This window comes from Pseudomonas sp. CGJS7 (assembly GCF_036961695.1).
In genome coordinates this window covers 1-50818 of the sequence record NZ_JBAMDI010000083.1, presented here as the reverse complement: position 1 = coordinate 50818, position 50818 = coordinate 1, and the positions used below count along the sequence as shown (strand labels likewise).

The 50818-nt window shown below is 68.0% G+C and carries 44 protein-coding genes and 1 riboswitch; of the genes, 10 read left to right on the top strand and 34 right to left on the bottom strand.

The window, feature by feature from the left end:
• Nucleotides 1-169 precede the first annotated feature (169 nt).
• The 14 genes from pal to V7787_RS35195 form a co-directional block, all read right to left on the bottom strand.
• Nucleotides 170-691 (bottom strand): peptidoglycan-associated lipoprotein Pal, encoded by a 522-nt coding sequence (gene pal / locus V7787_RS35260; protein WP_336092032.1) that lies wholly within the window; start codon nucleotides 689-691, stop codon nucleotides 170-172.
• A 94-nt stretch (nucleotides 692-785) separates the two neighbouring features.
• Nucleotides 786-2105 (bottom strand): Tol-Pal system beta propeller repeat protein TolB, encoded by a 1320-nt coding sequence (gene tolB, locus V7787_RS35255; RefSeq protein ID WP_336092030.1) that lies wholly within the window; start codon nucleotides 2103-2105, stop codon nucleotides 786-788.
• A gap of 220 nt (nucleotides 2106-2325) precedes the next feature.
• A complete protein-coding gene (locus V7787_RS35250) occupies nucleotides 2326-2790 on the bottom strand; it encodes a hypothetical protein (protein ID WP_336092029.1) in 465 nt (154 codons plus the stop codon).
• Nucleotides 2790-3737, bottom strand: a complete 948-nt coding sequence (gene tolA, locus V7787_RS35245; RefSeq protein ID WP_336092028.1) for a cell envelope integrity protein TolA — start codon at nucleotides 3735-3737, stop codon at nucleotides 2790-2792. Before tolA ends, V7787_RS35250 begins: the two co-directional genes overlap by 1 nt.
• Complete coding sequence (gene tolR, locus V7787_RS35240) at nucleotides 3734-4180, bottom strand: protein TolR (RefSeq protein WP_336092027.1); 447 nt, start codon at nucleotides 4178-4180, stop codon at nucleotides 3734-3736. Before tolR ends, tolA begins: the two co-directional genes overlap by 4 nt.
• A gap of 88 nt (nucleotides 4181-4268) precedes the next feature.
• Nucleotides 4269-4934, bottom strand: coding sequence for a protein TolQ (gene tolQ, locus V7787_RS35235; protein ID WP_336092041.1), 666 nt, complete (start codon nucleotides 4932-4934; stop codon nucleotides 4269-4271).
• A gap of 264 nt (nucleotides 4935-5198) precedes the next feature.
• Nucleotides 5199-5657, bottom strand: a complete 459-nt coding sequence (ybgC, locus tag V7787_RS35230; RefSeq protein ID WP_336092026.1) for a tol-pal system-associated acyl-CoA thioesterase — start codon at nucleotides 5655-5657, stop codon at nucleotides 5199-5201.
• Nucleotides 5658-5700: 43 nt separating this feature from the next.
• On the bottom strand, nucleotides 5701-6738 hold the full coding sequence (ruvB, locus tag V7787_RS35225; RefSeq protein ID WP_336092025.1) for a Holliday junction branch migration DNA helicase RuvB: 1038 nt from the start codon (nucleotides 6736-6738) through the stop codon (nucleotides 5701-5703).
• A gap of 96 nt (nucleotides 6739-6834) precedes the next feature.
• Nucleotides 6835-7284, bottom strand: a complete 450-nt coding sequence (locus tag V7787_RS35220; protein ID WP_336092023.1) for a cupin domain-containing protein — start codon at nucleotides 7282-7284, stop codon at nucleotides 6835-6837.
• A 174-nt stretch (nucleotides 7285-7458) separates the two neighbouring features.
• Complete coding sequence (locus V7787_RS35215; protein WP_336092022.1) at nucleotides 7459-9411, bottom strand: potassium transporter Kup; 1953 nt, start codon at nucleotides 9409-9411, stop codon at nucleotides 7459-7461.
• Between the two features lie 34 nt (nucleotides 9412-9445).
• Nucleotides 9446-10036, bottom strand: coding sequence for a Holliday junction branch migration protein RuvA (ruvA, locus tag V7787_RS35210; protein WP_336092021.1), 591 nt, complete (start codon nucleotides 10034-10036; stop codon nucleotides 9446-9448).
• Between the two features lie 168 nt (nucleotides 10037-10204).
• The gene (ruvC, locus tag V7787_RS35205) at nucleotides 10205-10768 is read right to left on the bottom strand and encodes a crossover junction endodeoxyribonuclease RuvC (protein WP_336092020.1); all 564 of its coding nucleotides are present in this window, start codon (nucleotides 10766-10768) and stop codon (nucleotides 10205-10207) included.
• A gap of 92 nt (nucleotides 10769-10860) precedes the next feature.
• Nucleotides 10861-11592 (bottom strand): YebC/PmpR family DNA-binding transcriptional regulator, encoded by a 732-nt coding sequence (locus tag V7787_RS35200; RefSeq protein ID WP_336092018.1) that lies wholly within the window; start codon nucleotides 11590-11592, stop codon nucleotides 10861-10863.
• Nucleotides 11593-11704: 112 nt separating this feature from the next.
• Nucleotides 11705-12298: an esterase/lipase family protein gene (locus tag V7787_RS35195; RefSeq protein ID WP_336092016.1), complete on the bottom strand. Its 594-nt coding sequence runs from the start codon at nucleotides 12296-12298 to the stop codon at nucleotides 11705-11707.
• A gap of 202 nt (nucleotides 12299-12500) precedes the next feature.
• Between V7787_RS35195 and V7787_RS35190 the strand changes: the two genes are divergently transcribed.
• The 4 genes from V7787_RS35190 to V7787_RS35175 all read left to right on the top strand — a co-directional run bounded on the left by V7787_RS35190 (nucleotide 12501) and on the right by V7787_RS35175 (nucleotide 16097).
• The gene (locus V7787_RS35190) at nucleotides 12501-13499 is read left to right on the top strand and encodes a TolB family protein (protein ID WP_336092014.1); all 999 of its coding nucleotides are present in this window, start codon (nucleotides 12501-12503) and stop codon (nucleotides 13497-13499) included.
• A gap of 377 nt (nucleotides 13500-13876) precedes the next feature.
• Complete coding sequence (locus V7787_RS35185; RefSeq protein WP_336092012.1) at nucleotides 13877-14200, top strand: hypothetical protein; 324 nt, start codon at nucleotides 13877-13879, stop codon at nucleotides 14198-14200.
• Between the two features lie 198 nt (nucleotides 14201-14398).
• Nucleotides 14399-15595, top strand: a complete 1197-nt coding sequence (locus V7787_RS35180) for a LamG domain-containing protein (RefSeq protein WP_336092010.1) — start codon at nucleotides 14399-14401, stop codon at nucleotides 15593-15595.
• Nucleotides 15579-16097, top strand: coding sequence for a hypothetical protein (locus V7787_RS35175; RefSeq protein WP_336092009.1), 519 nt, complete (start codon nucleotides 15579-15581; stop codon nucleotides 16095-16097). Before V7787_RS35180 ends, V7787_RS35175 begins: the two co-directional genes overlap by 17 nt.
• A 266-nt stretch (nucleotides 16098-16363) precedes the next feature.
• Here the strand turns inward: V7787_RS35175 and V7787_RS35170 are convergent, their stop codons facing one another.
• The 6 genes from V7787_RS35170 to V7787_RS35145 form a co-directional block, all read right to left on the bottom strand.
• Nucleotides 16364-16915, bottom strand: coding sequence for a GNAT family N-acetyltransferase (locus tag V7787_RS35170; protein ID WP_336092007.1), 552 nt, complete (start codon nucleotides 16913-16915; stop codon nucleotides 16364-16366).
• 72 nt (nucleotides 16916-16987) lie between these two features.
• Nucleotides 16988-18757: an aspartate--tRNA ligase gene (gene aspS, locus V7787_RS35165; protein ID WP_336092006.1), complete on the bottom strand. Its 1770-nt coding sequence runs from the start codon at nucleotides 18755-18757 to the stop codon at nucleotides 16988-16990.
• 414 nt (nucleotides 18758-19171) lie between these two features.
• Nucleotides 19172-19525 carry an FmdB family zinc ribbon protein gene (locus V7787_RS35160; RefSeq protein ID WP_336092005.1) on the bottom strand — a complete coding sequence of 118 codons (354 nt, stop codon included), beginning with the start codon at nucleotides 19523-19525 and terminating at the stop codon, nucleotides 19172-19174.
• An 89-nt stretch (nucleotides 19526-19614) separates the two neighbouring features.
• Complete coding sequence (locus tag V7787_RS35155; RefSeq protein WP_336092004.1) at nucleotides 19615-20916, bottom strand: cation:proton antiporter; 1302 nt, start codon at nucleotides 20914-20916, stop codon at nucleotides 19615-19617.
• Nucleotides 20917-21081: 165 nt separating this feature from the next.
• Nucleotides 21082-23238, bottom strand: coding sequence for a hypothetical protein (locus tag V7787_RS35150; RefSeq protein WP_336092002.1), 2157 nt, complete (start codon nucleotides 23236-23238; stop codon nucleotides 21082-21084).
• A gap of 214 nt (nucleotides 23239-23452) precedes the next feature.
• Nucleotides 23453-25330, bottom strand: a complete 1878-nt coding sequence (locus tag V7787_RS35145) for an ABC-F family ATP-binding cassette domain-containing protein (RefSeq protein ID WP_336091999.1) — start codon at nucleotides 25328-25330, stop codon at nucleotides 23453-23455.
• Between the two features lie 203 nt (nucleotides 25331-25533).
• Here V7787_RS35145 and V7787_RS35140 point away from each other — a divergent pair, with 203 nt between their 5' ends.
• Both V7787_RS35140 and V7787_RS35135 read left to right on the top strand, forming a co-directional pair.
• Complete coding sequence (locus V7787_RS35140; protein WP_336091997.1) at nucleotides 25534-27936, top strand: TonB-dependent receptor plug domain-containing protein; 2403 nt, start codon at nucleotides 25534-25536, stop codon at nucleotides 27934-27936.
• A gap of 128 nt (nucleotides 27937-28064) precedes the next feature.
• Complete coding sequence (locus V7787_RS35135) at nucleotides 28065-28379, top strand: hypothetical protein (RefSeq protein ID WP_336091995.1); 315 nt, start codon at nucleotides 28065-28067, stop codon at nucleotides 28377-28379.
• 85 nt (nucleotides 28380-28464) lie between these two features.
• Here V7787_RS35135 and V7787_RS35130 read toward each other — a convergent pair whose 3' ends face one another.
• Entirely contained in the window at nucleotides 28465-29328 is an 864-nt protein-coding gene (locus V7787_RS35130; RefSeq protein WP_336091992.1) for an alpha/beta fold hydrolase, read from the bottom strand.
• 643 nt (nucleotides 29329-29971) lie between these two features.
• Here V7787_RS35130 and ybaL point away from each other — a divergent pair.
• Both ybaL and V7787_RS35120 read left to right on the top strand, forming a co-directional pair.
• Entirely contained in the window at nucleotides 29972-31663 is a 1692-nt protein-coding gene (ybaL, locus tag V7787_RS35125; RefSeq protein ID WP_336091990.1) for a YbaL family putative K(+) efflux transporter, read from the top strand.
• A gap of 92 nt (nucleotides 31664-31755) precedes the next feature.
• Nucleotides 31756-32475, top strand: a complete 720-nt coding sequence (locus V7787_RS35120) for a YceH family protein (RefSeq protein ID WP_336091988.1) — start codon at nucleotides 31756-31758, stop codon at nucleotides 32473-32475.
• Between the two features lie 173 nt (nucleotides 32476-32648).
• Here the strand turns inward: V7787_RS35120 and V7787_RS35115 are convergent, their stop codons facing one another.
• From V7787_RS35115 to btuB, 13 genes are all read right to left on the bottom strand, one after another.
• Entirely contained in the window at nucleotides 32649-33626 is a 978-nt protein-coding gene (locus V7787_RS35115; RefSeq protein ID WP_336091986.1) for an AraC family transcriptional regulator, read from the bottom strand.
• A gap of 103 nt (nucleotides 33627-33729) precedes the next feature.
• Complete coding sequence (locus tag V7787_RS35110; protein WP_336091984.1) at nucleotides 33730-34470, bottom strand: adenosylcobinamide-GDP ribazoletransferase; 741 nt, start codon at nucleotides 34468-34470, stop codon at nucleotides 33730-33732.
• On the bottom strand, nucleotides 34470-35084 hold the full coding sequence (locus tag V7787_RS35105; RefSeq protein WP_336091983.1) for a histidine phosphatase family protein: 615 nt from the start codon (nucleotides 35082-35084) through the stop codon (nucleotides 34470-34472). Before V7787_RS35105 ends, V7787_RS35110 begins: the two co-directional genes overlap by 1 nt.
• 108 nt (nucleotides 35085-35192) lie before the next feature.
• Nucleotides 35193-36254 (bottom strand): nicotinate-nucleotide--dimethylbenzimidazole phosphoribosyltransferase, encoded by a 1062-nt coding sequence (gene cobT, locus V7787_RS35100; RefSeq protein ID WP_336092038.1) that lies wholly within the window; start codon nucleotides 36252-36254, stop codon nucleotides 35193-35195.
• Nucleotides 36255-36304: 50 nt separating this feature from the next.
• Entirely contained in the window at nucleotides 36305-36823 is a 519-nt protein-coding gene (gene cobU, locus V7787_RS35095; protein WP_336091982.1) for a bifunctional adenosylcobinamide kinase/adenosylcobinamide-phosphate guanylyltransferase, read from the bottom strand.
• A complete protein-coding gene (locus V7787_RS35090) occupies nucleotides 36811-38289 on the bottom strand; it encodes a cobyric acid synthase (RefSeq protein ID WP_336091980.1) in 1479 nt (492 codons plus the stop codon). Before V7787_RS35090 ends, cobU begins: the two co-directional genes overlap by 13 nt.
• A complete protein-coding gene (gene cobD / locus V7787_RS35085) occupies nucleotides 38286-39299 on the bottom strand; it encodes a threonine-phosphate decarboxylase CobD (protein ID WP_336091978.1) in 1014 nt (337 codons plus the stop codon). Before cobD ends, V7787_RS35090 begins: the two co-directional genes overlap by 4 nt.
• Nucleotides 39300-39334: 35 nt before the next feature.
• Complete coding sequence (gene cbiB / locus V7787_RS35080; protein WP_336092035.1) at nucleotides 39335-40264, bottom strand: adenosylcobinamide-phosphate synthase CbiB; 930 nt, start codon at nucleotides 40262-40264, stop codon at nucleotides 39335-39337.
• Nucleotides 40265-40269: 5 nt separating this feature from the next.
• A complete protein-coding gene (locus V7787_RS35075) occupies nucleotides 40270-41556 on the bottom strand; it encodes a cobyrinate a,c-diamide synthase (protein ID WP_336091977.1) in 1287 nt (428 codons plus the stop codon).
• Nucleotides 41553-42179, bottom strand: coding sequence for a cob(I)yrinic acid a,c-diamide adenosyltransferase (gene cobO, locus V7787_RS35070; RefSeq protein ID WP_336091976.1), 627 nt, complete (start codon nucleotides 42177-42179; stop codon nucleotides 41553-41555). The genes V7787_RS35075 and cobO overlap by 4 nt, the downstream gene beginning before the upstream one ends.
• On the bottom strand, nucleotides 42176-42799 hold the full coding sequence (locus V7787_RS35065; RefSeq protein WP_336091975.1) for a hypothetical protein: 624 nt from the start codon (nucleotides 42797-42799) through the stop codon (nucleotides 42176-42178). Before V7787_RS35065 ends, cobO begins: the two co-directional genes overlap by 4 nt.
• A gap of 52 nt (nucleotides 42800-42851) precedes the next feature.
• Nucleotides 42852-43442 carry a hypothetical protein gene (locus V7787_RS35060; protein WP_336091973.1) on the bottom strand — a complete coding sequence of 197 codons (591 nt, stop codon included), beginning with the start codon at nucleotides 43440-43442 and terminating at the stop codon, nucleotides 42852-42854.
• A 55-nt stretch (nucleotides 43443-43497) separates the two neighbouring features.
• Nucleotides 43498-45405 carry a TonB-dependent vitamin B12 receptor gene (btuB, locus tag V7787_RS35055; RefSeq protein WP_336091972.1) on the bottom strand — a complete coding sequence of 636 codons (1908 nt, stop codon included), beginning with the start codon at nucleotides 45403-45405 and terminating at the stop codon, nucleotides 43498-43500.
• A 115-nt stretch (nucleotides 45406-45520) separates the two neighbouring features.
• Nucleotides 45521-45764: riboswitch (cobalamin riboswitch) on the bottom strand.
• A 456-nt stretch (nucleotides 45765-46220) separates the two neighbouring features.
• On the opposite strand from btuB, the gene V7787_RS35050 reads away from it, so the two are divergent.
• Together V7787_RS35050 and V7787_RS35045 are read left to right on the top strand one after the other, a co-directional pair.
• Nucleotides 46221-48608, top strand: coding sequence for a TonB-dependent receptor plug domain-containing protein (locus tag V7787_RS35050; RefSeq protein ID WP_336091970.1), 2388 nt, complete (start codon nucleotides 46221-46223; stop codon nucleotides 48606-48608).
• Between the two features lie 190 nt (nucleotides 48609-48798).
• Nucleotides 48799-50818: amidohydrolase family protein (locus V7787_RS35045; RefSeq protein WP_336091968.1), on the top strand; the 2020-nt coding region annotated here is incomplete at its 3' end.

The window sequence follows — 50818 nt, the reverse complement described above, 5'->3', positions numbered from 1 at the left end:
TGGGGGGGGGGGGGGGGTGGGGAGGGGGGGGGGGGGGGGGGGAGTGGGGGGGGGGGGGAGGGGGGGGGGGGGGAACCAAACCCCCCCCCCACGATCGCCAAGGCTAGTGCGAATTTACGCATCGCTGGTAAGCCTTCGTTGGTCTGCGGGCAATCGCGTTACCGGCCGATTACTTGGCGGTGTAGACGATTTCGACGCGACGGTTCTTGGCCCAGCAGTCTTCGTTGGAGTCGGTGCAGACCGGGCGCTCTTCGCCGTAGGAGGTCACGGTGATCTGGCTGCCCGAGCCGCCGTTGGCCTGGATCGCCGAGGACACGGCCTGGCCGCGGCGCTCGCCGAGACCGAAGTTGTACTCGCGGCTGCCGCGTTCGTCGGCGTTGCCTTCCAGGGTCATGCGCGAGGACGGACGGTCGCGCAGGTACTTGGCGTGGCAGCCGACGATGGCCTGGAATTCCGGCTTCAGCGAATCCTGGTCGAGGTCGAAGTAGACCACGCGCTGACGCAGGCAGGCGTCGGTGTCGAGGTCGTTCGGGCCGTAGGCGCCGGAAGCCGTCGGGCCGGTTTCGCCGCCCGGGGTGGTGGTGGTCGAACCGGGGCCGGCGTCGACCGGGGTTTCCTTGACCTTCTTCGAGCAGGCGACGGCCGCGGTGCAGAGCACGGCGGTGAGCAGGATGCGGGCAGCGTTGTTCATGGGTATTCCTCGTCAGTTTGTAACGTGGGGCAGGAGTCGTTCGGGGGGTTCGGCAGGCGTGTGGCGCGATCCGCGCGTGGGGTCGGCGGGCGCGTCAGCGCGGCAGCCGGTAAGGTCCCCAGGCCGGTTCGCGCACGTCGCCGTCGGCCAGCACCAGGCGCTGGCGCACCCGGGCATCGGCTGAAACGGCATACAGCACGCCACGGCGTCCTTCGCGCGCAGCATAAATGATCATGGAGGCATTCGGGGCAAAGCTGGGCGACTCGTCCAGCGAACCGGGCGACAAAGTGGTCCAGCGCGGCGAGCCGAGGCTGGAATCCATCATCGCGATCCGGTAGGTGCTGCCGGCGCCCTGCGCGGTGACCATCTTCTTGCCGTCGAAGGACACGTCGGCGCTGGCGTTGTAGCTGCCCTGGAAGGTCACCCGGGTGGCGCCGCCGCCGCTGGCCGAAACCACGTAGATCTGCGGCTTGCCGCCACGGTCGGAGGTGAAATAGATCTTGCTGCCGTCGGCCGACCAGGTCGGCTCGGTGTCGATGGCGAAGTGGTTGGTCAGCTGGGTCAGCGCCTTGCTGCCCAGGTCCATCACGTAGATTTCCGGGTTGCCGCTGCGCGACAGGGTCAGGGCCAGGCGGCGGCCGTCCGGCGAGAACGCCGGGGCGCCGTTGATGCCGCGGAACTTGGCGATCAGCTCGCGGCTGCCGGTGCCGATGTTCTGGATGTAGATCGAGGAATTGCCGCCCTCAAAGCTCACATAGGCCAGCTTGTTGCCGTCCGGGCTCCACGACGGCGACACCAGCGGCTCGGGCGAGCGCACCACGGTCTGCGGGTTGAAGCCGTCCGAGTCGGCGACCATCAGCGCGAAATTGCTGCCGCGGCCGGTGCCGGTGGCGGTCACGTAGGCGATGCGGGTGAAGAACGCGCCGCGCACGCCGGTGATCTTCTCGTACACCGCATCGGCGATCTGATGGGCCACATCGCGCATGGCGTTGGCGCGCGCGGTCAGGGCGAAACCGAGCAGGCGCTGCTGCTTGGCCACGTCGAACAGTTCGTACTCGACCCGGTAGCTGCCGGCGCCGGCATCGACCACCCGGCCGACGACGATGTAGTCCTGGTTGAGCGCGCGCCAATCCGGGTAGCTGATTTCGCTGCCCTTGGTCGGCTTGGCGGTCATCTGCTCGACCGGCAGGCCGCGGAACTGGCCGGAACGGTTGAGATCGTTGCGCACCACCTCGGCGATGTCGGTCGGCGGGGCCGCGGCGCCGCCCTGGTACGGCATCGGCACCACCGCGATCGGAGTGGCCGAGGCGTTGCCGCCGACGATGTCGATCTCCAACCCTTGCTGCTGGGCGGCGGCGGCGAAGGGAAGCAGGAGAGCCAGCATCGAGGCCAGCCAGCGCAGGGGTCGTTTCATCGGCACTCCGTGGGGGTTCAACGGGGGTTTGTTCAGGTTCGGCATTGTTAACGCTGTTGGGTGAACGTGGGCTCAAAAACCGGCGTCAATTTGCATTCGCGGCTTGCCGGACGAGGCAAATCGGCCGCCAATGGCGCGGATATGCAGCGAAATCCGCCATTTCGCTCGGTTTTTGGCACAACACCGCCAGCCGACGGCCGGACGGGTCGCAGCGCCTGTCTCAGCGCTCGCGCAGACGTCTCCACCAGCGTTTGGGTCGGCTGTCTTCGGCCGAATCGGGTTCCTGGGCGCGCAGGCTCAGCCGCAGCTGCGGCCGGAACACCTGTTCGTAGCCGGTGTACGGCAGCGGGCTGGCGTCGCGGGCGGCGGCCAGCAGCAGGCTGCGGCCGGCCGCGTCCAGGTCGCAGGGCTCGGCCACCTGCACCGACACCAACTTGCCGCCCGGCGCCTGGCGCAGGTCCAGGGCGCAGAAGCTGTCGGCGGCGACGCTGGACGGCGGGTGCCAGTGCTGCAGGATGCTGTCGCGCAGTTCCTGGTAATAGCGCATCTGGTTTTCCGGCATGCAGCGCTGCGGATCGGACTGGCAGTCCAGGCCGATCTGCTGATTGCGCTGCGCCGCCGCGGGCGGCGCGAGCGCGGCCAGCACGGTCAGGGCGGCAACGGCAAGCAGCGCGCGCGTGGCCATCAACGGTCCTCGGCGCGGAAGTTGACGTTGAGGTTGCGCGAGAAGACCTTCTCGAAACCGGCGTACGGCAAGGGCTGGGCCTTGAGCACCGCGGCTTCGATCGAACGCCGGCCTTGTTCGTCGTAACCGCAGGGCTCGACCACTTCCACCGCGATCACGCTGCCGCCGGGCAGCTGGCGGATGTTGAGGCGACAGCCCGCGCCCAGCGGCACGCTGTCGGGGCGGGTCCATTTCTGCACGATCGCGGCCTGCAACGCGGCGGCGTAGCGCGCGGCCAGGCCGGCGTCGACGCCCTGATTGCCCGCCGGCGCCGGCGTTGCCGCGGCGGCGTTCTGGCTGGCGGTGGCGGCGCGCGAGTCGGCGATCTGCTGCAGCTTCTGTTCGGCCAGATCGGTCTGGCGCTGCAGCCTGGCGCGCTCGGCACGGATCTTTTCCAGCTCTTTAAGCTTTTCCTGCTGCTCGGCCAGACGCTTTTGCTGCTGCGCCTCTTCCTGACGCTTCTGTTCGGTCAGGTCGACCTGCTCCTGGCGCGCCTTGGCTTCCTGGATCTTCTGTTCTTCGGCGCGATTGGGCGTGGGCGTGTCGACCACCTGCTCCTGGCTGGTGTCGTCGGGCACCGCGATGAAATCCTGCGGCGACTGCTGCTGCGGCACCGGCGCGTCTTGCGGCTTGGGTTCTTCGATCGGCTGCGGCAGCGGCGCGGCGTCGTCCGGCTCGGGCTGCGGCAGCGGTTCGACCGGTTTGACCTTGGTGCGCAGGGTGCGCTGCATCGCCGCCGACAGATCGCTGACCTCGGTCAGCTCCGTGGACATCGGCGAACCGGCGGCCGACACCTGCCCGCTGTTCCAGTTGAACAGCACGCTCAGGATCAACGCCGCGATCAGCAGACCGTGCAACAGCACGGCCAGCAGCACGGCTTGCACCGTATCGGCGCGGCTTTCCCTCATTGCTTGGCGCTCTTCTCGGGCTGGCTCATCAGACTCACCTTCTCCACCCCGGCGTTCTGCAGGATGTTCATCGCATCCATGATCGGCTGGTAGTTGGAGCGGCCGTCGCCGGCGATCACGACCTGCAGCTTTTCCTTGCCGTTCTGCTTGACCAGCGCGCCGACCTTGGTGGCGAGCGTTTGCGCGCTCACCGCTTCCTTCTTGCCGGCTTTGACCGCCAAGAAGAAGTTGCCCTGGTCGTCGACCTGGACCAGCACCGGATCGTTGGTCGTGGCCATCGATTTGGCGTTGGATTTAGGCAGCTCGACGTCCACGCCCAGGGTGAGCAGGGGCGCGGTGACCATGAAGATGATCAGCAGCACCAGCATCACGTCGATGTAAGGCACGACGTTGATCTCGGACTTGAGCTTGCGTTTGCGCGGGCGGCGGATGGTGCCGGACATGGCGGTTCCTCTGGTTACGCGAGGCGGCGCCGCGATTGCGGCGGCCGCGCGGGGCGCGGGCTGGGCGAAGTGGTCGGCGTGGGCCGCATCACTCGTCCAGGTGCGCCTGCCGCTGCAGGATCGAGGAGAACTCTTCCGAGAACGCGTCGTAGCGGACCGCCAGGCGCTCCACGCCGGTGGCGAAGCGGTTGTAGGCCCACACCGCCGGGATCGCCACGAACAAGCCCATCGCGGTGGCCAGCAGCGCCTCGGAAATGCCCGGGGCGACGTCGGCGATGCCGACCTGCTTGGATGCCGACACCAGCGAATGCATGGTCACCATGATGCCGAACACGGTGCCGACCAGGCCGATGTAGGGCGAGGTCGAGCCGATGTTGGCCAGCAGTTCCAGGTTGTGCTCAAGCCCGTCGATCTCGCGCGAACCGGTCGCGCGCATCGCGCGCTGGGCGCCTTCGAGCTGGGCGCGGGCGTCGACGCCGCGACGCTGGCGGATGCGGTTGAACTCGCGGAAGCCGGCTTCGAAGATCGCTTCCAGGCCGCCGATCGAACGCGCGCGTTCGGTGGTGCCGGCGTAGAGCTTGGACAGCTCCGCGCCCGACCAGAAGCGCTCCTCGAAATGGTCGGCCTCGGCCTTGGCCCGGCGGATCACCTTCCATTTGCGGAAGATGATGATCCACGAGGTGATCGAGGCGATCACCAGCAGCAGCATGATGAACTGGACCGGCAGGCTGGCCTTGATCACCAGATCCCACAGATTGAAGGCGGCGGTGGCGTTGCCGGCCGCGGCGGCGCCTTGGGTCACGGCCTGGGCGGCTTCCTCCGGCAGGGCTTGTACAGTCGTGGCCAGAAGCGCGATCGGCGATGACGTCATGCTTGTTTCTCCGTAGCCCGATGCGCGGGCCAGTGGTGGGGCTGCGCGGTCCGTGGGGAGTCAACGAGCCGCGGGGTGTGGTGGGGTTGCAACGGTGGATTTTTTACACGGGTGGCGGTGAAGCCGAAGGCACTCGCGGCGAGCCGCTCAGCCTTGGGTTTCGCCCGGCGCTTCCTGCGCCTGCAGTTGCGCCAGCAGCACCGGCGGAATCGCGCACGGACGCAGATGCTCTGCGTCCACCGCCGCGACCCGGACCTCGGCGGCGATCAACTGCTCCTCGCCGCGGCGCACGGTCTGCGCGAAGATCAGGCTGGCGCGGCGGCAGCGCCGCAGTTCCACCGTGACTTCGAGCGCATCGTCCAATCGCGCCGGCTTGAGAAAGCCGATCTGCATGCCGGCGACCACGAACAACAGCCCGTGATCGCGGCGCAAACCGTCCTGGCCGTAACCCAGCGCGCGCACCCATTCGGTCCGCGCGCGCTCCAGAAACGCCAGGTATTGGGCGTGGTACACCAGCCCGCCTGCGTCGGTATCTTCCCAATACACGCGTGTCGGCCAACTGAATAGCTGGGATTCGGTATGGGGCGTCGGCGATTGGGGGCTCAAGCGCGGGTTCCTCGCGACAGCGGGCCGGGCGCGGCGGTCGCGCTCACAGCTCGGGCTCCTGATCGAACAGGCCGGCGCTGTCGGCGCGCGGCTTCAGGCCCATCAGGCGGTAGGCGCGCGGCGTGGCCATGCGGCCGCGCGCGGTACGGATCAGATAGCCCTGCTGGATCAAATACGGCTCGACCACGTCCTCGAGCGTGCCGCGTTCCTCGCTGAGCGCGGCGGCCAGCGATTCCACCCCGACCGGGCCGCCGTCGAAGGATTCGATGATGATCCGCAGCAGGCGCCGGTCGAGATCGTCGAAACCCTCCGGATCGATCTTGAGCATCGCCATCGCCGCATCGGCGGTGTCGCGGTCGATATGGCCGCCGGCGCGGACCTGGGCGTAATCGCGCACCCGCCGCAGCAGCCGGTTGGCGATGCGCGGGGTGCCGCGCGAGCGGCGGGCGATCTCGGCGGCGCCCTCGGGCGCGCAGGCGATGCCGAGAATCTGCGCGGAACGGCGCACGATCCGCGTCAGTTCCTCGGCGTTGTAGAACTCCAGCCGCTGGACGATGCCGAAACGGTCGCGCAGCGGCGCGGTCAGCAGGCCGGCGCGGGTGGTCGCGCCGATCAGGGTGAACGGCGGCAGATCCAGCTTGATCGAGCGGGCCGCGGGGCCTTCGCCGATCATGATGTCGATCTGGTAGTCCTCCATCGCCGGATACAGCACTTCCTCCACCACCGGCGAGAGGCGATGGATTTCGTCGACGAACAGCACGTCGTGCGGCTGCAGATTGGTCAGCAGCGCGGCCAGATCGCCGGCTTTTTCGATCACCGGGCCGGAGGTCTGGCGCAGATTGACCCCGAGTTCGTTGGCGATCACGTGGCTCAGGGTGGTCTTGCCCAGGCCGGGCGGGCCGAAGATCAGCACGTGATCCATGGCCTCGCCGCGGTGTTTGGCCGCTTCGATATAGATCTTGAGCTGCTCGCGCACCGGTTGCTGGCCCAGGTACTCGTCCAGGCGCTTGGGCCGGATCGAGGCCTCGATGGCTTCGTCTTCGCGGGTGGCGCCGGGGGCGATGATGCGCGGATCGTTCATGCCGATATGTTCGCATGGGACGGCGCGCGGACCTAGGTTTGGCGCGCCGATCGGCCGGACGCGGGGGCCGGCGCGACCGCCCCGCCCGGCCGCGGCTCAGACGAAATGCACGTCGAAGCGCTCGTGCACTTTCGCCAGAGTCTGCGCATCGACCTCGCCGCGCAGGATGCTCGGCAGCATGCGGAAGTACTCGAAGCGCTCCACCCCCGGGGTCAGGGTGATGAAAACGTCGGCGACCTCGCCGGCGGTGGCGGCGAAGGAATGGACCACGCCGGGCGGGATCACCGCATAGCCGCCCTGCTCCACCCGCACGGTTTCGCCGTCGATCTGCATTTCCAGCACGCCCTCCAGGACGTAGAACGCTTCGCTGGAGCGCTTGTGCAGATGCGGGCGCGCGCCGGCCGCGCCCGGCTGCAGGCGCAGGCGATTGGCGCCGAGCGCGCCGCAGCAGTCGCTGGCGTCGGCCAGCAGCCACAACTGGGTGCCGTTGCCGGTCATGGTTTCGGCGTCGGCCTGTTGGACGACGAATGCGCGCGAATCGGACATGTCTGAGCCTCGTAGGTCGATGGAATCGCCACGAGGCTAGGCGCGCGCGCCGCGCGCGTCGCCGTTGCCGATGGAACGGTTATTTCCCGGGCCGCCGCGCGCACCGCAGCGTTCCTGCGATGCGGCTTGCCGGTATGACAACGGGCCGATAGCGCGGCGTCGCCGCCGCGCCGGTCAGATCTCGACCTGCGCGCCCAATTCGACCAGACGGTTGCCCGGAATCCGGAAGAAGCCGGTCGCCGGCGCCGCGTTGCGGTGCATGAAGGCGAACAGGCGGTCGCGCCAGATCGGCATGCCGCGGTGGCGGCTGGCGACCACGGTTTCGCGGCTGGCGAAATAGGTGGTATCCATCGGATCGAAGTAGATGCCGCCGGCATCGCAGGAGCGCATCAGCGCCAGCGGCACGTCGGGCACTTCCATGAAGCCGAAGCGGATCAGCACGCGATAGAAGTCGTTGCCGATCGCCTCGATCTTGAGCCGCTTGTCCTTGGGCGCGTACGGCACGCCGAGGGTTTCCACGGTCAGGAACACGTTGCGTTCGTGCAGCACCTTGTTGTGCTTGAGGTTGTGCAGCAGCGCGTGCGGCACCACGCCCTTGTCGGCGGTCATGAAGATCGCCGTGCCGGGCACCCGCGCCGGCGGCGCCAGCATCAGGCCGGGCAGGAAGCTGTCGAGCTGGATGCCTTCCTTGCGCACCTCCTCGTGCAGCAGCTCGCGGCCGCGGCGCCAGGTGCGCAGCAGGGTGAACACCACCAGGCCCAGCACCACCGGGAACCACGCGCCCTGGAAGAACTTGGCGCCGTTGGCGATGACGAAACCGACGTCGACGGCGAAGAACACCACGCACAGCGGCAACACCCACTTGCGCCAGCGTGGCCACAGCGCGCGCGCGACCAGCGCCAGCAGCAAGGTGTCGATCAGCATCGTGGTCGCGACCGAAATGCCGTACGCGGTGGCCAGCGCGGTCGAGCTGCGGAACGCCAGGACCACGCCGATCACGCAGATCGCCAGCACCCAGTTGATGTAGGGCACGTAGATCTGGCCGATGGTGTCGCTGGAGGTGTGCTTGATCTGCATGCGCGGGATATAGCCCAGCTGCATGGCCTGACGCGCCACCGAGTAGGCGCCGGTGATCACCGCTTGGGAGGCGATCACCGCGGCCATCGTCGCCAGCACGATCATCGGATACAGCGCCCACGACGGCACCGCTTCGAAGAACGGATTCTTCACCGCCTCGGGGTGGTGCAGCACGAACGCGCCCTGGCCGAGGTAGTTCAACATCAGGCACGGCAGCACCATGGTGTACCAGGCGTAGCGAATGGGTTTGGCGCCGAAGTGGCCCATGTCGGCGTACAGCGCTTCGCCGCCGGTCACCGCCAGCACCACCGCGCCGAGGATCAGCACCGAGTGCGAGCCGTGCTCCATGAAGAAACGCATCGCCCAGCGCGGGTCCAGCGCCTTGAACACTTCCGGGCCCTGGACGATGTTGTAGATGCCGATCGCCGCCAGCGACACGAACCAGATCATGGTGATCGGCCCGAACACCTTGCCGACTTTCTCGGTGCCGAAGCGCTGGGCCAGGAACACCATCACCAGGATCACCACGGTGATCGGCACGATGAAGCGGTGCAGCCCGGGCGCGGCGACTTCCAGGCCCTCGACCGCGCCGAGCACCGAAATCGCCGGGGTGATGACGCTGTCGCCGAAGAACAGCGACGCGCCGAAAATGCCGAGGATGCCGACCACGTAAGCCGAGCGCCCGCCCTTGGCCAGGGTGCGCTGGGCCAGGGTCATCAGCGCCATGATCCCGCCTTCGCCGTCGTTGTCGGCGCGCATGATGATGGTCACGTACTTCAGCGTGACCACGATCATCAGCGCCCAGAACACCAGCGACAGGATGCCGAGCACGGTGTCGTGGTTGCCGGTCAGGCCGAAATGCGGCGAGAAGGCTTCCTTCAGCGTGTACAGCGGGCTGGTGCCGATGTCGCCGAAGACGACGCCAATAGCGCCGACGACCAACCCGGGAAGCCCCTGTTTCGACCCGTGATGGCCGGAGTTGTGTCCGTTCGCGGCCGAGTGGCCGTGAGCGGCTTTCTTGCCGGAAGAAGAAGGAACGGTAGAAGACATTTCGCGTAGTTCCGTGGCGGAAGCCCGCCTTGGCTCAACGAAGCGCGGACTTTAGCGCTTTGCGGATGATGGCGGCGGCATCGTCGCCGGCGGCGGTGGCGTCGCGCGCCATGCGCGCGGCTTCGGCCGGTTTGTAACCCAGTTGCTGCAGGGCGATGACCGCTTCGCTTTGCGCGTCGCCGGGCAACGCGCCGGTGCCGAGGGTGGCGCCGACGCCGGCCAGATCGGCGGCGCGGTCGCGCAGTTCCACCACCATGCGCTCGGCGGTCTTCTTGCCGATGCCGGGAATGCGGGTCAGCGCGGTGACGTCGCCGGTCTGGACCAAGCGCGCGAATTCCTCCACCGGCACGCCCGACAGCACCGCCAGGGCGATCTTGGCGCCGATGCCGCTGACCTTCTGCACGTCGCGGAACAAGCGCCGCTCGGCCTCGCGCAGGAAGCCGTACAGCGAGACGCTGTCCTCTTTCTGCGCGTAATGGGTGAACAAGGCGACTTCGCGGCCGATATCGGGCAGGTCGTAGAAGGTGCTCATCGGCGCTTCGAGCTCATAGCCCACGCCGTGCACGTCGACCACCAGCCACGGCGGCTGCTTGTGCACCAGGATGCCTTTGAGACGACCGATCACGGGCAAGCTCCAAACGGAATAGACGTCCGGGCCGGCGCGGCGCGCCGGCGGACGATCTGGGGATTCGGGAAAAATACTAGGCCTGCGCCCCACACAACGCGGCCGCGCGCACGGAACCCTACCCCGCGCGCGGCGCACGCCGCGGCCACCGCCCTCGCGCGGGCCATCTCAGGCTCCGCGCCTGCGCAGCTGATGGGTGGCGATGCCGGTGCGTTGGGCCGTAGCGCTCATGTGGGCATGGGTCAGCGCCACCGCAAGCGCATCGGCGGCGTCGGCCTGCAGCTTCACTTCGGGAAGATTCAGCAACAGCCGCACCATGTGCTGGACCTGCTGCTTGTCGGCCGCGCCGCGCCCGACCAGCGACTGCTTGATCACCCGCGGCGGGTACTCGCTGATCTTGATCCGCCGCCGCACCACCGTCGCCAGCGCCGCGCCGCGGGCATGGCCGAGCTTGAGCGCGGAGGTCGCGGATTTGTCCATGAACACGGTTTCGATGGCCACCTGGTCGGGCTGGAACTCATCGAGCACCGCTTCCAGCCCTTCGCACAGCAAGCCCAGGCGCGAAGGGAAATCCTCCGCATCCAGCAGCTTGAGCGCGCGCGCATGCACGTACGTGCAGCGGCCGTCGCCGGCGACATCGATCACGCCGACGCCGGTGCGTTGCGAGCCGGGGTCGATGCCCAGGATGCGCACGCTGCCGGATTTGGAAAATGAGGGGTGGACAGTGGTCATCGGAGCGTCAGCGCGACGCGGCGGTCGGGAAGCCGGCCGCGGCAGCCGGAGCGCTACACCCCGCTGCCCGCGCGCTTTCCCGGGTGCCGCCACTACGCATACGCATCCTCGCCCAGATCGGCGTTGGAATAGACGTTCTGCACGTCGTCCATGTCTTCCAGCCAATTCAGCAGCTTGACCACCTGCTGGCCGGTCTCGCCGGCGACGGCGATGTTGTTGTCGGCGCGATAGGTGATCTCGGCCTGGCCCGGGGTCAGGCCGGCCGCTTCCATCGCCGCCTTGACCGCGGCGAACGCGTCGGGCGCGGTCAGCACGTCGATCGAGCCGTCTTCGGGATAGACCACCACGTCGTCGGCGCCGGCTTCGATCGCCGCTTCGGTGATCTTGTCTTCGTCGGCGCCGGCGTCGAACCACAGCACGCCGCGCTTGGCGAACATGAAGGACACCGAGCCGTCGGTGCCGAGGTTGCCGCCGAACTTGCCGAAGGCATGGCGCACGTCGGCGACGGTGCGGACCTTGTTGTCGGTCAGGCAGTCGACGATCACCGCCACGCCGCCGGGGGCATAGCCCTCGTAGCGGATTTCTTCGTACTCCACGCCTTCCAGCGCGCCGGTGGCTTTCTTGATCGCGCGCTCGATCACGTCCTTGGTCATGTTCGCCGACAGGCCCTTGTCGACCGCGGTGCGCAGTCCCGGGTTGCTGTTCGGATCGCCGCCGCCGCGCCGCGCGGCGACGCTGATCTCGCGGATGATCTTGGTGAAGATCTTGCCGCGACGCGCGTCTTCGGCGTTCTTGCGTGCTTCGATCGACGGACCTCTACCCATGGCGTTACCGGACGTGTTGTCTGAACAAGCCGGCGATTTTACCCGAACGGGCCGACGCCTGGACTCGAAAACGCCGATCGCCGCCGGCCCGGCGATTTTCGCCGCCGGCCGCTCAGTCGCCGAAGCGGCCGCGACGGAAAAACGCCTCGGCCATGCGCGCGGCCTGGGCCGAAAACAGCAGGCCGCTGTGGCTGGCCGGGATCACCGCGTGTTCGGTCAGGCCCGGCAGGCGGGTTTCCGAAACCGCCACGGTGCCGTCGCTTTCGCCTTCGAAGCGGCCGAAGTAGCGGCCCAGGCCGTGCGGATTGGAACCGGCGATCAGCCCGACCTGGGCCTGCCCGCGCCAGGGCGGGCAGCCCTCGTGCAGCAGTTTCGCCGCGCGCCCCAGGATCGGCGCGCTCCAGGCATGGCGGGCGATGCCGTCGGCGGCCGAGCTGCCGAGCAGGGGCGAGCCCAGGCAAACCACCCGCCGCACCGGCAATTCCGGCCGCTCGCCCAACGCGCTCAAGGTGATCAGGCCGCCTAGGCTGTGGGCGAGTACGTGGACCGGCCCGCGCTGCAGGGTTTCGATCAGCCGCGGCAGCGTCGCCTCCGGGCCGCCGCCGGCGCCGGCATAGGCGAACACCTCCGGCTGGAAACCCGCGGCCGACAGCCGCGCGCCCAGCCAGGCCATCGACACGCCCGGCATCCAGATGCCGTGCAACATCACCACCCTGCGGGTTGTCGGAGATGGGGCCATTGCGTTCCTCGCCGCGACCGGAGTTGCTACCAATATCGGGCCGCGGCGCGCGCGATCCAAGCGCCGCTCCGCGCGCCGCCGTATGCCGGCCGCCAGGGTGACTTCAAGCACCAGCGAGGCGTTCGGCCTTGCCCTAGCGTCTGCGTTCCTTTCGCGAAGGTTCGCACGCATGCCGTCGATCGCTCACCACGCCTTGTTCTTCGCACTCTCCGCCCTGACCGCCGCCTCCGCGTTCGCGCAAGCGCCGCGAGGCGAACTGGTCGGCCCCGGCCGCGTCTCCACCGCCGCCAACGAAACCAGCGCCACCCTGACCCGCGACGGCGCCCACCTGTACTTCATGCGCGGCGACTACGCCTCGGCCGACACCGCGATCCTGCTCGCCGACCGGGTCGGCGACGGCTGGGCGCGGGTGCGGGTGGCGCCGTTCTCCGGCGTGTGGCGCGACTCCGAGCCGCATATCGCGCCGGACGGCAAGCGCCTGTACTTCGTCTCCAACCGGCCGCCGACGCCGGACGCGGCGCCGTTGACCACGGTCCGCGGCGGCCAGAGCTTCCCTGGCGCGAACCTGTGGTACGTCGAGGCGCGCGGCGAAGGCTGGGGCGAGCCGGTGCACATCCCGGGCGAGGTCAATCGCGGCGTGGCGGTGTTCAATCCCTCGGTCGCGGCCAACGGCAATCTGTATTTCTCCGCGGTGCGCGAGGACTCCGGCGGCGTCAATCAGCTGTACCTGGCCAAGCGCAACGGCGAGGGCTGGGACGCGCCGCAACGGCTGGACGTCGGCGTCGGCCCGAAGGCCAACCGCATGGACCCGGCGATCGACCCGCAAGAACGCTTCATGCTGTTCGCCGGCAACGAAGGCGATTCGCGCGGCGCGGCCGACATCTACATCGTCTTCCGCGACGCCCAAGGCGGCTGGGGCAAGCCGATCGCGCTGCCGGGCGAGGTCAACTCGGTGTGGCTGGAAAACGCGCCGACCCTGGGCCGCGCGTTCGGCGAGATCTTCGCCACCAGCATGCGCCCGCAGACGGCGGCGTTTCCGAAGGCCAAACCCGACCGGGTCGGCGACATCGCCGCGCGCGTCGGCCAGCCGCTCAACGGCTCGCGCAACCTGTGGCGTTTCGATATCGCGCCGCTGCTGCGCGAGCACGGTATCCAGGCCGAGGGCTGAGGTCGGTCGGACGCAAGCGCCGCAACGATGCGGCGCTTGCGCTCGACCTGTCTAAGCAGCCCGGACCTGTCGCCGCGACCGCAATGGCGCGGCTCCGGCCGCGCGGGGTTACAAACGGTCAGCTAAGCCAGACCGCAATCACACTTCCGCGCACGGTCGCGCCGAGCGATAAAACTGAACGCGAACTGCATCAGGAAATTTTGTAGCACTTGAAACTAGTCAAGTCCTTTGGAAATCCTTAGACAAGTTAAAAAGTGATGCGCATCACTTAAGCACAAACTTGGAACGGCAAACCCTTATTAGTGTGACGTAACGCAAATTATGCGACCACCGGCCCGCTTCAGGATGCGCGCCACTCTTCGCGTCGGCACTGCGTAATGGCCTTTCGCCACCCTGCCCTGCCCATCGTCAATGTGCTCGCTTCGGCGCTGTTGGCCGCGGTGGCCATGCACGCCCCGGTCTCGCCCTGCGATCAGCGCCGCCACGCCGCGCTGCTGCATCCGATCCACGACTACTTCGACCGGATCGAACACCGCCTCAGCCGCGATTACCCGCGGTTGCTGCAGCGCTCGCCGTCCGGACTGATCGGCCAGGACCGCATCGACTGCCGCTGCGGCGAGAGCAAGCGCCAGGCCTGGGCGCCGGCGAGCAGTTCCCAGTTGTTCGAGCAGATGCGCGATCTGCTGCGGTTAGCGAGTTAGCCCGCCGCGACGCCGGCCGCACCTGAACATTCACGCGCGAATACCGCTACGAAGACGCCGGCGCTCACATAAGTCCAAAACGCCATAAGGACTGTGACGCCCGGGCGTCCGATCCGCGCGCGCAATCACGTTTGCGGCCGGGACCGGCTCCTAGATTCCGGCCACGTCCAACGAGGGCGGAATCAGTACGGAGTCGGTATGAATCGATCGTCATGGTTTGTGGCGCTGGGCCTCGCGCTCGCGCCTTGCCTGGCCGCGCATGCGGCGCCACCGCGGGTCACCAACGGCCTGGTCGGCGAATGGCATTTGGATTTGTCGGGCAACAGCGCGCCCGACACCAGCGGTTATGGCCGCAACGGAAGCGTGATCGGCGGTACCGCCTCATCGTTCGGTTGGCTCGGCACCGCCGCCGACCTCAGCGGCGGCAAGTACGTGGAAGTGCCGAACTCCAGCAACCTCAACGTCGGCACCGGCAGCTTCACCGTCGCCGCGTGGGTGCGCATGGCCGCGCCAGGTTCCTCGAGCGTCAAGACCGTGGTCGAGAACCGCGGCGCCGGCAGCGGCAAGGGGTATTCGTTCGGCGTCGATCAGGGCCGCAACGTATTGCTGCAACTCAACGACGGCACCACCTGGAGCAACTACGTCTCCGACGGCAGCCTGAGCCTGGCGGCGAACCGTTGGCATCACATCGCCGCGGTGGTCAACCGCAGCAGCGCACCGAACACGATCTCGTTCTACATCGACGGCCGCCGCACCACCGCCCAGCCGACCCCGATCGCCGCCAACCTGGACAACACCACCCGTCCGTTCCAGATCGGCGGCCATATCAGTTCCAGCACCAGCCGCTTCAACGACCGCATCGACGAAGTGCTGGTCTACAACCGCGCGCTGGCGGCCGACACCACCGGCGGCCTGGGCGACATCATGGCTCCGGGGCGCACCAGCTTCCAATCCACGTATTGGAACGACGGCAGCACCCGCCAGCGCAACAACAATTGCTACAACTACGCCAACAACAAGGCCACCAACACCTTCGCCCAGCCCGGGCGCGCGGCCGGCAGCATGTACAGCTCGATCACCTGCCCGGCGGTGCGCGCCGCGGCCGAACGCGACGGCCTGGAGCCGGTCGCCGATACCCAGATAAACGCCAGCAGCTACAAGAACATCGTCGCACTGGTGGTCGGCCCGGGTTGGGACTATCACTGGTACCGGCGCGACGCCAACGGCAAGTGGACCCACAAGCCCGGCGGCACCGCGGCCACCACCCGCGACAACTCCGGCAACGAGATCACCGATCCGCGCACCGCCAATCGCGGCAACTACACCGATTTCTGCGGTTTCTACCGAGTCTGGTCCGACAGTGTGGAGGGCACCGGCCATGAACAAGTCAACTAAGCCCATCGCCCACGGAGCCACCATGCACAAGCGTTCGCTGAAGACTCTGATCGCCGGCCTGGCGTTGCTGGCCGCGCCCGCGCTGGCCCTCGCCGCCGAGGCGCCCGGTTTGCAGATCACCTACCTGGTGTATTCCGGCCGCCCCAACCCGGTGGTGACGGTGACCGACGCGAAGTCGTTGCGCGCGATCCAGACCCGTCTGGACGACGCCATGGCCGCGCCCGCGACCTCCGGCGCCGCGCCCGATCCGATCCTGGGCTACAACGGCATCCTGATCGAGCACGTCGGCGGTTCGACGGCCAAGGCCAAGCCGCAGCCGCTGGTGATCAAGGGCCAGCAAGTGCGGATCGACACCGCCGTGGGCACCGACTTCAAGTCGGCGACCGCAAACCTGCGCACTTCGGCGGCGGCCGGCGATCTGGAAGCGATGCTGCTCAAGCTCGGGCAGAAGCGCGGCGCGCTGGATGCCACGACGTTGAACGTGTTGCTCAACGAGCGTTGAGTTTCGGCTGATCCATCGCCGCAATCACGGCCTCTTTCCGCTGGTGCGGCAAGAGGCCGTTTCCATTTACCTGCCGGATCGCAGCGTAGCCAACACACCCCCCTGCAGGAGCGGCGCAAGCCGCGATCGCGAACGCACGACCGCGACGCAAGTCCGCGACTCCCGCGTCAGGTCGGCCGCAGGCTCTCAGGCAAACGCCGCGATCGGTGGCCCCGCGGTCGCAGCTTGCGCAGCTCCTACAGGGGCTTTCGGGTGAGGCGCTTGGGTTATGCGGGGCTTGGCGCGGATCGGGCGTCGCGCCGCAGGATGAATTCATGATCGCGGGTATCGCCGACCACGAATTCGTACGCACCGACTTTCTCGAACCCGTAGCGGCCATAGAACCGCTGCGCGCCGTAGTTCTCCGACCACACGCCGATCCACAAGGTCCGCGGCCCGTCGCGCTGCAACCACTCCAGCACCGCCTCGAACATCCGCGCGCCCCAGCCGCCGTTTTGCGCTTCGCGCAGCACGTACAGACGCTTGAGCTCGCCGTCGCCGGCGGCGACTTCAGCATGCGGCAGGCCGCAGGAACCGGCCAGGGCATGGCCGACCGCGACGCCGTCGCGTTCCAACAGCCACGCCGCATACGACGGATCGTTGAGCAGCGCCGCGATCGCCTGGTGCGAGTAGGTGTCGCGCAGGAAGTCGGCCAGATCCTGCGGCGGATACGAGTCGCCGAAGGTTTCGGTGAAGCTGCGCGCGGAGATGTCGGCCAGCACCGCGGTATCGGCGGGCGTGGCGCGACGCAGGCGAATGTTGTCGACAGTAACGTTCATAGGCTCTCGCTAGATCGGCCGTCGCAGATCGGCCCGGCGCGAAGCCGGGCCGACGGGTGGTACGCGATCGGATCAGGCCGGATCTTTGGCCGGCCGCACCATCACGTGCACTTCGGCCAGCTGCGCGTCGGGAATCGGCGACGGCGCGCCGGTCATCAGGCATTGCGCGGTGGTGGTCTTGGGGAACGCGATCACGTCGCGGATCGACTCGGTGCCGCCCATCAACGCGGCGATGCGGTCGATACCGAAGGCGATGCCGCCGTGCGGCGGCGCGCCGTACTTGAGCGCGTCGAGCAGGAAGCCGAACTTGGCCTCGGCCTCTTCCGCGCCAATGCCGAGCAGATCGAACACCGCCGACTGCATCTGCGGACGATGGATGCGGATCGAACCGCCGCCGATTTCGTTGCCGTTGAGCACCATGTCGTAACCGCGCGACACCGCGGTCTTGGCGTTGGCGCGCAGGTCGGCGATGTCGTCCACCGCCGGCGCGGTGAAGGGGTGATGCAGGGCGACGTAGCGCTGGGCTTCTTCGTCCCACTCGAACATCGGGAAATCGGTGACCCACAGCGGCTTCCAGCCGTCCTGGATCAGGTTCAGATCCTTGCCCAGCTTCAAGCGCAGCGCGCCCATGAAATCGCTGGCGGTCTTGTAGTCGGCCGCGCCGAAGAAGATCGCGTCGCCGGTTTGCGCGCCGCTGGCCTCGACGATCTTGGCCAGGGTGGCGTCGTCGAAGAACTTGGCGATCGGCGAGTTGATGCCTTCGCGGCCCTTGCTCGCGTCTTCGATCTTCATCCACGCCAAGCCCTTGGCGCCGTACTTGGCCGCGTGCGCGCCGGCTTCGTCGATCTGCTTGCGCGACCAGCCCGCGGCGCCCGGAGCGCGCAGGGCGATCACGCGGCCGTCGGCGTGGTTGGCCCAATCGGTGAAGACCTTGAATTCGCAGGTCTTGACCAGTTCGGCGATGTCGACGAACTCAAGATCGATACGCAGGTCGGGCTTGTCCGAGCCGTAGCGGCGCATCGCCTCGGCGTAAGTCATGCGCGGGAACTGCGGGTCGAGTTCGACTTCGATGGTTTCCTTGAACACCACCCGGATCATGTCCTCGACCGTGTCCTGTACGTCACGCTCGGAGACCCAGGCGAATTCCATGTCGAGCTGGGTGAATTCGAGCTGGCGGTCGGCGCGCAGCGCTTCGTCGCGGAAGCAGCGCGCGATTTGGTAGTAACGGTCGAAGCCGGCCACCATCAGGATCTGCTTGAACAACTGCGGCGACTGCGGCAGCGCGTAGAACTCGCCCGGGTGCATGCGCGCCGGGACCAGGAAGTCGCGCGCGCCTTCGGGCGTGGCCTTGGTCAGGATCGGGGTTTCGATGTCCTGGAAACCACGCGCATCCAGCCAGCGGCGCAGCGACTGCACCAGACGGATGCGGGTGCGCATCATCCGCTGCATCTCGGGGCGGCGCAGGTCGAGGTAACGGTAGGTCAGGCGGGTTTCTTCGCCGGCGTTCTCGTGGGCATGGAACGGCAGCGGCTCGGCCTTGTTGAGCACTTCGATCTGGGTCGGCAGCACTTCGACCTTGCCGCTGCGGATCTTGTCGTTGGCCGCGCCGCGCGCACGCACGGTGCCGGTGACGCGCACGCAGCTTTCCACGCTCAGATCGCCGGCGGTCTTGAACAGATCGCCCATGTCCGAATCGACCACGATCTGGACCACGCCCTCGTGATCGCGCAAATCGGTGAACACCACGTGGCTTTGGACGCGATTGGTGTTGACCCAGCCGCATAAGGTGACGGTCTGGCCGATCAGCGCCTCATCGACGAGGCCGCAGAAGTGGGTACGCATGGAAGCTCCGGATTGGTCGATCTTTGAATCGTGGGGGGTATCGCGGGAGGGGGTCTGGACCGGGCCGCGATGAGGCCGCGGCGGCAAACGCCTCGCCGGCCGGGGGCCGGGACCGAACATTCTAGAGCACCTCGGACGGATGCGATGGGGCGAATTGCGCTCGCGCGGGCCTCGCAACCGGGGCCGCGAGCCCTCCTCAGGACGTCATCCCCGCGAACGCGGGAATCCAGCGACTTTCGTACAGGCCGCGACAAAGGCACTGGATTCCCGCGTCCGCGGGAATGACGGCCTGGAGGGGCGAAAATGACGGCTGGGAGGGACGAAGCAGCCGAGGTCTAGCCGTTATCCCTCCCCCACAAACGACAAGGGCGCCTCACGGCGCCCCATCGCTATCGAATACCCGGCCCGAGCCCGTCAGCTCGCCCCGCCACCCGCCGCCGGCTTGCTGGCCGGGGCCGGATCGGCCTTTTTCTCGGGCTTGGCCGCCGCCGGCTTGCTTTCGGCCGGCTTGCTCTCACCGCCCGAGGCCGGGGCCGAAGAGCCGCCGGAACTGCCCTCGCCGGCCAGATTGCGCTTCTTGTCGCCGTCCTTCTTGAAGTCGGTCTCGTACCAGCCGCCGCCGGCCAGACGGAACTGCGGGGCGGTCAGCTGCCGGCCGACCTTCTCGGCGCCGCATTCGGGACAAACGGTCGGGTCGGCGTCGGACAGCTTCTGCAGGCGGTCGAAGCTGTGGCCGCAGGCGCTGCACTGGAAGGCGTAGATGGGCATGGCGTCAAGGAGTCGCGAGGAACACGGAGGTTGGCTAGTTTGGGGACGGATCGCGCCGATGCAAGCGCCGCGGTCGCCCGGGCGGGCGCTCAGCCGCCCGGCGGGTGCGGATCGGCCCGGCCTGGCCCGGCCGACGGCGGCTCGGACAAAGCGGCCGCGGCCGCCGGGACCGCGGTCGGTTCCGGCACCGGCCGCGCGGCCTCGGCTTCGCGCTGGCGGCGGTCGCGGGCATCGTCGGGATGGGTCAGCGGATGCTCCTCGACCGGGTCGACGTCGAACGGCGAACGGAACACCAGCGACGGCAGGATCGTGGTCAGGGTGGCGTACAGCAGCAGCGCCCCGAACCAGGCATCGGGCAAGGCGAAGCGTTCGCGCAGGATCGCCGCCAGCACCAGAGTGAAGATCAACGTCGGCGCCAACGCCACCGACACCCGCAGACTCGCGCCGTGCTTCTCGCCGAACAGCGCACGCCGTTGCAGCCAGATCACCCCGATCCGCAGCGGCAACACCACCGCGGTCAGCAACAACCCCAAGCCCAGCGCTTGGAAACTCAACGCGCCGCTGGGCACCTTGGTGCCGGCGTTGAAGAAGTAGAACGGGACGAAGAACGAGGCGAACAAACGCACCGCATGCAGATTTTCGTCCGAAGCCAGCCGCGGCATCCGCTCGCGCAGCAGGCGCGCGATCAAGCCGGCCACGAACGCGCCGACCAGGTAGTAAACCCCGAGCTTGGCGGTGGAGAACGCGGCAATCATGCCGACCATCACCAACAACGAAAACTCCGAACCCGGCGCATGCGGCACCACCCAACGCCCCAGAGCGACGAACACCAGCGGCAACCCGACCAACATCGCGATCAACGCGCCCGAGGACAGCGCCATCCGCACCGGATCGCTGGCCTGCAACACCACGAACAACGCGACCAGGGCCAGCAATTCGCCGGCGATGGCCTTGCTGGTGACCCAGAACCGCTCTTCTTCGTCCAGGCCCAACCGCGCCAGGGTGTCGAGGATGAAACCGGTCGACGGCGTCAACAACGCCAGCGCCAGCAAGCCTGCGGCCTGCCAGCCCATGCCGGCGTAACGCCAGGCCAGCCAGCCCACGCCGATCAGCGTCGCGGTGCGAATGACCAAGTGCGCGATCAGCGGCCACAGGCCTTTGCGCAGGGCCTTGAGTTCCACTTCCAGGCCGGCGAACAGAAACAACGAGGAAATGCCCAGGGTGGCGAGCATCGCCACCACCGTGTCGTGGGATTTGTCGCCCCAGGCCAGCATCGCGACGATACCGAACAACAGGCAGGTCAGCGGCGCGGGAATCTTGTAGCGCTGCAGTGCGCGCGGGATGACCAGCAGGCCGAAGATCAGCAACAAATAAATCAACTCGCGGCTCATGCGGCCCCCTCAAACGATTGCGTCGGCGGACGATAGGGCAAGCGATGTCGAGGCCGCGCCAAGCCGCGGCTGCGCATGCGTCCGCGTCGGCAGCAAAAACAACGGCCCGGCCGCCTTTCCGCGAACGGAAGGCGACCGGGCCGTGAGGACCCGCGATGGGCGCGCTCAGGGCGCGGCGGGCGGTACCGAGGCCTGGCAGTCGCCGCTCAGGCAGTCGATGTAGTCCGCGCGCGTATCCAACAAGCGCACGTCGTACGGACCGGTGTTGCCCGGCGGCAACAGCAACTCGTTCGAATAAAAATCCGAGATGCCGTACAAACGCGCGCCGACCCGTTGCAGCGGTTGGAAATAGCGCACGCGGCTGGGCGCGCAGGCGGTCGCACCGGTGGCGAAGGCGCTTTGGCAGTCGGTCGCGTACTGCAAAGCCGGAGTCTGCGGGATCTTCTTGCGGTATTGATAATCGGCCACGCCGGAAGAAGCCTGGAGCCACTGCCCCGGGATGATGCTTTCGCCGCCAACGGTGTACACGGTGGCGTCGCGCACGCTGCCATCGCTCAGGCGCCGGATCTCTGCAGTGCGATCCAGCGCCGGATAACGCGCCAACCAGGTCTGATTGGCCGGAGCCCGCCACGTCCCGACCGGGCTGCCCAGAGCGACGTCGTACTGCCGGGTCATCGCCACGCTGGAGCCGACGAAGTTGCCGCCGGTGGTTCTCGCCAGATAGATCACCGGCAAGCGCGCGGACATGTCTTGCCCATTGAACTCGGAAGTGCCCGCCTCATAACGCCAGAACGTGGTGCCGACCTGGGGCAGCTGCGAAGTGGGGAGCGCGGAAACATACAACGAACCGTCCGGTTCCACCTGGAAAGCGAGATTGCGCGAACCGCTCGCGGCCACGTACTGCATGCGCTCGCCGAACGTCGCCGCGTTGAATTGGTAACCGTTGCCGTAGCCGCCGCTGTCGAAGCGGAACCAGTGCTCGGACTGCGCGCACTTGCCGAACGCCGGCAGATGCGTCGCGCGCCGGGTGCTGTTGCACGCCGCCGGCAACCAATAGGTCGGCCCAGGCTGACTCAGCGAGCCGCTGCCGAACAACGGCCGCCAGGAGTTCGCGGCCGAGGCCGCGCCCAGATCGAACGCCGACCACACCGAGTACTCGGTGTTTTCGCGCTCGTAATCGCCGGCCGCGGAATGGTGGCTGTCTTGCCAGACCGAGCGCGAGGCCCACAGGTCGTACACCTCGCCGACCACCAGACGGCGCAGCAGATGCCCGCGCGAGGCGCGCTGCACCGGCAGTTGCGCGGTGACGTTCGGGAACGGCAGATAACGCAAGACATTGCGGCTGCCGGCATCGCCCTGCGGCGTCAACGACACTCCGCCCTGAGCGCTCAAGCTCGCGGTGTAACGCGGGTGCGCGGTCAGCGGCTCGTCTTCGTACAAGGCGTAGCTGCCGTCGGTCTGGCGATACAACAGTTGCAGATCCGACACCCACATCGCCGACTCGTTCAACGGCACCGGACCGAGCATGGCAAGCGCATTGGGCAATTGATCCAGCGACGTCAACGGCACGTTGTCGGCCTGATCGAACAGGTAGGTCATCGCCGCGGTCCAGTTGGCCTGCGCCGCGATCGGACGGTAAGCGGCCTGGTTCTGCAGCAGCTGTTGTCCGTCCTGGTAGCCCGCCGGCAGCGCGATGGCGCCGCTGGCCCAGCCGTCGAGCAAGTACGCGGCGACCGCCAGATCGGTGCCGACGATGGAGCGGGTGACGTGTTCGAACTCGGCATCGGACACCGCATCGCGGTCGCCCAGCCCCACCCGCACCATCCACGCCAACGCACTGCTGAAAGGCGACACCCGCAGCGAACTGCGCTCGCTCGAATCGACCGTGCCATCGCTGCCGGCCGCGGCGATCAGGCGCGCGGCGCTGCCGAGCGCCGAGCGATAGCGCGCGCGCAGCGAGGCGACTTCGACCACGACCATTTCATCGCCGTTCAAAACGGCGATCGAAGCGGTGTACGCATTGCCCTGCACCGTCGCCGGATACGTGCGATCGCCGACGATCACCGTGGCGGTAGCCGACGCGCCGGGCGCGAGGCCGGCGATTTCGCCCTGCAGGTTCAGCGCCACCGGCACCGGTTCGTCGGCGGCGTTCGGCGGCGGGGTCAAACCGCGATCGGACGGATCCAGCCGGGTCGGCGCGGACGGTCCGGACGCTTCCGCGGACCCGGGTTCTCCCAGCGTTCCCGCGGCGATGACCGAGGCCATCGCAATGCTGGCCACAGTCGCGGCGATAGCGGCCGTAAGGCCCTTCCTTGCTTGCATGAGTGTTCCCCTGAGCGCGAAGACCATCGTCCTGGATGGCTGAGCCTTCCTGGCGGCGACAACCCTGTCGCGACCGAACCCGTCTCCGCGCGGGACTTTAGCCGAGCGCGCGAAACCTCACCAGACAGCCGCGCGCATCAACATCCGGGGCGATGCCGAACGGCACGAATCGGTGGACGAACCGCAGGCCCGCGCCGCCGCAGCGGCGCGGCGCTCAGCCCGCGTCGTACAGCGACATCCACTCCGCTTCGGCCTTGGCCAGCAACGCGGCGACCTGCTCGCGCTGCTTGGCCAGCTCGGCGGCGTTGTCGCCGCCGCCGGCGTACTTGGTCGGATCGGCCAGGTCCATGTCCAGCGTGTGCAGCTTGGATTCCAGCTCGGCCACGCGCTTTTCGGCCTCGGCCAACTTGACCGGATTGACCTTGCGCCCGCCCTTGCCCGACGCCGCCGGCTTGGCCGCGGCGGCGCTGGCTTGCGCGGCGGCGGCCTTGGCCGCGGCGGCGCCCTTGCCGTCGTTGCTGCTGTCGCGGGTGCGCAGCCACACCGCGTAGGCGTCGAGGTCGCCGTCGAACGGCTGGGCCACGCCGTCGGCGACGCGCCAGAAGGTTTCGCAGACCAGGCCGATCAAATGGCGGTCGTGCGAGACCAGCACGATCGCGCCGGGGAAATCCGACAGCGCTTCGGCCAGGGCCTCGCGCACGTCCAGGTCCAAGTGGTTGGTCGGTTCGTCGAGCAGCAGCACGTTGGGTTTGCGCCAGGCGATCATCGCCAGGGCCAGACGCGCGCGCTCGCCGCCGGAGAATCCGTCGACCGATTCGAACGCGCGGTCGCCGGGGAAATTCCACTTGCCGAGGAAATCGCGCAGTTGCTGGGTCGGCACGCCCGGGGCGATTTCGGCCAGATGGTCGATCGGGCTCACACCCGCGTGCAGCGATTCGACCGTGTGCTGGGCGAAGTAGCCGATGCGCAGATCCGGATGGCCGCCGCGCTCGCCGGTCAGCAGTTCCAGCTCGCCGACCAGGGATTTGACCAGGGTCGATTTACCCGCGCCGTTGGGGCCGAGCAGTGCGATGCGGTCGCCGGCTTCCAGGATGAAGCTGACATCGTCCAGCACCACGTGATCGCCGTAACCGCAATTGGCGTGGATCAGGCGCAGCAGCGCGTGCGGCAGCTTGGTCGGCGCGGGGAATTCGATCCGCATCGCGCGTTCGACCCGCACCGCCTCGGTGCCGACCATCTTGGCCAGGCGCTTGACCCGCGACTGCGCCTGCTTGGCCTTGGCCGCGCTGGCGCTGAAGCGGTCGATGAAGCTCTGCAGGTGGGCGCGCTCGGCCATCTGCTTTTCGTGGGTGATCTGCTGCAGGCGCAGATGCTCGGCGCGCTGACGCTCGAAGGAGGTGTAATCGCCGGTGTAGAGCTTGGCCTTGCCGTCGTGCAGATGCAGGGTGTGGGTGGTGACTTCGTCGAGGAACTCGCGGTCGTGCGAGATCAGCAACAAGGTGCCCGGGTACTTGAGCAGCCATTGCTCCAGCCACAGCACCGCGTCCAGGTCCAAGTGGTTGGTCGGTTCGTCGAGCAGCAGCAGGTCCGACGGGGTCATCAGCGCGCGCGCCAGATTCAGGCGCACCCGCCAGCCGCCGGAGAATTCCTTGACCGCGCGTTCGTGGGTGTCGGGGCTGAAGCCCAGGCCGTGCAGCAGCTTGCCGGCGCGCGCGGTGGCATCGTAGCCGCCGAGCTCTTCGAGCTGATGATGGGCCTCGGCCACCGCTTCCCAGTCCTCGCGCTCGACCGCTTCGCGCTCGGCGACGATGACCTTGTAGACGTTGGCGTCGCCGGACAGGACGAAGTCCAGGGCCGGGTCGTCCAGGGCTGGGGTTTCCTGGGCCACGCTGGCGATGCGGACCCGGTTGGGGACGTCGATATCGCCGCGGTCGGCCTCGACTTCGCCCTGGATCGCCGCGAACAGCGAGGACTTGCCGGTACCGTTGCGGCCGATCACGCCCACCCGCCAGCCGGCGTGCAGGGACAGGTCTACGTTGGACAGCAGCAGGCGTTCGCCGCGCCGCATGGCGAAATCACGGAAAGAAATCATGCGGATATGGTCGCATGACTGATCGGTATTTGCTCATGAACACATGTTCGGCCGTAGCCGGAGCGGCCATCGAATAATCCGACCCAGGCCTCAGACCGCCCCCACGCGTCAACGAGTTCGCCTTCCGCGGCACAGCGCCCCTCGCGCCGGCCGTGGCGGCGGCGCTCGCCCCGACGTCCCCCGTTCGACCGCCCGGAGTGTCCATGTCCCGCCGTCTTTCCCTGCTCAGCACCGCCGTTTCGCTCGCCCTCGCCACCGCGCCTTCCTGGGCCCAGGAAGCCGGCGCCGCGGAGCCGGCCGGATCGAATCCGACCAATCTCGACACCCTGATCGTCACCGGCACCCGGGTCTCGGACCGCACCGTCGCCGAATCGACCGCGCCGATCGACATCATCACCCCGCAGACCCTGGAGGCCACCGGCACGGTCGAACTGGCCACCGCGCTGTCGCGCGCCCTGCCCTCGCTGAATTTCCCGCGCCCGGCGATCACCGACGCCACCGACGCGGTGCGCCCGGCGCAATTGCGCGGTCTCGCCCCGGATCAGGTGCTGGTGCTGGTCAACGGCAAGCGCCGCCACACCACGTCGCTGATCAACCTCAACGACAGCATCGGCCGCGGCTCCTCGCCGGTCGACCTCAACGCGATTCCGATCGCGGCGATCGAACGGGTGGAAGTGCTGCGCGACGGCGCCTCGGCGCAATACGGTTCCGACGCGATCGCCGGCGTCATCAACATCGTGCTCAAGGGCTCGGGCGAAGGCGGTTCGATCGCCGCGCGCTACGGCCAGTTCAGCGCCGGCGACGGCAAGCAGTACCAACTCTCCGGCGACGCCGGCTTCAAGCTCGGCGAGAACGGCAGCGTGCATCTGTCCGCGCAGGGCGGCCACAGCGACAACACCGACCGCGCGCGGCCGTACCTGGGCCCGGTCAGCCCGACCAGCAACCCGCCGGGCAAGGTCGTGCACCGCTACGGCGATCCGGAAATCGATCAGGCCGCGGTCGCCTACAACGCCAACTACAAAGCCGCTGAGGGCGTTGAGTTCTACTCCTTCGGCACCGCCAGCCGCCGCCGCGCGATTTCCAACGGCTACTTCCGCGCGCCCGGCAACGCCAACAACATCCTGTCGGTGTACCCCAACGGCTTCCTGCCGCAGATCGACAACGTAAGCAAGGACCGCGCCCTGGTGCTGGGCCTGCGCGGTCAGACCGCGGGAGGCTGGAACCTGGACCTGAGCTACAACTACGGCCAGAACCAGCTCGATTTCGACGTGCGCAACAGCTTGAACCGCACCCTCGGCGCGTCCTCACCGCACGACTTCTACATCGGCGCGCTCGAAGTCACCCAGAACGTGCTCAACGCCGACTTCAACAAAGCCTTCGACGTGGGTTGGCTGAAGTATCCGCTGACCGTCGCCTTCGGCACCGAGTGGCGCGGCGAGAAGTTCAATCAGTCCGCGGGCGAACTCGCCTCCTACGTCGCCGGCCCCGAACCCGGCGCGCCGGGCGCGCAGGTGTTCCCGGGCTTCACCCCGTCCGACGCCAGCCGGCGCAATCGCAACAGCCATTCGTTCTATCTGGATCTGGAAACCGACGTCACCGACAAGCTCTCGCTGGGCGCGGCGGCGCGTTACGAGAGCTACAGCGACTTCGGCGAAACCACTTCGGGCAAGCTGTCGGCGCGTTACGCCTTCACCGACAAGGTGGCGCTGCGCGGCACGGTGTCGACCGGTTTCCGCGCGCCGTCGCTGCAACAGCAGTTCTATCAATCGACCCAGACCGTGATCGTGCTCGGCGACCCGAACCCGTTCCAGGTCCGCACCTTCGCCGTCGACGACCCGGCCGCGATCGCGCTCGGCGCCGAACCGCTCAAGGCCGAGGAATCGACCAACATCGGCCTGGGCCTGGTGCTGCAGCCGGTGGAAGGGCTGTACATCACCGTCGATGCGTATCAGATCGACGTCGACGACCGCATCATCCTCTCGGAAAACCTGCGCGGCCCGGCGGTGGCGAGCTTCCTGGAAGCGCGCGGCTATCCCGGCATCAACGGCGGCCGTTATTTCACCAACGCGGTCGATACCCGCACCCGCGGCATCGACATCGTCGGCAGCTACAAGTGGACCCTCGGCAGCGGCACGCTCGACCTCACCGGCGGCTACAACCACAACAAGACCACCTTGGAACGCATCGCGGCCAATCCGCCTGAACTGACCGCCAGCGGCTTGAATCTGCAACGCATCGGCCGGGTCGAACAAGGCCGCATCACCCAGGGCGCGCCGCGCGACAAGTTCTTCCTCGGCGGCAGCTGGAACACCGGCCCGTGGCGCTTCGACGCCACCGCCACCCGCTACGGCGAGTTCCACACCTTCAACGACGATCCCAGCGGCGTGCGCGATCAGACTTACGGCGCCAAGTGGACCTTGGATCTGGCCGCGACTTACGCCATCGACGGTTGGGAGTTCACCGTCGGCGGCGACAACGTGCTCAATCAGTATCCGGACGAATCGATCTACGCCAACAGCGAGAGCGGGCAGTTGCCGTACAGCGGCAACTCGCCGTTCGGGTTCAATGGTGCGTTCGCTTACGCCAAGGTTGGGTACAAGTGGTGAAGGCCTGGGAGGCGGCGCAGCGCCGCCTCCCCTCGGTTTGGCGATGCTGCGATGCGCCAAGGCGGCGTATCGGCCGGTGATAACCTCCCTCGGCCGAATGACTCGGCGCAATCATGGGAAGGAACGTCATGTCCAAGTCTGCCTTGCTGACCCCGGTATTGCTCGCCTCGATCACCGTCGTTTCAGCGCTGGCGCCCGTCTCCAGCGCGGTCGCTGGCTGCAGCGATTGCGGTTGGCTGTTCGTCAGATGCATGAGCCACGCGGATACTCCCGAAAAAGAACAAGAGTGCGAAGACGCCCGCGCGCTCTGCGAGGAAACCTTCTGCACTAATCCGAGCGCCGCGCGCCTGGCGCTGTTGCCGCCACGCGCCGAAACTCCGCTGCCGGCGCCGGACCGCGACGACGCAAACCGCGCTGCCAAGACGCGGCAAAGCGCGCAGTAACGGTTTCGTCGCCGCGCACGGCGAGCAAGGATCGGAAGACCCCGCGCTCAGCGGGGCTCTTTCATGAACTGCCTTGCGGCGCGGATCAGGCGAGTACGCGCGCCAGGAAATCGCGGACTCGCGGCAACGCTTGATCCAAATGGGTTTCCAACAGCCAATGGCCGGCGCTTTCCAGCAGGTGGAGTTCGGCGTCGGGCAGATCGCGCAGATAAGCGCGCGCCGCGTCGGCGGGCATGTAACCGTCCTTCGGCCCCCACACGATCAACGTCGCCGGCCGGTGTTCGCGCAAGTACGCTTGATAGCGCTCAAACCACTGCAGATTGGCTTCCAGCTTGTCCATCAGGCCGACCATCGCATCGCGCCGCACCGGCGTGTCCATCAATGGCCAGTGCAGCTTCCATAGGTCCGGCGTCACCCGCGCGGCGACCTCCTCGTCGACTTCGCCGATGAACTCCTCGCGAAATCCTTTCTCGCTGACCGCCTCCTGCAACGGCTTGCGGTTGCGCGCCGAGCGGTCGGCCCAATACGCCTGGATGGTCGCGTACTTGGGGCCGAGCGCATCTTGGTAGATGTCGCCGTTCTGGACGATCAGCGCGGCGATGCGCTGCGGATGCGCGATGGCGTGACGCAAGCCGATCTGCGAGCCGTAATCGTGCAGCCACAGCGCGTAGCGTCGCAGGTTCAACCGATCGGCGAACTTGCCCAGGAAATCGGCGTAGGCGTCGAAGTCGTAGCCGAATCGCTCGGGATCGGGCGTGCCGCTGTAGCCGAATCCCGGGAAATCCGGGGCGATGGTTCGCCAGCGCTCGCTCAGGGCCGGCATGAGGTTGCGGTACTGGAACGAAGAACAAGGGTAGCCGTGCGGCAACAACAGCACTGGCGCGTCGGCGGGGCCGGCTTGGCGATAGAAAATCGGGATGCCGTCGATCTGCGTGCTCAGATGGCGCATCGCACACTCCTGCCCGCGAATCGGGCGATGTGGTCCGTGCCGATCGATGCTATCGCCGGTGTGTCCACGTTCCGTTAATCGCGAGGGTGGCGCGCGTTCGAAGAATCGTCGTGGTTGTGGTTTCGCGGTGGCGGCTCGCGCCGCTCCTACAGGGGCTGCGGCGGGTTTCGTTTGCGACTGCAGGAGCGGCGCGAGCCGCGACCGCGAAACCGCACACACCGCGTCACCCACCCCGAATACGACACGCACGACACGATCCCGGGAACCACTCGCCGATCGCGCGGTCAGAACCCCGGCTAACGCGCCGGCCCGGCTTTCCCGGATCCGCGCGCGCCGCACCCGCCGCGCATTTCGCGCAAATCCACCCAACGCCGCCGCGCCGACGGCGCGAGGATGAATGCCGATTCATCCCCGCGCATCACGCTGGAGCGACCGGCGCACAGGCATAAATCCGGTTGCGCCGCCGTGGCCGCGGGCCTTGCCGCGCAGGCTCGGGCGGGCGTGGCCGGGGTCGTCCGCGCGCCCAGGCCTGAAGCGAAAAATCTCGCAGAAACAATCGTTTGCGAGCATCGGCGAAATCGAAAAGACTTGCATCTGACTCGTTCAGCACACATTCTCTAATGACCAGACCACAGGAGAGCCGATGCACCACACGTCCCTGATCGCGATTCTGGTAGCCGGCTTCGTCCTGGCCTTCATCTTCGGAATGATCGCGCAACGCCTGCGGCTGTCGCCGCTGGTGGGCTACCTCATCGCCGGCATCATCGCCGGCCCCTTCACGCCGGGTTTCGTCGGCGACCAGACCCTTGCGCCGCAATTGGCCGAAATCGGCGTGATCCTGCTGATGTTCGGCGTCGGCCTGCATTTCTCGCTAGGCGACTTGCTTGAGGTCAAAGCCATCGCATTGCCCGGCGCGGTCCTGCAGATCGCGGTGGCGACCGCATTGGGCTGGGGCATGGCATTGGCGCTGGGGTGGTCGCACGGGGCCGGCCTGGTATTCGGTTTGGCCTTGTCGGTCGCCAGTACCGTGGTGCTGTTGCGCGCGCTGGAAGAACGGCGATTGGTGGAAACCGCCAAAGGCCGGATCGCGGTGGGCTGGCTGATCGTCGAGGACTTGGCGATGGTGCTGGCGCTGGTGTTGCTGCCGGCGCTGTCGGGCCTGCTCAAGGGCGAGGACACCGAAGGTTCGGCGATCTGGAGCCAGTTGTTCATCACCCTGGCCAAGGTCGGCGCCTTCGTCGCCTTCATGTTGATCGTCGGCCGGCGGGTGATTCCGTGGATTCTCGAACGCGTGGCCGGCACCGGTTCGCGCGAGCTGTTCACCCTGTGCGTGCTGGCCATCGCGCTGGGCGTGGCGTTCGGTTCGGCCGAACTGTTCGGGGTGTCGTTCGCGCTGGGCGCGTTCTTCGCCGGGATGATGCTCAACGAATCCGAGTTCAGCCATCAGGCCGCCAACGAAACCCTGCCGCTGCGCGATGCGTTCGCGGTGTTGTTCTTCGTCTCGGTCGGCATGCTGTTCAATCCGATGATCCTGATCGAGGAGCCGCTGGAAGTGCTGGCGGTGTTCGGCATCATCGTGATCGGCAAGTCGGCGGCCGCTTATGCATTGGTGCGCGCGTTCGGCAAGCCCAATTCCACCGCGCTGATGATCTCCGCCAGCCTGGCCCAGATCGGCGAGTTCTCCTTCATTCTGGCCACCCTCGGCCTGGACCTGGAAATCCTGCCGAAGGAAGGCCAGGACCTGATCCTGGCCGGCGCGCTGATGTCGATCATCGCCAACCCGCTGCTGTTCGCCTGGCTCGACCGCAAGAACGCGCGCGAAGCCGCGGCGGCGCAGGAAGCCAAGACCGATCCGGTGGCGCCGCCGGTGCCGGCCGATATCGACAAGCACGTGATCCTGATCGGCTACGGCCGGGTCGGCAGCGAGCTGGGACGGTTGTTGGCCGCGCAGAACGTGCCGATGGTGGTCATCGACGGCGAAGAAAGCCTGATCGCCAAGGCGCGCGCGGCCGGGTTGCCGGCGATCCTGGGCAACGCGGTCCACGAGCGGGTGTTGCGCGAGGCGGTGCCCGAGCGCGCCACCACGGTGATGCTGGCGATTCCGCAGGCGCTGGAGGCCGGCGAGATCATCGCCAAGCTGCGCGAGATCAATCCGGCGCTGAGCATCGTCGCCCGCGCGCACAGCGACAACGAGGTCCGCCACCTGATCGAACACGGCGCCGACGGCGCGGTGATGGCCGAACGCGAGTTGGCCCACAGCCTGGCCGAGATGGTTTTGGCCGCACCGGTCTACCGCGGCGAGCGCCATCTGCCGCCTTCGACGGCGCTGGCGTAAGGGCGGGACGGCGGTATCGCGAAAGCGGCGGCGAGCTGCCGCTTTCGCGGACCTGCTAGGCTAGTTCGGTCTTCCGCGGCACGCATACGGTCATGAGCGAAATCGATACCTCGGCGCCGGAGTCCTCCGGCAGCGAAAACACCGACGGCGGCGGCGCGGCCGATACGCCGGAGAATCCCGCCCCGCAGCTCAGCGCGGCCGAGGCCCGGATCATCGGCTGCCTGATCGAAAAGGAAGCGACCACGCCCGACGTGTACCCGCTGACCCTCAACGCCATCGTCACCGCGTGCAATCAAAAGACCTCGCGCGAGCCGGTGATGGCGCTGGAACAAGGCGAAGTCGCCAACGCGCTGCGCCGGCTGGAACCGCGCGGCTGGGTCAAGTCGCAGCACAACGCGCGCGCCGAGCGTTACTCGCACCGCGCCGGCGGCGTGCTCGACACGACCCGTCCGCAGACGGTGTTGATCGCGCTGTTGATGCTGCGCGGGCCGCAGACCGCTTACGAATTGCTTTCGCGCAGCGAGCGCATGGCCAAGTTCGATTCGGTCGGCGATGTGCAGTACGCGTTGGAGCGGTTGAGTCAGCATTCGCCGCCGTTGGTGCGGTTGCTGGGTCGGCAGGCGGGGCAGCGTGAGGATCGTTACGGACACTTGCTTAGCGGCGAGCCGGTGTGGAACGGCAGCGTTGGTGGCGCTCACGAAGATGGCGTTGCTGCATCGCCCGCGGCGCAATCGGCTTTGGCCGAACGCATAGCCGCCTTGGAAGCCAAAGTCGCCGAATTGGAAGCGCGGCTCGAAGCCGCCGGCGCCTGATTCCGCGCTATCCCGCAAAGCCCCTGTAGGAGCGGCGCGAGCCGCGACAACGCAGCCGCAAGAACCGCGCGGCGCCAGTGGATGGATGGCGGCGGGGTTATAGGGTCGGTCGTGGTTTTGGATTCGCGGTCGCGGCTTGCGCCGCTGCTACAGGGGCCTGCGGCGGGCTTCGGTCAGGCCAGCGGCAAATAGATATCGGTACGCAGCAACGCCTGCGGCACTTCGTCGGGATCGTCCAGGTACTCGTGATGCAACGGCGCATCGCGCAAGGCTTCGCCGCTGAGCGGCAGCCATTGCGCGAGCAGCGCATCGGTCAGCGCCTCCAATCCCTCGAAGGCGCCGACATGGCGGACCCGCGCGTAGCGGCCGCCGCCCAGATGGGCCACGCGCATCTCGCCGCCGGCGGCCAGTTGCAGCGGCGCACCGAGCGCGAGCATGCAGTCGAACGCGCAGGCGCTGGGTTCGACGTCGCGGCGATCGTCCACCGGCACGCCGTACAGGCCGCGCAGCGAATCCAGCAAGCCGTTCTCGGCCGCCCAGCCGAACAAACGGCCGTAACCCTGGTTCTGTTCGGGATACGCGCCGGCGACGCGCAAGGCCACGACCTGGAACGGATCGACGCTCACTACCTCCACCCGCAACGGCGCCGCCGGTTCGCTGTCGTCCGCGGGCGACGGGTGCGAGAGCCGGTCGATTTCGCGCCACAGCCGCTCCGGCTGCGCGCGCAGTTCGCTCGGCGTCCCGCCGACGCCCTGGCGGAACGCGCGGGTGAAGGCCTGCGGGGTCTGATAGCCGACCGCGAGCGCGGCGTCGGTGATGCTGCGCTCGGCGCTGGCGAGCAGGCGCAGGCCTTGCAGCAGGCGCAGCCGGGCCACGGTCTGGCCGCTGGTTTCGCCGGTCATCGCCCGGTACACGCGATGGAAATGGAACGGCGAGAACGACGCGGCCTCGGCCAGGCGGCTCAGCTCCGGCGGCTCCTCGCCGCGCACGATCGCTTGCTCTATCAACGCGACCGCGCGTCCGATCCGGCGTTCGTGGGCCTCGCGGGTGCCGGGCTTGAGCGCCCCCCTGGCCCGTTCGGTCACTGGGTCTTCGGCGGTTGCGGCCTCCTCCTGAGGCATTACGGCGGCATGCTCCTGCTCGGGGGACATGGTCGGACTCCTCGCGATGGGCCATGTGGGGTCGGCGCCCAGCCTCGCAGGCCGGGCGCGGGCCGGCGGTTCCTATCTTGCGCTTTCGCCGCGCCGGCGCGGGTCAGTAGGACAGCGCCAGCGCCACCAGCACGCCGGTCTCGACCAGTTCGGTCAAGGCGCCGCAGGTATCGCCGGTCATGCCCTGCAAGCGTTGCAGACAGGCGCGGCGCCAGCGCCAGAAGATCAGCCCGGCCACCAGCGCGGCCAAGCCGCCGCGCCAGCCGGCGAGCGCGCACAAGCCGGCCGCGATCAGCAGCGCGATGATGCACGCGACGCGCGGCGCATCGACCAGCGCCTGGCCCAGACCGCCGCCGCGCACGTAAGGCGTAGTGAGAAAGGCCAGGGTCAGCCCCGCCCGCGCCAGCAGCGGCGCCAGCAGCAACGCGCTCCATGCCGGCGCCGGCAAACTGGCCAAGGCGGCGAATTTCAGCAGCAACACCAGCACCACCGCGACCACCGCGATCGGCCCGCTGCGCGGATCTTTCATGATCGTCAGCGTGCGCTCGCGGCGCTGCGCCGCATCCGCGCCCATGCCGCCGACCCAGGCGTCGGCGCTGTCGGCCAGGCCGTCCAGGTGCATCGCGCCGGTCAGCGCCGTCCACGCCGCCAACAGCAACGCCGCCGACAACAACGGCGGACGGCTTTGCAGCGCCCAGGCCAAGGCGCACAACAGCGCGCCGATCAGCAAGCCGACCAGCGGATACCAAAGCAACGAACGCGATTGCGCGCGCGAGTCGGCGAACGCCCAGGCCGGCACCGGAATCCGGGTGAGAAACCCGATCGCGGCCAGCAGCGCGCGCATCAGCCCTCGACCGTACCGGCCTGAAGTTGCGCGGCGGCCTCGCTTTCGCGCGCGGCGGCCTTGGGCGGCCAGCTCAAGGCATGCAGCGAAGCGTGGGCGACATCGATATTGAGCAGGTCGGTGTAGCGCCGGCCGACCGAGAGACAACGCAGCAGGCGGATCACGCCGCCGTGGGTCACCACCAACACCCGCTGGCCGGCGTAGTCGTGCGCGATCGCATCGGCCGCGGCGGTCAGGCGCGCGGCGAAATCGCCGAAACGCTCCGCGGCCGGCGGCGGGTGGGCGACCGGATCGGCCCAGAAACGCGCCAGCGCCTCGCCCTGTTCGGCGGCGATGACGTCCACCGCCAGGCCTTGCCAGGCGCCGAAGTGGTACTCGCGCAGGCGCGGCTCCAACGCCAGCGGCAGGCCGCGCGCTTGCGCCAGTTCCTGCGCGAACGCGGCGCAGCGTTGCAGCGGCGAGCTGACCACCACGTCCCAGTCGCGGCCGAGCACCGCGTCGCGCATCTGCCGCCACCCCAGTTGCAGCAGGCTATCGTCCAGTTGCCCGCGGTAGCTGCGATGGCCGGTGTCGCCGTGGCGCAGCAGATCGATGGATAAGGCGGTCGAACTCATCGCGGCATCTGTCCTTGTGCGCGGTCGGCTGACGAGGGCTCCGATGATGCCTGCTCGGCCGCGAGTCGGGAATGGCGGCGCTTGCCCCAGCGTGTCGGCATGAGCGATTCAGGACGCAAGCGCAGCGTCGCCGCCGGATACGCCGGCCTGGGCGAAGGTCGCCATGCGGTTGTGCAGATCGCAGGCCAGACGCAGCAACGGCACCGCCACCGCCGCGCCGCTGGCTTCGCCCAGGCGCATCTGCAGGTCCAGCAGCGGCTGCGCCTGCAAGGCATCCAGCACCGCCGCGTGTCCGCGCTCGTGCGAGCGATGCGCGTACAGCAGCCAGTCGCGGCAACCCGGGTTGAGCCGCTGCGCGGTCAGCGCGGCGACACTGGAAATGAAGCCGTCGACCAGCACCGGCAGCCCGGCCTGGGCCGCGGCCAGATACGCGCCGGCCAAGGCGGCGATCTCGAAACCGCCCAGCCGGCGCAAGCGATCCAGATCGTCCGCGGCCACCGCGTGCAGCGCCAACGCGCGCTCGATCACCGCGACCTTGTGGGCGACGCCGGCCGCGTCGAGCCCGGTGCCGGCGCCGGCCAGTTCGGCCGGCGCGCGTTGCAGCAGCGCGCAGGCCAGCGCCGCCGCCGCGGTGGTGTTGGCGATGCCCATCTCGCCGCCGATGAACAACTGCGCGCCGGCATCCAGCGCCGCGCGCACGCTGGCCGCGCCGGCCGCGAGTGCGGTGCGCAGCTGCGCTTCGCTCATCGCCGGCCCGAGGCAAAAATTGTCGGTGCTCGGCGCGATGATCGCGCGATGCACCCCCGGCACCGGGCCGGGATCGTTGACCGTGCCCAGATTGACCACGTCCAGCGTCGCCCGGTTCGCGCCCTCGCTGAGGCTGCGCGCCAGCACGCTGATGGCCGCGCCGCCGCTGGCGAAGTTGCGCACCATCTCGCCGGTGACCGCCTGCGGAAACGCCGACACGCCTTCGGCGGCGACGCCGTGGTCGGCGGCGAACACGCTGATCCAGACCCGTTCGGCCGAAGGCGCGGGGCTGCGCTGCAGCGATGCCAGCCGCGTCGCCAAGGCCTCCAGGCTACCCAGCGAACCCGGCGGTTTGGTCAGTTGCGATTGCCGCGCCAACGCGGCGACCCGGATGTCCTCATCGGCGCGCATGCAGCCGCGCATCCACCAATCGCCTTCGTTGCTCAAATCCAAACTCCTCGAATGCCCGCCGCTCACAACGCCGGCCCTTTCAACAACAACGGCAGCCCGGCCGCGACCAACACCACCCGATCGCACACCGAACCCAGGGCCTGATGCAAGCGCCCAGCCTCATCGACATAACGCCGGGTCAGCGCGCCCATCGGCACCACGCCCAGACCGACTTCGTTGCTGACCAGCAGCACCGAACCATCCAGCTCGGGCAAGGCCGCCAGCAAGGCGTCGCGTTCGCGCTGAAAACGCGGTTCGTCCGCCTCGCCCAGCAAGTTGCTGAGCCACAAGGTCAGACAGTCCACCAACAAACAGCGACCCGGCGCAGCATGCCTGCGCAAGGTGTCGGCCAATGTGAAAGGCTCTTCGACGCAACCCCATGCGCTGGGACGGCGGCTGCGGTGGTGATCGATGCGCTCGCTCATCTCCGCATCCAAGGCTTGTGCGGTGGCGATGTAGATCACCTCATCGAACGACGACGCCATGCGTTCGGCCAGTGCGCTCTTGCCCGAACGCGCGCCGCCGAGGATCAAGCTGTGCATGTTTCGCGCTCCAGGCCGAACAGGCCGGCCAATGCTTCGGTGTCCAGGTGCGCCTGCACTGCGTCGGCGAGCCGGTCGATCCCGTCCTCGCGCAACGAATGCAGATCCAGCGCTTGCGCCTGGGCCAGGCCGGCCCAGCGCAGCAGCGCGGCCAGGGCTTCGGGTTGGTCGAACACGCCGTGCAGGTAAGTGCCGAGTATCTGGCCATCGTCGGAGACCGCGCCATCGCCGCGGCCATCGTCCAGATGCACCGCCGGACGCGCCAACGCGGCGCCGCTGCTGATGCCGCAATGGATTTCGTAACCGCCGACGGCGACATCGGCGAAGGCCAGCCGGCCGCGCACGTTGCGCAGTTGTTTGTGCGAGTGCAGGGTGGTTTCCAGATCCAGCCAGCCGAGCCCGCGGCTGGATCCGGCCGCGCCTTCCAGGCCCAGCGGATCGCTCACGCTGCGGCCGAGCATCTGCAAGCCGCCGCAAATGCCGAGCAGTTTTCCGCCGTAGCGCAGATGCCGCGCGATCGCCTGCTCCCAGCCCTGGCGGCGCAGCCAGTCCAGATCGGCGCGGGTCGATTTGGAACCCGGCAGCACGATCAGATCGCAGGCCGGCACGGCTTCGCCGGGCCCGACGAACACGCAATCGACCTGCGGATGCGCGCGCAGCGCGTCGAAATCGTTGTGATTGCTGATCCGCGGCAAGGCCGGCACCGCCACCCGCAAACGCGCCTCGGGCTTGGCCTGCGCCTGTCGCGGCAAGGCGTCCTCGGCTTCCAGGTGCAGGCCTTGCAGATACGGCAATACGCCCAACACCGGCTTGCCGGTTTCGCGCTCCAGCCAATCCAGACCGGGCTGCAACAAGGCGATGTCGCCGCGGAAGCGGTTGATGACGAAACCGGCGACCCGCGCGCGCTCGCTGTCCGACAGCAAAGCCAGGGTGCCGACCAGATGCGCGAACACCCCGCCGCGATCGATGTCGGCGATCAGCAGCACCGGACAATCCACCGCTTCGGCATAGCCCATGTTGGCGATGTCGTTGGCGCGCAGATTGATCTCGGCCGGACTGCCGGCGCCTTCCACCACCACCGCTTCGAAGCGCGCGCTCAAGCGCCGGTGCGAAGCCAAGACCGCTTCCATCGCCACCCGTTTGTAGTCGTGGTAGGCGCGCGCGTCCAGGTTGGTCACCGCGCGGCCGTGCACGATCACCTGCGCGCCGGTGTCGCTGTTGGGCTTGAGCAGGATCGGGTTGAAGTCGGTGTGCGCGGGCACGCCGGCGGCTTGCGCCTGCACCGCCTGGGCGCGGCCGATCTCGCCGCCGTCTTCGGTCACCGCCGAGTTCAGCGCCATGTTCTGCGGCTTGAACGGCGCCACCGCGACGCCGCGCCGGCGCAGCCAGCGGCACAGGGCGGTGACCAGCGCGCTTTTGCCCGCGTCGGAGGTGCAGCCTTGAACCATCACTACCCGCGCCGTCATGCCTGGCTCCCATCGAAGTCGTTTGCGCTTGTGGCCACCTCGGCCAAGGCCTGGTCCAGCCGTTGCCATTCGTACTCCGCGCCGGGCAGGCCGAAGCGCAGGCTGGCCGGCTGTTCGAACCAGCGGGTCAGGATGCCGCGCCGCGCCAGCGCTTCATGCCATTGCAGCGCGTGCGGATCGCGTCGCCATTGGAAGAACGCGCTGCCGCCGCTGGGTGCGAAGCCGTGGACGCGCAGCATCGCGGCCAGACGCTCGCCTTGGGCGATCAATCGTGTGCGCATCGCGCTCTGCCAATCGCGATCGGCCAGTGCATGGCGCAACACGTATCGCGCTGGGCCAGTCAAGCTCCACGGGCCCAAGTGGTCGCGCAAGGCCTCCAGCACATCCGGTTCGGCGCAGACGAATCCCGCGCGCGCACCGGCCAGGCCGAAGAACTTGCCGACCGAGCGCAGCACGATCAGCCCCGCGCGCGAACTGTCGGCGCACAGGCTGCGCTCGGGCGTGGCGTCGATGAAGGCTTCGTCGATCAGCAGCCAGCCGCCGCGCGCGGCGAGGCGGGCGTGCAGGGCCAACAAGTCGTCGCGTTCGAACGTGTCGCCGCCTGGGTTGTTCGGATGAATCAACACCACCACATCGAATGCATCGGCGCGCGCGAACAGTTCCGCCGCCGAAGCCGTTTCCACCGCATGCCCGGCGCGGCGCCAGGCGTGCGCATGCTCGGCGTAACCGGGCGCGAGCACGCCGACCCGCGCAGCCGCGCGCAACTGCGGCAGCGCTTGAATCGCCGCTTGCGAACCGGCCACCGGCAGCAGATCCGCGGCGCCGTAATAATTCCGCGCGATATCGATCAAACCGTCGTCGTCTTCCGGCAGACGATGCCAGGCGCGCGCGGGAATCTCCGGCACCGCCCAGGCCTCGGGATTGATGCCGGTGGACAAATCCAGCCATTCCCCCGCTGGAATGCCGTAACGCTGCGCCGCGCGCAGCAGGCGGCCGCCGTGTTCAAGCATGCGCGGACTCCTTGCGGACACGCCGCGCAAGTACTTCAAGCCCGCGCATAGGTCCACTCCGCCCACGCCCACAACAACGCCACCGCCACCCAGATCACCGTGCCGCGGTCGACCATCGTCAACGCGCGCCGGATCGAACCGGCATCGGCCGCCGCGCCCTCGCCCAGCAAAGGCCGCGGCTCCCACACGCCGTGATACGGCGCGTCGCCGCCCAGCCGAACCCGCAGCGCGCCCGCGCCCGCGGCCATCACCGGCCCCGCGTTCGGGCTGTCCCAGGTGTTCGCCTGGGTGCGCCAGCAGCGCAATGCGCTGCGGGTGTGGCCCAAGGCGGCGTAAGTCGCGGCGGCCAGGCGCGCCGGAATCCAGTTCAGCACGTCGTCGATGCGCGCCGCCGCCCAGCCGAAGCGCTCATAGCGCTCGGTGCGATAACCCCACATCGCATCCAGAGTATTGGCCAGCCGATACAACACCGCCCCGGCCGGGCCGAGCACGGCGAACCAGAACAACGCCGCGAACACCGCATCGCTGCCGTTTTCCAGCACCGACTCGGTCGCCGCCGCGGCGACGCGTTCGGCGTCCAGCGCCTGGGTATCGCGGCTGACGATGCGCGCCACCGCGCTGCGCGCCGAACGCAGGTCGCCGGCGGCCAGGGCCTCGGCCACCGGCGCGGCATGCTCGTTCAAGCTGCGCAGGCCGATCGCCAGATACAACACCGCGGCCGCGTACGCGCCGCCGGCCCAGACCGACGCTTCGAACAACTGCCGCTGCAACCACCACGCCGCCACGCTCAGCGGCGCCACCGCCAGCAGCCACGCCAGCACGCCGAACGCGCGGTTGTCGCGATACAAGGCCGACTCGATCGCCCGCGCGCAGCGGCCGAAGCCGACCAGCGGATGCGCGCGGCGCGGTTCGCCGAGCATCGCGTCCAGCAGCACGCCGCCCAGCATCGCCAGCGCCATCGGCATCGCGCTCATGGCAGGAACAGTCGCAGCGCCGCGGCGGGATCGGACGGAAAATAGAAATGCACGAAGCTCGCGGTGAGGCGGTTGCGCCGGTACACCGCCTCGCGGCTGGGACCGCCGTTGGGGTTGTGCGATTGCGCGATGGCTCGCTCGCCGATCTCGGCGTTGGCGTAATGGAAGGTGTGCCCGCGCAGCTCGCCTTCGGGCAGCGCTACCGACTGCAGGCCCAGCGCGGCCAGGCGCGGCCCCATGACGGCGCTGCCGCGTAGCAAACCGGCCATCGGCGCGCTATGGCCCTCGCGGTCGCTCAGCGTGTCCAGCGAATACAACAAGCCGCCGCACTCGGCCAGCAACGGTTTGCCGGCATCGACATGGCGGTGCAGGTCATCGCGCAAGCCCGCATTGGCCGACAACGCAGTCAGATGCAATTCCGGGTAACCGCCGGGCAGCCACGCGGCATCGCACTCGGGCAGGCCGTCGCCGGATATCGGCGAGAAGAATGCGAGTTCCGCGCCGGCCTCGCGCAGCAATTGCAGATTCGCCGGGTAGGCGAAACAGAACGCGGCATCGCGCGCGACCGCGATGCGCGCGCCTTGCAGGTACGCGGGCGTCTGTGCGATCTCGGCCAGGGCGAACTCGACCGGCGGCGGCAGCTCGGCATCTGCGTGCGCCGCCCAGGCATCGGCCAAGGCATCCAGGCGCTGATCGATATCGCCCAGTTCGGCCGCGGCGACCAAGCCCAGATGCCTCTCGGGCAAGGCCAGCGCGGGATCGCGCGGCAACGCGCCGAGCCAACGCAGATCCGCCGGCAAACTCTCGCGCAGCAACTGCGCGTGATACGCGCTGCCGATCCGATTGGCGGCCACGCCGTACACGCGCAGCCCTTCGCGATAACGCGCCAACCCGGTCGCCAGCGCACCGAAGGTCTGCGCCATCGCCGAACCGTCGATCACGGCCAGCACCGGTACGCCCAGGCGCTGGGCCAGGTCCGCGCTCGACGGCGAACCGTCGAACAAACCCATCACGCCCTCGATCAGGATCAGATCCGCTTCACCCGCGGCCGCGTGCAGGCGCGCGCGCACGTCGGCCTCGCCGCACATCCACAAGTCCAACTGCTCCACGCGCTGGCCGCTGGCGCGTTCGAGCACCATCGGGTCGAGAAAATCCGGCCCGGTCTTGAACACCCGCACCCGCCGTCCCTGCCGCGCATGCCAGCGCGCCAAGGCCGCGGTGACGCTGGTCTTGCCTTGGCCGGAAGCCGGCGCGGAGATCAGCAAGGCCGGGCAAGCGCTCACAACTCGATGCCCTGCTGCGCCTTGATCCCGGCCTTGAACGCATGCTTGACCACGCGCATGTCGGTGACCGTGTCGGCCGCCTCGATCAGCGCGTCCGGCGCGCCGCGACCGGTGATCACCACGTGCTGGCGCGGCGGACGCGCCGCTACCGCGGCGAGCACGTCTTCCAGCGCCACATAGCGATGCGCCAGGGCGATGTTGAGCTCATCGAGCAGGACGAAATCGTAGGCCGGATCGGCCATCATCCCGGCCGCGAGCGCCCAGGCCGCGCTGGCGGCGGCGATGTCGCGCTGCTTGTCCTGGGTTTCCCAGGTGAAGCCCTCGCCCATCACGTGATAGTCCAATTCCTCGAAACGGCGGAAGAACGCTTCCTCGCCGGTGGAAAAACTGCCCTTGATGAACTGCACCACCCCGCATTTGAAGCCATGCCCCAACGAACGCGCGAGCATGCCGAAGCCGGAAGAACTCTTGCCCTTGCCGTTGCCGGTGTTGACCACCAACACGCCGCGCTCGATGGTGGCCTTGGCGATCTTGCGATCGATCAGCTCCTTCTTGCGTTGCATGCGTTCGCGGTGCTTGTCCTCGCTCAGCCCGGCGTAACCGGCGCGATCGTCCGCGCTCATGCCGCCGCTCCAGCGCGTTGACGCAAGCCGAGCAGGCGCGCGACCGCATACACCGCAAAGCCCATGCCGACGTAACCGGCCAAGGTGCCCAGCGCGCGCGGGTAGTAGCGCGGCACCCGCTCCAGGAACCCGGCCCAGCTCGCGTCGGGATAACGCCCGGACAGGAAATAGAAACCGCCCTTGGAAATCGCATAGGCGACGGTGGCGGTCACCAACAGCACCAACACCAGCCGCGGCACGCTGCTCCAATGATCGCGGTGCATGCGCGCGTACCAGCGCCCGCCCCACCACAAGGCGCCATAGGCCAACGCCAGCGCCCAGTACGCCGGCGACAGGCACCAGTCGGTCACCCGGCCCAGCGCCAGACTGGCCAGATCCAACAGCGAGGACAGCACGAACAACGCCGGAAACGCCCAGCCCGGACGCAGCAGCGCTCCGGCCAGGAAGAACACCGCCCACGAAGCGCTGGGCAGCGCGTCGACGGTGGCGAAGTGTTGCCCGCGGGTGCAGATCATCAGCGCGGCCAGCGCCGCCGCGGTCACCAATTGCGCATTGCGCGAACGCAGCGGCAAGGCCGCTTCGCTGGGCGCCAGCAGGATCGAGCTCGGTTGGATCGGCATGATCGGACTCCTGTATCCAATAACTACGGAAAGGCGGCGCGAGCCAGCGGCCTCAGACCTTGGCCGTCGGCGCGGCGATGCGCGTGGGCAAGAAGCGCGCGAGCAGCGCATGCAGCAAGAACGCCACCGCGATATAGGCCAGCGTAGTGCGCACGAACAACGGCCCCCACTGCCACACGCGCGATACGTACTCGGCCCAGTTCGGATCGGCGTAGCGGCCACCGAACCAATAGAACGCGCCGTTAGAAATCAGGAACGACACGCTGGCCGCGAGCAAAGCCACGCCCAACCCGACGGCGACCGCGCGGCCGCGCGCGGCCATCCGCGGCGCGTACATCCGCCCGGCGTACCACAGCACCGCGTAGGCCAGCAGCAGGAACGCGTACGAAGGCGTCACGCAGTAGTGCTGGAAAAAATCCAGCCCGCGGCCGGTGATGGCGATGTAGTCGATCGCCACCGCGATCGCCAGAAACGCCGCGAACAGCGCATGCCGGCGCAGATACAAGCCGCCCAGAAAGAACACCGCCATCGACGCGTCCGGCAAATGCAGGGCGCTGCCGAAGTGATGGAAACGCGTGGCGATCATCAGCGTCAGCGCGGCGGCGAACACGCTGGCTTTCACAGGCACGGACAACTCGTTCATCGGCGTCTCTCGGTCGGAGCCGGCCGCGCGGCGCGGCCGGCGAACAATGGCGGCATCAGCGGGCGGGGCGGTAACGCAGGGTCAGCAGATAGTTGCGGCCGGGCTGATTGTAGAAGGCCGCGGTCTCATAACGCCGGTCGAACACGTTGTTGGCGGTCAATTGCAGGCTCCAGGCGGCGTCGAAGGCATAGCCCAGGCGCAGGTCGGTCAAGGCGTAACCGCCCAGGCGGCGCGCATTGGCCAGATCGTCGTAACGCTCGCCGGCGGCGTACACGCTGGCGCCGAACGACAAGGCGCTGGCGCCGCCGAGCTCGAAGCGGCGATCCAGATCGACCCGCGCGCTCTGGCGCGCGCGGCGCGGCAGGAAGTTGTCGTTGCTGGCGCCGCGGCTGTCGTTGCGCGGGTCCAGCCAGGTCGCGCTGGCGCGCAGATCCCACTGCGCCAAGCGCGTATCCAACACCGCTTCCACGCCGCGGATGCGCGCGCGGTCGACATTGCCCGGCAGGCCGCGCGAGGCGTCGTAAGCGATCATGTCGTCGATCCGGGTCTGATACGCATTGATCGACCACACTTGCTTGCGCTGCTCGCCGAAGGTGCCGCGCAGGCCGAGTTCGAAACTGCGCGAGGTTTCCGGCGACAGATCCGGATTGCCGTAACCGGGGTAATACAGCTCATTGAAGGTCGGCGCCTTGAATCCGCTGCCGTAGCTGGCGGTCAGGCGCAGCGCCTGGGTGAAGTCCCAGCCCCACAGCACGCTGCCGGTGGTCTTGCCGCCGAACTGGCTGTCGTCGTCGCGGCGCGCGCTGAGCTGCAAGGATTGCGCGCCGAAATCGGCCTGCCACTGGCCGAACGCGCCGCGCAGGATGCGGCGGTCGCGGGCATAGCGGGTGTTGCTTTCGACCTCATCGCGCTGCCAATCGAAGCCGGCGGTCAGCAGATTGCGGCCGAAGCCGATATCCGCCTGCACCGATCCCAACTGGCGCCGGGTGTCGAAGGTGCTGGAGTACTTGCCGTCCTTGTAGTTGTCGCTGAGATCCTCGCTGCGGCCGGCGCTGGCGCTCAGCGCAACCCGCTCGCTGGGGCGGTAACGCAGCTTGGCGCCGAGCACTTGCTGGACGGTGTCGGCCTGGTTGTTCTGGCTGCCGTCGTAAAGGTTGTTGCCCTCGGCGCGGAACGCGCGCGCTTCGGCGTCCCATTGTTCGTTGAAGTTATAGCCGCCTTGCGCGGTCAACGAGCTGTTGCGGTAACCGTCGCGATCGGGCGAGTTGGTGAAGCAACCCGCGCCGCCCGGCGAAGGCTTGCCGCGGCAGGCGTTGATGCCGTCGGTGTCCTCGTGCGCGGCGTTGATCGAATACCAGCCGCGCTCGCCCTTGCCGGCGACGCCGGCCGAGGCGCGGTGGGTCTGGTTGCTGCCCAGGGCGACGCTGAAATTCGGCGCGAACGGGCCTCGCGGACGCCGGGTGAAAATCTGGATCACCCCGCCGATGGCTTCGGAACCGTACAGGCTGGAGAACGGGCCGCGCACGATTTCCACCCGCTCGATCTGTTCGACCGGAATGTCCTGCAACGACGCGCCGCCGCTGGTGGCCGAGCCGACCTTGATGCCGTCGATCAACACCAGCACGTGATCGGATTCGGTGCCGCGCAAGAACAGCGAGGTCGATTTGCCCGGGCCGCCGTTGTTGGCCAACGACGCGCCCGGCGTGCCGCGCAGCAGGTCCGGCAGCGAGGCCGGCTGCAAGCGCTCGATTTCGGCGCGGTCGATGACCGTGACCGCGGCCAGGGTGGCGTCCTGGGTTTTGGCGGTGCGGGTGGCGGTGACCACGACCTGGTCGAGATCGACCGCGGCCGGCGCGGCGTGCGCGGCGAACAGGGCGGAGGTCAACGCCGCGCACAAACCCACGCGCGGCAACAAGCCCGCGCCGGCGGCGCGGAAACGGACGGAAGCAACAGACGCAATCACTGGCAGATCTCCAAGGCCGCGCCTCACCCGCGCGGTCCAGACAGGGTCGGGACAAACGGAGAGCGGCCGGGGAGCACACGCAAGCGCGCGACGCCCGAGAACCAGGCCCTCCGCCTGTCGGTTCGCGCTCCGGGCCGGTCTCCGGGCTCGCGAGCGGAATCCGCAGGTCCGATCTGCCGGACCCGATTCCCGTACCGCGCCTTCCCGTGCCTGAGCACAGTGGCCGTTGCGGTGCGTTGACTCGCCTACCGTTGCGGGGGCAGCTCCGGCATGAGCGGACTGGCAGAGCCAGGACGCAACCGGATTCCCGTTTCAATCGCCGGACTGTGTCGGCGATCACCTTGAGCGCGGGCATCTTAACAGCGCCCACCCTTGCCGACGCCAGGGTATGGGGTGGGGTCGCGACGCACGCAGCGGCCACGCGCCTGGATGAGCGGGCGCATTTCGGACGTGTCCGATTCATTCGCCCGTCGCGATCGTCGAGGATGCCCGGCAATCGCCGACGCAGTCGCGGCGAGCGCATCGGGATGCCCGCCGGGTTCGGCACCTCCTCCACCACCCCCACTTCCGGACGCCGGGTTCGTAGTCGATGCGACCCGGCGTTTTTTTCGGTGTCCCCGCTGGGCCGCGCCCGCGAACCGTCGCGCCCGCGCAAGCCGCAGGCCACTGCGCGGCCTCGCGCAAAGCCAAAAACGTGGCGCCTACCACTTTTTGATTACTTGCGCTAAGCCAACCTTGGCCGTTTTATTGACCCACTTGTTATAACCGTGTTAAACCCGGATGACATCGCTGTCAGTCCCTCACCTGGAGTCTTCATGCACGCTCGCCGCAAGCTCGCCGGACCCCGTCACCCGCTGGCCCTGGGCCTGCTGATCGCCCTCGCCGCCCCGGCCGCCTTCGCCCAGGAGGCGTCCAGCGCCCCGCAGCGCGAAGCGACGACCCTGGATCAAGTCATCGTCACCGGCACCCGGGTCAGCGACCGCACCGTCGCCGAGTCGACCGCACCGATCGACATCATCACTCCCGAAACCCTGGAAGCCACCGGCACGGTCGAGCTGGCCACCGCCTTGTCGCGCGCCCTGCCCTCGTTGAACTTCCCGCGCCCGGCGATCACCGACGGCACCGACGCGGTGCGCCCGGCGCAATTGCGCGGTCTCGCGCCGGATCAGGTGTTGGTGCTGGTCAACGGCAAGCGCCGCCACACCACCGCGCTGATCAACCTCAACGGCAGCCAGGGCCGCGGCTCCTCGCCGGTCGATCTCAACGCGATTCCGATCGCCTCGATCGAGCGGGTGGAAGTGCTGCGCGACGGCGCTTCGGCGCAATACGGCTCCGACGCGATCGCCGGCGTGGTCAACGTGGTGCTCAAGGGCAGCGATTCGGGCGGCAGCATCGCCGCGCGTTACGGCCAGTACAGCGCCGGCGACGGCAAGCAGTACCAGCTCTCCGCCGACGCCGGCCTCAAGCTCGGCGAAAACGGCAAGCTGCATCTGGCCGCGCAAGGCGGGCATCAGGATCAGACCAACCGCGCGCGGCCGTTCCAGGGCGTGGTCGAACAGCGCTACGGCGATCCCGAAATCGACAGCGGCGCGATCTCCTACAACGGCGAGTACAAGGCCGCCGATTACCTGACCTTCTATTCCTTCGGCAGCTACAGCAAGCGCGACGTGCTCTCCAACGGTTACTTCCGCTTCGCCGCCGACCCGCGCAACATCCCCTCGATCTATCCCAACGGCTTCCTGCCGCAGATCCACAACATCAGCAAGGACCGCGCCGCGGTGATCGGCCTGCGCAGCGAAACCGCCGGCGGCACCCAGATCGATTTCAGCTACAACTACGGCCACAACGGCCTGACCTTCGATATCGAAAACACCCTCAACCGCAGCCTGGGCCCGAGCTCGCCGACCCAGTTCTACGCCGGCGCGCTGGAAGTGACCCAACACGTGTTGAACCTGGACTTCACCCGCCCGGTGGATTTCGGCTGGCAGTACCCGGTGACCTTCGCCTGGGGCGCGGAGTGGCGCGGCGAGGAGTTCAGCCAGCGCGCCGGCGAACCGCTGTCCTACGCCAACGGCGGGGTGCCGGCGTCCAACGGCCAGATCATTCCCGGCGCGCAGGTGTTCTCCGGTTTCCGCGCCAGCGACGCCGGCGATTACGACCGCCACAGCTACTCGCTGTACATCGACGCCGAAGCCGACTTCAGCGACAAGTTCTCCGCCGGCCTGGCCGCGCGCTACGAGAGCTACAGCGATTTCGGCGACACCACCTCGGGCAAGCTGTCGGCGCGTTACGCCTTCACCGACAAGGTCGCGCTGCGCGCCACCGCCTCGACCGGCTTCCGCGCGCCGTCGCTGCAGCAGCAGTTCTTCCAGTCGATCGCCACCAACTTCATCAGCGGCATTCCGTATGAGATCGGCACCTTCCGCGTCGACAATCCGGCCGCGGTGGCGTTGGGTTCGGAAGCGCTGAAGGCTGAGGAATCGACCAACTACAGCCTGGGCCTGGTGCTGCAACCCACCGACGGCCTGTACATCACCGTCGACGCGTACCACATCAAGGTCGACGACCGCATCCTGCTGTCGGAAAACCTCACCAGCACCGCGGTGCGCAACTACCTGCAGGCCAACGGCTATCCGGGCATCGGCGGCGGGCGTTACTTCACCAACGCGGTCGACACCAAGACCCAGGGCGTGGACGTGATCGCGACCCAGGCCTGGGACGTCGGCGCGGGCAAGCTCAGCCTCACCGCCGGCTACAACTACTCCAAGACCGAGATCGAACACATCGCACCGAACCCGCCGCGGCTGGCGGCGATCGATCCGAGCGCGGTGCGCATCGGCCGCACCGAGATCGGCCGCATCACCAAGGGCGCGCCGAAGGACAAGTTCTTCCTCGCCGGCGACTGGAAGACCGGCAACTGGACCTTCAACGCCACCGCCACCCGCTACGGCGAGTTCACCGAACTGCACCAGACCGACCCGCTGCAGGATCAGACCTTCGGCGCGGAATGGACGCTCGACCTGGCCGCCACCTATCGCTTGAACAACTGGGACTTCACCGTCGGCGGCGACAACGTCCTCAACGAATACCCCGACGAGCAGAACCTGGTGCGCGGCACCCGCAATTACCTGCCCTACAACACCGCCTCGCCGTTCGGCTTCAACGGCGCGTTCGCCTACCTCAAGGTCGGCTACAAGTGGTGAGCTGACGCCGCAACGCGAAAATCCAGCAACGCCGACGGCCCGGATTTCCGGGCCGTCGTTTTTTCAGCTGCTTCCGGCACATCCCCGGCGCGGCGGGATCGGCTATATATCCAGGCTGTCGTCGCCGGCGCCGCATCGCCCGCCGGGCGATGTTTCCAGCACCGTTCTCACGCAAAGCCGAGGCCCTGTCATGCGCATGACCGCTCCGCTGTTGCTGTCGCTCGCCCCGTTGCTGCTGTCGCTGGCGATAACCGACGCGCTCGCCGCGCCCGGCAAGCGCGAACAAACCGTGTTGATGCAAGGCAAACCCGCCGGCCAGCAAACCGTGGACACCGCCGCCGACGGCAGCGGCCAGGCCGAATTCCAGTACCAGGACCGCGGCCGCGGCGATCACATCAAAAGCCGTTGGACTCTGGACGCGGCCGGCATTCCGACCGAGTACCACGCCGAGGGCAACAACTATCTGAAGGTGCCGATCAAGGAGCACTTCAGCCTGCAAGCCGGCAAGGCCAGCTGGAAGAACGACAGCGAACAAGGCGAGAAAACCCTGAGCGCGCCCGCGTTCTTCCTGCCGCTCAACGCCACCCCGGAAATGCAGGGCGTGCTGGCGCGCGCGTTGCTGAAGGCGCCGGAACGCAAACTGGCCTTATTGCCGGCGGGCGAAGCGCGGCTGGAAGACGCCGGCACGTTCGAGATCGCGAGCAAGAGCGGGCCGCGCAGCCTGTCGCTGTATCGCATCTCCGGTCTGGACTACACGCCGGGCTCGGTGTGGCTGGACGCGCAAGGCAATACCGCGGCGGTGATCTTCGCCTCGGGCTGGGTCTCGGTGCTGTCGCCGGAGCTGCAGGATTCGCTGCCCAAGCTGATCGAACTGCAAGAGCAGGCCGGCGCGCAATGGGCGCTGCGGATGGCGCGCGAACTCACTCACGCGCCCAAGGGCCCGCTGCTGATCCGCAACGCGCGCCTGTTCGATCCGCGCGACCTCAGCGTGACCGCGAACACCAGCGTGCTGGTCGAAAACGAACGGGTGATCCGGGTCGGGCCGGACGCCTCGTTGAAAGCGCCGGCCAACGCCGAAATCTACGATGCCGGCGATCGCTTCCTGATGCCCGGAATGTGGGACGTGCACAAGCACTATTCCGATTCCGACGGACCGATGGACATCGCCAACGGCATCACCAGTTCGCGCGACATGGCCAACAACACCGATGCGTTCCTGGAAAAGGTCAAACGCTTCGACGCCGGCACCGAGATCGGCCCGCGCGTGCTCGCGGCCGGTTTCATCGACGGCCCGGGCCCCTACGCCGGCCCGACCAAGATGCTGGTGGCCACGCCGGAAGAAGCGATCAAGGCGGTGGATTGGTACGCCGACCACGGCTACGTCCAGATCAAGAGCTACTCCTCGCTCAAACCCGAACTGGTGCCGGTGATCGCCGACCGCGCCCACGCCCGCGGCATGCGCTACAGCGGGCACGTACCGGCGTACATGTCGGCGCGGCAGTTCATCGAAGGCGGCGCGGACGAGCTGCAGCACCTGTTGTTCGTCGAACTCAACTTCATGTATCCGCGGGTCCAGGAGACCCACACCATGAAGCGGCTGACCGAAGTCGCCGCGCACGCCGCCGAGTTCCCGCCGGACAAACCCGAAGTGCGCGAGTTCATCGAGTTCCTCAAGCGCCACCGCACCGTGCTCGACCCGACCATGGGCATCGCCCAGGATCTCTTCGCCGGCGATCCTAAAGACAAGACCCCGCCGGGCCTGAAGACCGTGGCTTCGCGCCTGCCGCCGCAGGCGCAGCGCAACCTCAGCTGGGGCGCGCTGAAGGCGCCCAAGGGCGAGGAAGAGGCTTACGCGCAGTCGTTTCCGGCGATGATGCGTTTGCTCAAGGCCTTGTACGACGCGGGCGTGACCATCATGCCCGGCACCGACGCGCTGGCCGGCTACATGCTGCATTCCGAACTGGCGAGCTACGCCCGCGCCGGCATTCCCAACGCCGAAGTGCTGCGCATGGCGACGCTGACGCCGGCGCAGGTGCTGGGCGTGGACAAGGACCGCGGCGCGATCGCGCCGGGCAAATTCGCCGACCTGGTGGTGATCGACGGCGACCCGCTCAAGGACATGGAAGACATCCGCAAGGTCGAGATGGTGTTCAAGGGCGGCAAGCGATTCGATCCGGCGCAGATCGAGCGGGCGTTGGGGATCGTGCCAC

Coding starts and splice junctions, on each gene's coding strand:
- V7787_RS35120 (WP_336091988.1), top strand. CDS start 31,756: ATGAGCGAAATCGATACCTCGGCGCCGGAGTCCTCCGGCAGCGAAAAC.
- cbiB (WP_336092035.1), bottom strand. CDS start 40,264: ATGCCGATGGCGCTGGCGATGCTGGGCGGCGTGCTGCTGGACGCGATG.
- aspS (WP_336092006.1), bottom strand. CDS start 18,757: ATGCGTACCCACTTCTGCGGCCTCGTCGATGAGGCGCTGATCGGCCAG.
- V7787_RS35180 (WP_336092010.1), top strand. CDS start 14,399: ATGAATCGATCGTCATGGTTTGTGGCGCTGGGCCTCGCGCTCGCGCCT.
- tolB (WP_336092030.1), bottom strand. CDS start 2,105: ATGAAACGACCCCTGCGCTGGCTGGCCTCGATGCTGGCTCTCCTGCTT.
- pal (WP_336092032.1), bottom strand. CDS start 691: ATGAACAACGCTGCCCGCATCCTGCTCACCGCCGTGCTCTGCACCGCG.
- V7787_RS35155 (WP_336092004.1), bottom strand. CDS start 20,916: ATGAGCCGCGAGTTGATTTATTTGTTGCTGATCTTCGGCCTGCTGGTC.
- V7787_RS35185 (WP_336092012.1), top strand. CDS start 13,877: ATGGCCTTTCGCCACCCTGCCCTGCCCATCGTCAATGTGCTCGCTTCG.
- V7787_RS35145 (WP_336091999.1), bottom strand. CDS start 25,330: ATGATTTCTTTCCGTGATTTCGCCATGCGGCGCGGCGAACGCCTGCTG.
- cobU (WP_336091982.1), bottom strand. CDS start 36,823: ATGCACAGCTTGATCCTCGGCGGCGCGCGTTCGGGCAAGAGCGCACTG.
- ruvC (WP_336092020.1), bottom strand. CDS start 10,768: ATGACCACTGTCCACCCCTCATTTTCCAAATCCGGCAGCGTGCGCATC.
- V7787_RS35170 (WP_336092007.1), bottom strand. CDS start 16,915: ATGAACGTTACTGTCGACAACATTCGCCTGCGTCGCGCCACGCCCGCC.
- V7787_RS35065 (WP_336091975.1), bottom strand. CDS start 42,799: ATGCCGATCCAACCGAGCTCGATCCTGCTGGCGCCCAGCGAAGCGGCC.
- V7787_RS35060 (WP_336091973.1), bottom strand. CDS start 43,442: ATGAACGAGTTGTCCGTGCCTGTGAAAGCCAGCGTGTTCGCCGCCGCG.
- V7787_RS35105 (WP_336091983.1), bottom strand. CDS start 35,084: ATGAGTTCGACCGCCTTATCCATCGATCTGCTGCGCCACGGCGACACC.
- ybaL (WP_336091990.1), top strand. CDS start 29,972: ATGCACCACACGTCCCTGATCGCGATTCTGGTAGCCGGCTTCGTCCTG.
- V7787_RS35200 (WP_336092018.1), bottom strand. CDS start 11,592: ATGGGTAGAGGTCCGTCGATCGAAGCACGCAAGAACGCCGAAGACGCG.
- tolA (WP_336092028.1), bottom strand. CDS start 3,737: ATGAGGGAAAGCCGCGCCGATACGGTGCAAGCCGTGCTGCTGGCCGTG.
- V7787_RS35090 (WP_336091980.1), bottom strand. CDS start 38,289: ATGACGGCGCGGGTAGTGATGGTTCAAGGCTGCACCTCCGACGCGGGC.
- V7787_RS35215 (WP_336092022.1), bottom strand. CDS start 9,411: ATGTCTTCTACCGTTCCTTCTTCTTCCGGCAAGAAAGCCGCTCACGGC.
- V7787_RS35150 (WP_336092002.1), bottom strand. CDS start 23,238: ATGCAAGCAAGGAAGGGCCTTACGGCCGCTATCGCCGCGACTGTGGCC.
- V7787_RS35050 (WP_336091970.1), top strand. CDS start 46,221: ATGCACGCTCGCCGCAAGCTCGCCGGACCCCGTCACCCGCTGGCCCTG.
- V7787_RS35160 (WP_336092005.1), bottom strand. CDS start 19,525: ATGCCCATCTACGCCTTCCAGTGCAGCGCCTGCGGCCACAGCTTCGAC.
- cobD (WP_336091978.1), bottom strand. CDS start 39,299: ATGCTTGAACACGGCGGCCGCCTGCTGCGCGCGGCGCAGCGTTACGGC.
- cobO (WP_336091976.1), bottom strand. CDS start 42,179: ATGAGCGCGGACGATCGCGCCGGTTACGCCGGGCTGAGCGAGGACAAG.
- V7787_RS35195 (WP_336092016.1), bottom strand. CDS start 12,298: ATGTTGCACGGCATCTGGATGCCGGGCGTGTCGATGGCCTGGCTGGGC.
- V7787_RS35140 (WP_336091997.1), top strand. CDS start 25,534: ATGTCCCGCCGTCTTTCCCTGCTCAGCACCGCCGTTTCGCTCGCCCTC.
- V7787_RS35220 (WP_336092023.1), bottom strand. CDS start 7,284: ATGTCCGATTCGCGCGCATTCGTCGTCCAACAGGCCGACGCCGAAACC.
- V7787_RS35175 (WP_336092009.1), top strand. CDS start 15,579: ATGAACAAGTCAACTAAGCCCATCGCCCACGGAGCCACCATGCACAAG.
- V7787_RS35110 (WP_336091984.1), bottom strand. CDS start 34,470: ATGCGCGCGCTGCTGGCCGCGATCGGGTTTCTCACCCGGATTCCGGTG.
- V7787_RS35115 (WP_336091986.1), bottom strand. CDS start 33,626: ATGTCCCCCGAGCAGGAGCATGCCGCCGTAATGCCTCAGGAGGAGGCC.
- V7787_RS35130 (WP_336091992.1), bottom strand. CDS start 29,328: ATGCGCCATCTGAGCACGCAGATCGACGGCATCCCGATTTTCTATCGC.
- tolR (WP_336092027.1), bottom strand. CDS start 4,180: ATGTCCGGCACCATCCGCCGCCCGCGCAAACGCAAGCTCAAGTCCGAG.
- cobT (WP_336092038.1), bottom strand. CDS start 36,254: ATGCGCGGCTGCATGCGCGCCGATGAGGACATCCGGGTCGCCGCGTTG.
- V7787_RS35250 (WP_336092029.1), bottom strand. CDS start 2,790: ATGGCCACGCGCGCGCTGCTTGCCGTTGCCGCCCTGACCGTGCTGGCC.
- V7787_RS35190 (WP_336092014.1), top strand. CDS start 12,501: ATGCCGTCGATCGCTCACCACGCCTTGTTCTTCGCACTCTCCGCCCTG.
- V7787_RS35135 (WP_336091995.1), top strand. CDS start 28,065: ATGTCCAAGTCTGCCTTGCTGACCCCGGTATTGCTCGCCTCGATCACC.
- ruvB (WP_336092025.1), bottom strand. CDS start 6,738: ATGAACGATCCGCGCATCATCGCCCCCGGCGCCACCCGCGAAGACGAA.